This window comes from Streptomyces sp. NPDC056222 (assembly GCF_042264065.1).
Lineage (GTDB): Bacteria > Actinomycetota > Actinomycetes > Streptomycetales > Streptomycetaceae > Streptomyces.
Map to the genome: position 1 here is coordinate 1 of NZ_JBHJTL010000035.1, position 55,195 is coordinate 55,195.

Genomic DNA, 55,195 nt, shown 5'->3' on the forward strand with positions numbered 1-55,195 from the left:
GGTACAGATACCCGGCGCTCACCACCGGCCGGGGGGGGGGGGGGGGCCCGCCCGGGCGGGGGGGGGCCCACCCCCGGGGGGGGGGGGCCCCCGCCGGGGCCCCCCCCCCCCCCGGCGGGTGCGTGGGTCAGGTATCGGTCAGGGTGTCACGCCCGCTTCTCCGGGCGCGTGCCCGCGCGGCGCCATCGGCGCCTCGGCTGGTCGGGGAGCCAGCCGAAGGCGAGTGAGCTGCCGACGAGGCCGAGGAGCAGGCCGACGAAGAAGCCGCCCAGGTTCGACGTGACCCAGGTCGCCAGCGAGGCCAGGACCGCGACGATCGAGTAGAACAGCCGCTGACGTGGGTTGAGGACGACGAGTACGCCGCACAGAATCATGATCACCGGCAGTACGTAGCCGACGAGACTGTCCGCGCCCGCCGTGAGGACGACGGAGATGCTCGCCTGCTGGGTGAGCAGGATCTCGGCGCCGCCCAGGACGATGGCGAGGCCCGCTCCGAAGGGGCGGCGGTGGCGCCACCGGCGGAACGTCCGCCAGGGGTGCCGTCCGCTCGGGGCGGGCGGGCCGGTGTCCGCTGGTTCGACGGTGGTCTCCGACCCCGCCGTCATGGTCAGCAGCCCCTCGAGCTGAAGCTCATGTGCAGGTCGGGCAGGGTGAAGCGGGTCGCGGTGGTGGCGTAGTTGGTCTGGCGTACGTTCTTGATGGTGACGGTGTCCGCCTGCTGACCGAAGACTCCGAGCGGCCCCTTGACCGGGGGCTTGTCGAAGGTGCTGGCGTCCCCGCCGATCTCGATGTTGTCGAACGCGGCGACCTTGCCGGAGATCTCGGTGGAGTCCGTGGTCAGCCCCGACGCCTTCACCGGTGTGCCCTTGTTGCCCGCAGTGATGTGCAGGAAGGTGCCGCCGAGCTCCACGCTCTGGCAGAGGTTGGTGAGTTCCGCCTCGCGGATGGCGGTGATGATGACGAGCACCTGCCCCCCGGTGTCGCCGGCGTTGGGGCTGCCCTCGGGCATGTTGTCCAGGCCCCCGAACTGACCGAAGCCGGTGCCCTGCAGGGTGTCGGCCGTCACGGTGAACGGCATGCCGGAGATGGCGAACTGGGCGGCGAGCGCGCCCTGTGCGGTGAGGACGACGAGGGTGGAGGCGATCGCGAAGGCGGGTGCGCCCATCAGTGCCGCGCGCCGGAAGCGCACTCTGCCGCGCCGCTCGGAGCCGTCGCCCGGGGATAAGGAGGAGGTGGTGCCCGTGGGGTCTTCGGACAGAGCCATGAGGTGCTCCTGACATGAGTGAGGAAACAGACCTGTGGCGGCGATGTCCTGGCGCGGACGGTTCCCCCACCTGCCTGGGTCTTCCTCGGACTCGTGCCGAGGCGGCATGCCGCAGGGAACCTCTCGGACCGTACGCCCGACATTACTCCCGAGTCAACTACTGTGCGAATAGCGGATGTTGACCATGCAGACCGACAGTGCCGGCGGGGTCTCAGGGGCTCGTGAACGGTGACACGACGACATGCACCAGGATGTCGAGGAGCCGCGGAAGCTCCACGGTCCGGTCCTCATCGACCGCGCGGTGGACCGCCGCGTGCACGGCCCCGACGACGGTCGCCACCAGCTCCTCCCTCTCCACACCGGGCGGAGCGGGGGGCGCGTCCACGAAGAACCGGCGGAAACTGGCCAGAAGTTCGGCACGGGCCCGTCGCCCGGCCGGCCCGGTGGACTCGATCTCGACCACCATTCTCGCGAAGGCGGGCGTCTGCCCGAGGAGTGTCAGCATCACCCGCAGCCCGGCCTGTACGGCCGTCGGCCAGTGCGCTCCGCCGCCCGCCTCGTCGTATGCCTCCTGCATGGCCCTCACCACCACCTGTGTACCGCCGCGGTACGCGGCCAGCACGGCGTCCTCCTTGCCTGTGAACAGGGCGTAGAACACCGGACGGGTCACCCCCGCGGCAGCACAGATGTCGCTGATCCGGGCACCGCCGTACCCGTTCGCCGCGACGGTTCGGGCGACACCGTCGAGCAGCCGCTCCCGCTGCCGGGACGCGACCTGTTCGGGCGTCATCCGTCGCGGTCCCGGGCGCAGGGAGCGTTCCGGTTCGCGGCCCGTGCGGGCTCCCGGCAGGATCCGTCTCTCCTCGGTCGGGCGAGCGTTCTTCATCGGCCACATCCCCCAGGGCTGTTGACGTCACATACTCGGCAGGTTTACAACCCTGATGGGTTTTCCTCTCGTGTGTCCGGTGGAGGAGCTCCGCGAGACGGGATCGTCTCCACCACCACACACCGCACGGCGTATCTCGCTCCTCCGTGTATCACGCTCCACCGTGTCCCGCGACACCGCTCCGCCGATCCGTGGCGCCGGATCGGCCCGGTGGTGATCGCGTCCCGCTTGCACGCCCGTACGAGCCGTGTTCCCCCTCGATCGGCGTTCTCCGCCGTGCCGCACCCCACGCCGCCCGGCCGCACCGTTCCATCTTTCGCTCCTCTTCACCCCCAGCCCCCTTCCCCACGCTCCCCTTCACCCACGCCCGCCGATCCCCGGCGGCGGACGCCGCTGGGAGCCGTGCTCGGCGCTGTCCGGCATCCCCCGGGGCAGAGCCGAGTTCCACCACCCTCACCGCTGGATCGAAAGGAACCCCCACCATGAACAAGCGAGCCCTGTTAGCCACCGCCGGTACTGCCGTCGCCGCCGTCCTGGCGGCCACGTCCGCGGCCACCGCCGCCGGCAGTGTGCTGACGACCGGCAGCGCGAGCGGCCCCGCCGTCGCCGTCGGCGATGTCGTCGCCGCGTCGCTGTCCTCCGGCACGAACGCCAAGATCGCCACCACCTCGGGCGGCAGCACCGGCATCACCTGCAACGCCTCGGCCTTCTCGGCCACCGTCACCAGCAATCCCGCGGCGCCCGGCACCGCCACCGAGACGCTCAACTCCCACACCCTGAGCAGCTGTACGACCAACATCTTCGGGGCGACCGGTGTGCAGAGCATCACGGTCAACAACCTGCCGTACACCACGTCCGTGACCTCCGGCGGCAGTCTCACGGTGAGCGCGGGCAGCACCGGACCGATCCAGACCACGTTGAAGATCAACACCGTCCTGGGGGTGACGACCTGCGTCTACCGGGCCACCGGACTGACCGCGTCCCCCTCCAACACCGACAACTCGCTCACCTTCACGAACCAGTTGTTCACCAAGGCCAGTGGCCCGGGTACCTGCCCGGCCAACGGCTACTTCTCGGCGAAGTACGGCCCCGTCCAGGACACCACGCAGGCCGGCGCCCCGGTCTTCGTGAACTGACCCGGACCGGCCGCACACCCTGAAGACGTACGTTCCCCGGACCGATCGCGGTCGGGGGAACGTACGTCTCCGCAGCACATGCCCGATGCCGTGACGGTGCGTCAGTGGTCGCTGTCCAGCACCTCGTGCAGGGTCTTCGCGAAGTCCGCCGGGGCACCCTCCTGACCGAACTCGCCGCCCAGGAAACCACCGTGGTGGCTCGGGAAGCGCGTCAGCGCGGTGCCCACCCCGGTGGCGATCTCCGCAGCGGCGCGGGCGGGGAACTCGCCCTCCGACTCCTCGCCCGCCGCGATGACGATGCGAGTCGGAGCGGCCCGCAGCGCGTCGAAGTCGGGCCGGTAGCTCGTGCAGCCGCGCATGTTCTGGCCCAGCAGCGGGTCGTCGCGCGAGCCGTCGTCCTCGGTCGGCAGTCCGAAGTCGGCCGGAGAGGGCGCGGGCTCGTCCGCCCAGTTCGCCGGGAAGGGTCCCTTGCGGCTCGCCACCGCGAAGAACTTCGCCATCGCCGGTCCCATCCCCTCCCGCAGATAGGTGTCGTGGATGTCCGCGCAGGCCGCCAGCGCGGTCTCCCGGTCCGGGAGGACCTGCGCCGTCGGCGGCTCGTGCGCGACCAACGTACGCACCAGGTCTCCGTGCCGGGCCACCAGAGCGAGCGCGTTGACCGCCCCGCCGCTGCTCGCGAACAGGTCCACCGGTCCCGCGTCCAGCGCCTCGATCACGCGCCGCAGGTCGTCGGCGTGCTCCTCGGGGGTGGACTCCGTCGCGCCGTCGGTACGGTCGCTGCGGCTGACGCCCCGCGGGTCGTACGTGACGACGACCCGGTCGGTGAAGTGCGACGCAAGCGTCGCGAAACCGGTGGCATCCATGGGCGAGCCGATCATGAACAACGTGGGGTGATCGGCCGCTGCTCCGTCCGCGGTGCCCCGGATGTCGTACTGCAGTGTGGCGCCGGCGGCCTCGAGCGTACGGGTCTCGACATCAACCATGACCATTCCCTCCAACGTAACGGTGTCATGGGTTCAGACCGCCTCCGCCTCAGGAAGTCATCGCTCACGCGGCAATCCCTCGAGACGAGTTTCCGGAGTCGGTCCGGCGGTCACGAGGCCGTGCGGATCACGTCCGTCACCCTGCACTCCACCGTGCTCGCAACTGCGACAGGCTCTGCGCTCGGCCCTGCGAGGCCTGGCCCGGCGACAGGTGGTCGACGGTCGCGTTGGCCTCCGCCACGCGGTCGCGGGACGGCACCACGAACTCCACGCTGATGAGGTAGTCGCTGGGCTTGCTGCTGCGGTTCGTGACCGTCACCTCCGCGTGCGGCAACTTCGTGGCGGAGTCCACCTGGCAGGCGGTGATCCGCACGTCGCCGAGCGGGCCGTCGGGGTCGTCGCTGTCCGGGTCGTCGATGGAGAGGACCACGGCCACGATCCCACCGACGAACAGAAGGGCAAGCACGACGAGGACGATCAGGGTTGTGGTCAAGCAGGCGCGGCGCCCTTGCTGCGGGCCGGGCGGAGGCGGCTGAGCCGACCATCGCGGACCGCTGGGAGGAGCCGTCATGGTGTCCTCTCCGTCCTCGCTGCGCCCCCTCTCCTCCTTCCAGAATGCTCCGGGATCCCTCCGTCGGCACGCCGGGCTCGCCGAATGTCGCTGGGCGTCCGCGTCCGCCCCGGGGGATCATTCCCGGCATGGCTGATTGGGCGACGTATGTGGTGGTGCCGGAGGACGGCGGTACCGACGGGCACGAGGTGTACGAGGCGCGCTTCGGAGCGGTGGGCCTCGACCTCGACCTGCTGGCCGGGCCCGATGTCGTCGTTCCTCTCCTCCGCTCACGCAGCCGGGTGGAAGGGCGGTGGCGTGACGACGGGATGTGCGAGGCCGGGGCGCTGATCGATCTGCGGAGCAGGACCCTGCTGTTCTTCGCGCTGGAAGGTCCGGTCACGCAGATGCGCCATCGGGTCGCCACCTGGGAGCTGCTGCGGCGCGCCTGGCCGGGCTGGGAGCTGCGCTGGTCGTACGACGGCTCGGCCGAGCTCGCCGCTCGTCTGGGCCTGGACCCGGAGGGGGTGCGTGAACCGCATCGAACCATCTACCCGGAGTCGGCGCTGGACCTCGACGACGAGGAGCTGGCGGATCCCGACCCCCTGGTGCGCGTCGTCACGATCGGCGGGCCGGACACCGCCCGCTGCCATGTGCTCTCCGGTGTCAACGACCACCCCATCGCCGAAGGGCCCGCTCTCGTCGACCGTCTCGCCGACGCGCCGGACCACGGTGTGTACGCGCTCGCCGCCGATTCCGGGATCCATGTCGATCCCGCGCGGCGACGCGTCGGCTGGTGGCTGCTCGACGCCGTCGCGGGAGCGCCCGACATGGCGGCCCGCTGGCCGGGCTGGACGGTCGAGTTCTGGCAGGACCACTGGGAGGAGCATGTACGGCTGGCGGGCGGACGGTTCGTTCCCCCGGCGGTCGTGCCTGAGCAGGCCCGCGCCGAAGTGCGGAGCGAGGCCCTGGAGCACTGGTCCCCACGACCGCCCTCGCCCTCCGACTGGGTCGGCTGGATGCAGGCGGCGTCGCCGGAGTCCGTCCGTGACTCCGTGACCGCGACCCTCGGCGGAGACGAGCGCCCCGGCCGCTGATCCGGGCGCACGGCCCCGCCGCTCGCCGCAGTTGATCGACGGGGTCGGTAGGTTGGGGACATGCCGCATGTCCGCAACCGCACCCTCGCCCGCCCCGTCAGCCGCACCCGGCGCTGTCTTCTCGCCGCGGTCGCCGTCCTGACACTCGTCCCGCTCGGGGCCTGCGGCCAGGGCGGCACGGCGGCCACGCCGTCGTCATCACCGCCCTCGGCGCCGCGGGCGTCCGCGCCCGGGGCGGCCGCCGCGCGGCCCGTGAGTGCGCGGTTCCGCGAGCTCGAGCGGGCCTACGACGCGCGATTGGGTGTGTACGCCATCGACACCGGCAGCGGTCGTGAGGTGGCGTACAACGACAACGCCCGCTTCCCCTTCGCCTCCACCTTCAAGGCCCTCGCCGCCGGTGCCGTGCTGGACACGTACACCTCGGGCGGGATGGGCAGGAAGGTCTCCTACTCCCAGGGCGACCTGGTGGACCACTCCCCCATGACCGAGAAGCACGTGGGCACCGGCATGACCCTGAACGAGCTGTGCGACGCCGCCGTGCGCCACAGCGACAACACCGCGGCCAACCTCCTCCTCGATCAACTCGGCGGCCCCGAGAGGCTCGACGCGATGCTCGACGAGTGGGGCGACCAGGTCACCCGGATGGAACGCCGCGAGCCGCAGCTGAACGAATGGGCGCCGGGTGCCACGCGCGACACCAGTACACCGAAGGCACTCGCCCAGGACCTTCGCGCCCTGGTCGTGGGTGACGTCCTGGGCGCCGCCGAACGCGCCCGGTTGGCGACGTGGCTGAAGACGAGCACCACGGGCACGGAACTCATCCGGGCCGGGATGCCCAAGGGCTGGGTGGTCGGTGACAAGTCCGGGGCGGGCAGCACGTACGGCACGCGGAACGACATTGCCGTCGCCTGGCCGCCCGGCCGCGCGCCCGTCGTCCTGGCCGTCATGTCCAACCGCCCCGCGCTGGAAGCTCGTTACGACAACAAGCTGATCGCCGACGCTGCCGCCGTCGTCGCCGAGTCCCTGTCATGACGCGCACGAGCGCAGCCGCCGAGGACACGGCGATGATCTCCGTCCCCGCGGGGCGGGTGACGCTGTCGGACCGGCGGACGCAGCGCCGTTGGTCGGTGGACGTCGCCCCGTACGAGCTCGCGCGGTTCCCGGTCACGCAGGGGCGCTACGCCGACGTCACCGGACAGCGGCCGAGCACCGCGCAGGGGGATCGGCTACCCGTCGAGGGGGTGTCGTGGTGGGACGCCGTCCGGTTCTGCAACGCCCTGTCCGAGCGGGAAGGGTTCGCACCCGCCTACACCATCGACGAAACCGGTGAAGGCGACGGCATCGTGTGGGACAGGTCGGCCGGCGGCTACCGGCTGCCGACCGAGGCCGAATGGGAGCACGCCTGCCGCGCCGGTTCGGACGGACCGCGTTACGGGCCCCTCGACGAGATCGCCTGGTACCGCGGCAACTCCGGCGAGCGCCTTCACGAGGTGGGTGGCAGGCGACCCAACGCATGGGGGCTGCACGACATGCTCGGCAACGTGTGGGACTGGTGCTGGGACGTCTACGACGCCGAGGTCTACGGGTCCTACCGGGTGTTGCGCGGCGGTGGCTGGTTCGACGAGCACTGGAGCTGCCGGGCATCCGCGCGCCGTCGCAGCCACCCGACGTTCCGCGTCGACGACGTCGGCTTCCGCGTCGCACGCTCCGTCGCGCGTTCCGTCCCGGACTCCGTCGCGCGCTGACCGCGCACGGGCACGACCACGAACGCCGTCGCGATCGGCGCCACCCCGAACCACCTGGTACCACCTGGTACCACCTGGTACCACCTGGTACCACCTCGTCAAGGAGCAACTCCCCATGCGTCACGCGGATCTCGTCTTCCTCTCGGGTGCCGTCCTCACCATGGATCCCTCAGCCCCCCGCGCCACGGCACTGGCCGTCGCCGGGGAGCGGATCGTCGCGGTCGGCGGCGACGAGGAAGTACGTGAGCTGGTCGGGCCGGGAACTCGGGTGGTGGACCTGGCGGGGCGCGCACTGCTGCCGGGATTCCAGGACGCGCATGTGCATCCGGTCTACGCCGGGCTGGAGTTGGGGGCCTGCGACCTGTCGGGGACCACGGACCTCGACGAGTACCGGCGGCGGATCACGGCCTACGCCGCCGCCCATCCCGAGCGCCCGTGGATCACCGGGGCCGGCTGGTCGATGGAGAGCTTCCCCGGCGGACTGCCGACCCGGCAGATACTCGACGAGCTGGTGCCCGACCGTCCGGTCCTGCTGACCAACCGGGACCACCACGGCGCCTGGGCCAACACCCGCGCCCTGGAGCTGGCGGGCGTGACCGCCTCGACGCCCGACCCGGCCGACGGGCGCATCGAACGCGAACCGGACGGCACCCCCTCGGGCATGTTGCAGGAGGGCGCGGTCCTCGTGGTCGGCCGGGTCGTGCCTGCGCCCACCGCCCATGACCTGCTGGCCGGACTCGAGCGCGCCCAGCGGCTGCTGCACTCGTACGGCATCACCGCCTGGCAGGACGCCATCCTCGGCTCGTACGGAGGCCATCCCGATGTCTCCGAGACCTATCTGACGGCCGCCGAAAGCGGTCTTCTGACCGCCCGTGTCAACGGCGCCCTGTGGTGGGACCGCGACGCCGGGGCCGAGCAGATCCCCCACCTCGTCGAGCGGCGCGAGGCGCTGCGCCACGGCCGGTTCCGGGCCGACTCGGTGAAGATCATGCAGGACGGCGTGGCCGAGAACTTCACGGCCGCCATGACCGCTCCGTACCTCGACTCCTGCGGCTGCGCCACGGGCAACGCCGGCCTGAGCTTCGTCGACCCCGTCGCCCTGCGCGGGTACGTCACCGAGCTCGACGCCCTCGACTTCCAGGTGCATTTCCACGCCCTGGGCGACCGCGCGGTCCGTGAGGCCCTGGACGCCGTCGAGGCCGCCCGGAAGGCCAACGGACAGCGCGGCAACCGTCATCACCTCGCCCATCTCCAGGTCGTGCACCCCGACGACATCGGCCGCTTCGCACAGCTCGGCGCGGTCGCGAACCTGCAGCCCCTGTGGGCGGCGCACGAGCCGCAGATGGACGAGCTGACCATTCCGTTCCTCGGCCCGGAGCGTGCGGCCTGGCAGTACCCGTTCCTGGATCTGCACCGCAGCGGCGCGCGGCTGGCGGCGGGCAGCGACTGGCCCGTCAGCTCCGCCGCACCCCTGGAGGGGATCCACGTCGCGGTCAACCGGGTCGAGCCGGGCCGTGACCCCGAGCGGATCTTCCTGCCGCATCAGCGGCTCGACCTCTCCACGGCCCTCACCGCCTACACGGCAGGCTCCGCGTACGTCAACGGACTCGACGACACGGGAACACTGCGGCCGGGCGGGCTCGCCGACCTCGTCGTCCTGGACCGCGACCCGTACACCGTGTCCGCCCCGGAACTGGCGGGCCTGCGCGTGGAGGCCACGTACGTCGGCGGCCTCGGCGTCTTCGAGGGCTGAACCGTCCCGATCGCGCGGATCAGAGGCTCGCGTCGCGGTGCGTGGGCCGGCCGTCGAGGACGGTGAGGAGGACGGGCAGGTCCGGCAGTTCGGTGGCCGCGACGGTGAGCGGGTTGTCGGCGAGGACGGTGAGGTCGGCGCGGTATCCGACGGCCAGTCGGCCCGCCTCACGGTCCTCGCCCGCCGCGAACGCGGGGCCGAGAGTCATCCCCTGGAGCGCCTCCAGGGGTGTGAGCGCCTGCTCGGGGCCGTGCGGCGGCTGGGTGAGGTCGCGGCTCGGGCGGCGGTGCCGGGCGCCCGCCATGACGCCGAGCGGCGGGAACGGCGCGATGGGCCAGTCGGATCCGAGGACGACGGATGCTCCGGAGTCCCGCAGGTCGCGGCAGCGCCAGGCGCGGGAGGCCCGCTCCTCGCCGAGGCGGCGGGACCAGTTGTCGGTGTGGTCGGCGCGGGTGAAGTCGCAGCAGTGCGTGGGCTGCATGGACGCGATGACGCCCAGCTCGGCGAAGCGGCGCAGCGTGTCGTCCGGCACGCTCTCGATGTGCTCGATGCGGTGCCGTACCCCGCTGCGGTCGCCGGCCTGGGCCTTCTCCACGGAGTCGAGGACATGGCGGACGGCCGCGTCGCCGATGGCGTGCGTGGCGGTCGGCACCCCGGCCCGGTGCAGTTCGCCGATGATGTGGGTGTAGGCGGCGGGATCGGGCCAGAAGGCGTGGGTGGACTCCCCGTGGCAGTCCGGGTGCTCGAGCCAGGCGGTGCCGTTGTCGATCGTGCCGTCCATGAAGAGCTTGACGCCGGCGGTGCGCCAGAGTGCGCCGCCGGTGCCCTGCTGCTCGATCAGCGCGCGCAGCCCGTCCGCGTCGGTGCCGGGCTGGCACCAGGGCGCGACGCGCAGGCGCAGGGGAAGCGCGCCGACCGCGTCGAGTTCGGCGTAGAGGGAGAGGCTCTCGCCGTTGGCGTCCATGGCGTGCCCGCCGGTCAGACCGGCCGCGGCCATGGCGCGCAGCGCGGCGGCGAGGCGCTCCCGGCGTTCGGGGTGCGTGGGCTGCGGTGCCGCGCGCTCGACGAGCTCGCAGGCGGCATCCTCCAGGAGCAGGCCGGTGGGCCGGCCGGCGTCGTCGCAGACGATCTCGGCGGCCTGGTCGAAGGTTCGGGGTCCGTCGACCCCGGCCAGTTCGAGCGCGCGGGGGCTGGCGAGCATGGAGTGGGCGTCGAAGAGCTGGAGAAGGGCCGGTACGCCGTCGAGTACAGGGGCGAGTGCGGCCGACTCGACGGGCCGGTCGCCGAACACGTTGGGGTCCAGGCCCCAGCCGAAGAGCCATGCGCCGCTCTCCAGCGTCCTGATCTCGCGGGCGAGTGCCTCGCGCACGGAGTCGAGGTCGGTGCAGCCCGACAGGTCGAGGCCGTGGGTGAGTTCGGCGCCGGAGACGGGGTGGAGATGGCCGTCGGTCAGGCCAGGGGTGACGACGCCTCCCTTGAGGTCGACGACGGTCGTCGAGGAGTCGGCGAGCGCGCGGATCTCGCGGTCGTCCCCCAGGGCGGAGATCCGCCCTCCGGCCACGGCCAGGGCACTCTCCGGCAGGAGACGTCCGGTGACCGGGTCGAGCATGCGGGCGGAGAGCAGGACGAGAGAGGTGCGCACAGGGGCTCCAGGAAGAAGCGGGAGGAAGGGCGGGGCAGTGGTCGGTCAGTGGGGGGTGGTGGGCGCGGGGCGGCCGCCGGCCTCGCCGGACGAAGCAGTGCCGGGGGAAGCGTCCCCGCCGGCCTCGCCGGAGGGCGCCCCGGTGCCGGTGCCGGTGGCTTCCCCGGCACCCGGATCCGGTAGCGGGGCGACCCGGTCGAGGCTGCCGCTCGCCAGACCGAGTTCGCGTTCCGCCGTGGTGACGGCCATACGCGTCACCACCTCCGGCCGGTTGCTGCGGTCGGTGTTCGCGTGGGCGCCGAGGCCGTCGAGGACGACCAGGATCTGGATGGCCGTCGCGCGGGGGTCGTCCGTACGGAACTCCCCGGTTCCGACTCCGTCCCGGATGAGCCCCTCCAGCCTGTCGTCGGAGGCCAGCTCCTGCTCGGCGACCCGGTCGCGCAGCAGGGGCCGGTAGCGGCTGAGGTGCCGGGCGTTGATCCAGAGCCGGCTGATGTCGTCGTACGCCTCTCCGACGGAGAGGGCGAAGTAGCGCGCGAGGTACTGCGTGGGGGTCCCGTCGGACCGGTCCGCGGGCAGCAGCGCGTCGAGCTCGCCTGTGGCCGCCGTGCTGAACGCCTCGGCGACGAGATCCTCCGCCGAGGGGAAGTAGTGGCTGATCAGACCCGGTCGTACGTCGAGCTCCTCGGCGATCCGCCGGAGGGTGACGGTTTCGAGGCCCTCGGTCAGGGCGACCCGGGCCGCGGCCTCGACGATCTCCGCCCGCCGGGCCTCCGGTGACTTGCGAACTCGTTTGCGCTGGACGCTTGACGACATACCGGCGATGCTATTGAGTGTGCGACCAATAAGCAAGCAGGTGCGCACCACACGTATCCGGAGGACCTCATGACTTCCACCATTCCCGACCCGCGCCCCGGCGCCGATGGCGCGCCGCCGGTCACCGACCGGGCGGGACGGGTCGAGGTCCACGGCATCGATCACATCCCCGACGGCGAGCGTCATGGACGACCCCGTGAGCTGTTCGCGATCTGGGCGGCGGCCAACGTGAACTACCTCAGCCTGGTCATCGGCGGGGCTCTGATCCTCATGGGCCTGAGCCTGGCGCAGGCTCTCCTGGTGATCGTGGTGGGCAATCTGTTCTGGCTGCTCACCGGAGTACTGGCGATGTCCGGGCCGGCGGCGGGCGCGCCCAGCGAGGTGATCACGCGTGCGATGTACGGCGTCCGCGGCAACCGTGTGAACAACGCGGTCACCGGCTGGATGATCTCCGTCTGCTACTTCGCCCTGAATCTGGCCGCGGCCGCGAGCGCGGCCTTCGCTCTCGTCGAGAAGGTCGGCCTCCCGACGAACACCGTCGTCAAGACCGCCGTCGTCCTGGCCATCGCCGCGCTCACCCTGACCATCAGCGTCTACGGACACGCACTGATCGTGAAGCTGTACCTGCCGATCACGATCGCCCTGACCGCCGCGTTCGGTGTGGTCGCCTACGCGGTGCTGATGCGCGCGGACTTCGGCCACGGACCCGACGCGCCGCTGACCGGTGTCGACCTGTGGGCGACGCTTCTCGCCGGCGTCACCGTCATCGCCTCCGGCCCGCTCTCGTACACGACGAGCGCGGACTTCTCCCGCTACCTGCCCCGTACGGCCTCCTCGAGGGCAGTCGTCGGCTGGACCGCACTCGGCGGCTTCCTGCCGAGCGTCGCGGTCTGCTCGCTCGGCGCGCTGGCCGCGACGGCGGTCGACATGACCGACCCGCAGACCGCGCTGGAGGAGATCCTGCCCGGCTGGTTCTACCCTGTCTTCCTGATCGCCCTGGTCCTCGGCACGATCTCGATCAACGCCCTGACCGCGTACAGTGCCGGTCTCGCCCTCCAGGCCGTCGGTATCCGCATCCGCCGTTCGCTCAGCGTGATCGTCGACGGCACGGTCGCCTCCGCGCTCACCCTGTACGCGCTGCTGGTGTCCAACTTCCTGGACACCGTCAGCAACGTGCTCCAGCTGACCGTCGTCCTGCTGGGCCCGGCGACGGCCCTCTACGCCACCGACATCCTGCTGCGCCGCAACCGCTACGACGGGCTCGCGCTCATGGACGAGACCCGGCAGAGCCCCTTCTGGTACTCCGGCGGTGTCAACCTGTCCGGCGCCATCGCACTCGGCGCCGGTGTGACCGCGGCCGCGCTCTGCGTCAACACCGCGTACACGGGCCCGATCGCCGCCGCCCTGACCGGCATGGACCTGGCGCTGCCCGTCGGCATCGCGGTCACCTCCGCGGTCTACGCGCTGCTGATGCGGAACTCCGCTTCCGTACGCGCCGCCCGCGCGGGCGGCTGAGCGTCGGCGTCGGCGTCGGACGGGGCGTGGCCTCGGAGGGCATCGGCCAGGCTCGCCACAGGACGGGCGAAGATCCCCGCCAGTACGTGACGCTGACGCTCCGTCAGCGGCGTGACGAAGACGACGGCGTCGGCCCCGGTCCGCTCACAGAGCTCGACGGCTTCGCGCAGCTTGCCGGAGCCGAGCACGGTCCGTGAGGAGTACGGCGACCCCATCAGCCGCGCCCCGCCCCTGGACACGCCCCGGCGCTGGACGACCTCCCCCACGACCCGCCCGCCCCACGCCGCCACCTCTCCGGTCGCGGCCTCCATGAGGGCACCGAAGTCCTTCCGGCGGGCGGAGAAGAACCCCACCAGAACCAGACGGCTCCCGGCAACAACCGCGTCCGGCACGGCAGTCACCCCGGCCGCGCCCACCCGCGCGCGCCGGGCGAGCCCGCGGTCGCGCCTCCGGTTCCGGTCCATGCCGCCAGCGTAAGGGGTCCACTTCTCGCAAACCTCTTGCTGCTGCAAGTAACATGCAACAGGCTGTCCGGGTCCTTACTTCCCGCCTGGAAACGGAGCCCCGTCATGCCCCCTCTGTTGCCGGACACCGGACCTCAACGCGTCATCACCGCCTCGAACTTCGTCAACACGGTCGGCAGCGGCCTCTATCTGACCGCCGGGGTCCTGTACTTCACCCAGGCGGTGCACCTTCCGGCGAGCCAGGTGGGCCTGGGGCTCGGGATCGCCGGGTTCGTCTCGCTCGCCGTGGGCATCGCCGTGGGCCGCCTCGCGGACACCCGCGGAGCACGCGGCGTGTACGCGGTCACCCTCGTGGTGCGCACGGCGGCCACGGCGGCATTCGTGTTCGCCGACGACTTCTGGCTGTTCGTCCTGGCGGTCTGCGCGGCCACCGGGGCGCAGGCGGCGGGGCTTGCCGCACGCAGTCCCCTCATCCGGCACTACGGAGGGGACCGGCCGCAGCGCTTCCGCGCCTATCTCCGCTCGGTGACCAACATCGGCATCTCGCTCGGCGCCCTGCTGGCGGGCTGGGTCGTCCAGGTGGGCACGCACACCGCGTACCAGCTCCTGGTCGTCGGCAACGCGATCGCCTTCGCGGCCTCCGCTGTGATCCTGGTCCTCCTGCCGCCGGTCGCTCCCGGCCCTGCCGTGGACGGCCCTCGCTGGGTCGCTCTGCGGGACCGGCCCTATCTTCTGCTCACGGCTCTCGACGGCATCATGGCCATCCAGTTCAAGGTGCTCACCGTGGCCATCCCCCTCTGGCTTATCTACGCGGTCACCGCACCGCGCTGGCTCATCTCGGGCACGATGCTCGCCAACACCGTCATCGTCATCGCCTGCCAGGTGCGCGCCAGCCGCGCCGTCGACTCCCCCGCCGCCGGCGGAGCCGCCTACCGACGATCGGGTGTGGCCTTCCTCGTCTCCTGCTCACTGATCTCGCTGTCGGCGGGAGCACCGACGTGGGCCGCCGTGGCGCTGCTCATGACCGCGGTGGTCGTCCACACGATCGGCGAACTGTGGCATGCCGCCGGGGGCTTCGAGGTGTCGTTCGCCCTCGCGCCGAGACATGCCACCGGCCAGTACCTGGGCGTGTTCGGCCTCGGTGCCGGTCTCGCCGAAACCCTCGGGCCCGGACTGCTCATCGCGCTCTGCATCACCTGGGGGCGACCCGGGTGGTACGTCGTGGGTGCGCTGTTCGCCCTGACGGGCATGGCCGCGCCCCTGGCAGTCCGCCGGGCGCAGCGTCATCAGCCCGTCGGCCCCGACGAAGACGCGACGGGCGACGGGCGGACGCCACCGGCGCGCAGGGCGCCGGTGGCGTCGCTTTCTCAGTCGTAACCGATGTCCGAGGCGGTGTACTTGCAGTGCGTGCCGTCGGGTCCGCTGCCCAGTTCGACGGGCTCCTTGCCCGTCGTGTTGCCCTGGAAGCGGACGCACGGCTTGATCTTCCTGCCGCTGTCGCCGTGGATCCGGACGTTGCGCAGGGCGGCGGTGTCCCCGTAGTTCGCGTTGATGCCGACGAGCGACTTGCCGGGGGCGGTCACGTCCACGTCATTGACGATGACCGAACGGCGGTACTGCTTGGAGCAGTTGCCGCAGGTGCGCACGAGCTTGCCGAACTCGGAGACCTGGAACTTGGTGACGACCAGCTTGCCTGCGCCGTTGAACTGGAACACCTTGTCGGAGGCCTTGCGGGCGCCGCCGCCGTAGACCGAGTACACGGAGTCCGCCGAGGTGCCCTTGAAGGTGGCGGCGTCCTCGCCGACGTCCTCCCACCAGACGTTCTGGATCGTGCAACTGCCCATGCAGTGGATGCCGTCGGCGGCCGGAGAGCCGAGCACGACGTTCTTGAGGACGGCGCCGTCCTTCAGCTTGAAGAGCGGGGCCTGCCCTTCGTCCTGCCCGCCCCCGCCGAGTGCGCCGCTCCCGTAGAAACGCTGGAGCTTGCCGTCGTACGTCCCGGAGACCTCGATCGTGCTGGTGACCGGCTTGTCCCCCTTGGCCTTGGGCCAGGCGCCGCCCGCGCTCGCCGGGCTCGTCAGGGTGGTCGCCAGGACGGCGGTGGTCAGTCCGAGCGTGGCGGCGGCCGCGGAGAGGACGACGACGCGCTTGGGCCGTCTCTTGTGTCTGCTCATGAATCCCATGCCTTCGATGTGGGGGGTCTGTACGGTCCTTGCGCCTCCTTGTCGCCGCCGCCCGGGCCGAAGGTTGCCGTCCAACCGGGATTCCTTCCACGCGCTGTCCCGATCCGACGGTCCATCAGGTCAACTGTCCCGGACTCTTGACTCGGGTCGTGGCAGTCGGGATTCTCGACACACCCTCAGCGCGGAACATGACAACTCACACGCCGCGCCGCCTACCAGCCGACCGAGGACGTGAGTGATGTCCCTGACGCGCCCCCCACGCAGCTCCACGACCAGCAGGCGCAGAGCCCTGACCGTGCTGTCGCTGCTCCTGGCCACGATGGCTGCCATGCTGCTCGGCCCCGCGCCCGGTTCCGCAGCCGCCGACACCTGGTGGAACCCCGTCGCCCGGCCCCAGCCCGACTCCGAGATCAACATCACGGGCGAGCCCTTCAAGGGCACCAACGCCCAGGGCGAGGTGCGCGGGTTCGTCGACGCGCACAACCACCTGATGTCGAACGAGGCCTTCGGCGGACGCCTCATCTGCGGCAAGACCTTCTCCGAACTGGGCGTCGCCGACGCGCTCAAGGACTGTCCCGAGCACTACCCCGACGGCTCGCTCGCGATCTTCGACTTCATCACCAAGGGGGGCGACGGCAAGCACGACCCGAACGGCTGGCCGACCTTCAAGGACTGGCCGGCCCATGACTCGCTGACCCACCAGCAGAACTACTACGCCTGGGTGGAGCGGGCCTGGCGCGGCGGGCAGCGGGTGCTCGTCAACGACCTGGTCACCAACGGTGTGATCTGCTCGGTGTACTTCTTCAAGGACCGCGGCTGCGACGAGATGGACTCCATCCGCCTGCAGGCCAGGAAGACGTACGAGATGCAGGCCTTCATCGACAAGATGTACGGCGGACCGGGCAAGGGCTTCTTCCGGATCGTCACCGACAGCGCCCAGGCCCGCGAGGTCATCGCGCAGGGCAAGCTGGCCGTGGTGCTCGGCGTCGAGACCTCCGAGCCCTTCGGCTGCAAGCAGATCCTCGACATCGCGCAGTGCTCCCGGGCGGACATCGACCGCGGCCTGGACGAGCTGCACGGGCTCGGCGTGCGCAGCATGTTCCTGTGCCACAAGTTCGACAACGCGCTCTGCGGGGTCCGCTTCGACTCCGGGGCGCTCGGCACGGCGATCAACGTGGGTCAGTTCCTCTCCACCGGGACCTTCTGGAAGACCGAGCAGTGCGCGGGCCCGCAGCAGGACAACCCGATCGGCCTGGCCGCGGCGCCGAACGCGCAGAAGGAGCTGCCGGCCGGCGTGAGCGTGCCCGGGTACAGCCAGGACGCCCGGTGCAACACCCGCGGGCTCACCGAACTCGGCGAGTACGCGGTGCGCGGGATGATGAAACGCAAGATGATGCTGGAACTGGACCACATGAGCGTGAAGGCCGCCGGCCGGGCCTTCGACATCATGGAGTCGGAGTCCTACCCCGGCGCGATCTCCTCGCACAGCTGGATGGACAGCAGCTGGACCGAGCGGCTGTACAAGCTCGGCGGGTTCGCCGCCCAGTACATGAACGGGTCGGAGGCGTTCAGCGCGGAGGCCAAGGCCAAGGACGCGCTGCGCGACAAGTACGGGGTCGGCTACGGCTACGGCACCGACATGAACGGTGTCGGCGGCTGGCCCGGCCCGCGCGGCGCCGACGCGCCGAACAAGGTCACGTACCCCTTCCGCAGCGTCGACGGCGGCTCGGTCATCGACCGGCAGACCACCGGGCAGCGCAGCTGGGACCTCAACACCGACGGCGCCTCGCACGTCGGACTCGTGCCGGACTGGATCGAGGACATCCGCAAGGTCGGTGGTCAGGGCGTGGTGGACGACCTGTTCCGCGGCGCCGAGTCCTACCTCGACACCTGGGGCGCCTCCGAGCAGCATCGGGCCGGGGTGAACCTGGCCTCGGGCGCGGCGGCCTCCGCTTCCACCACGGAGTGGTGGAACCCGTTCGTCACCTACGCGCCCGGCCGGGCCGTGGACGGCAACCTGGGCACCCGCTGGGCGAGCGAGTGGAGGGAGGGCCAGTGGCTGCGGATCGACCTCGGGCAGCCGCAGCTGGTCAAGCGCATCACCCTCGACTGGGAACGGGCGTACGGCAGGGCGTACCGCATCGAGGTGTCCGACGACGACGCCGCGTGGCGTACCGTCTGGTCGACCGAGGCCAGTGACGGCGGGCTGGACACGGCCAGATTCGCCGGCACGACGGCCCGGTACGTACGGATCCAGGGAGTACAGCGCGCCACCGACTGGGGGTACTCGCTCCACGAGGTGGGCGTCTACAGCGGCTGAGCCGCAGCGAGACAGAGCGACAAGGCACGGCCGCCGGGCCGGGCGGGGTGGATCCGATCGGGTCCGCCCGGCCCGGCCCGCGCGCCGCTCCCCGGGGGCGGCAGACCGCAGAACCGAAAGGATCCACCCTATGTCCCGCAGGCCGCTCGCCGAACGCCGTCGGCAACTGACCGAGGCCGCGATCCGAGCGATGACCCGGGACGGCGTCCCGAGGACGACGACCCGGTCCATCGCCGCGGAGGCGGGGGTGTCGCTGAGCGTCTTCCACTACTGCTTCGACTCCAAGCAGGCGCTCCTGGAGTCCGTGATCACGACGATCACCGACCATTACGTGGGGGTCGTCAAGGAGGCGCTGCGCCCGCGAGCCACCTTCCGGGAAACGATCCGGGCCGGTTTCGACGCCTACTGGGACCATGTCCGCGCCCACCCGGGCGAGCACATGCTCACGTACGAGCTCACCCAGTACGCCCTGCGCACACCGGGGTTCGAGCCGCTGGCGCGCCGCCAGCACGAGCGGTACGCCGAGATCTACCACGGCCTCATCGAGGAGGTCAGCGCCGGTATGGGGCTCGAACTCCGGGTCTCCGTCCCGGTCCTGGCCCGCTATCTGGCCGCCGTGACCGACGGGCTGACCCTGAACTTCCTCGTCCTGGGCCACGACCCGGAGGCCTCGGCGACGATCCTCGACCTGATCACCGACCAGGTCGCCGCACTCGCCGGCGACGGTGCGGCCGGTGCCGACCTCGGCGCCGGGCCCGGGCTCGCGCTTTCGTGAGGCGGGCCGTCTCCCGCCGGGGAGCGGCTACTTCGTCGCCGCTCCCCGCCCGAACATGGCGATCAGCCGCGTCAGGCTGTCCTCCTCGTACCCCTCGGCCGCCGCCCTCCTGCGACTCCGACTGGCTCGACGGCTGCCCGGTCACCTCCACCGTCGTCGGCACGGCGACCAGCGCCCCGGACATCCAGCAGGCGGCGGCCGAGGCGTTCGCACGGTGGCGGGCGGTGGTCGCCGAGAAGCTGCGCGACACGGGATTCACCGCAGCCGACGCCGAGGAGCTGGCGCACACGGTGATCGCCACGCTGGAGGGCGCGGAACTGGCGGCCCAGGTCGCCCGCAGCGTGGAACCACTGGAGGTCGCGGGGCGGCATCTGGCACGTCTGCTCTCCTCGTACCGGTGACGCCCCGCGACAACACCGATCGCGACACCCGTCAGTGCGCCGCGGGTCGCGGTCCGCGGCCAGAAGCCGTCCAGGACGCGGCTAGCGCCCGCTCGGTGCGGATTGCTCCCACCACCGCACATGGGCTGCCGCGTCGGCGACCGGCTCGATGATCTCCCAGCCCTCGACGATCAGCCCACCGGCAAACCGCCAGATGTCGACGCCCGCGATCCCCGGCCCCGCGTCGCCCGCGATCCGGCGCCGCGAATGCATCATCACGTGATCACCGTCGGCCAGGACGTGATGGACCTCGACGCGCAGGTCGTCCAACGGCACCGCGCGTACGGCGGCGAGCCATTCCGCCTTGGTGGACGAGGTCGAGTCCGGCCGGTGATGGACGAAGTCGTCACTCAGCAGCGTCGCGAGCGCGTCGACGTCACCCGTCCCGACCAGCCGCGCGAGCGCCTGCTCGACGATGCTCTTGTTCTCCGCGTCCGTGGTCATGGACGCAGTGTGTTCGGCGGTTGCGAGGCTTGTCGATGAACTCCGATGTCATGGCGTACGGCTCCACCATGCGCCATCCTGGCGATCATGCACACGGTCGGAGAGCTCCTGCGGCAGTGGCGGCATCGCCGGCGACTCAGCCAACTCGACCTCGCGATCGCCGCCGACGTGTCGGCACGTCACGTCAGTCTGGTGGAGACCGGCAAGTCCAGACCGAGCGCCGACATGGTCCTTCGCCTCGCGGATCAGCTCGATGTGCCGCTGCGTGATCGCAACCAGCTGTTGCTCGCCGCCGGCTTCGCGCCCCGGTACACCGAGCGCCCGCTCGACAGCGACGCGTTGTCGGCGGCCCGGGACGCGGTCGGGAGGGTGCTCCGCGCGCACGAGCCGTACCCGGCGCTGGTCCTCGACCGCCGATGGAACGTCGTGATGACGAATCGCGCGGTCGACCCGTTCTTCGCGGACGTCGCCCCCGACCTGCTGCGGCCGCCGATCAACATGGTGCGGTTGGCACTCGACCCGCACGGGCTCGCTCCGCGGCTCGTCAACCTGGCCGACGTACGTACGGTGTTCCGCGCCCGCGTCGCGCGTCAGCTCGCCACGGCTCCCGACGCCGAACTCACCGCGCTCTACGAGGAACTGCTGACGCCGGCGTCCGAGGACACGGCGAGCCTGGCGGTCGAATCCGACACGGTGATCCCGATGGTCTTTCGCTTCGGCGGACGAGGGCGAGAACTCCGGCTGTTCTCGACCACCACCACCTTCGGCAACCCGATGGACATCACGCTGGCCGAGGTCACGATCGAGTCGTACTACCCGGCGGACGCGGAGAGCGCGGCCTGCTTCACGGAGGCCGACGGCTGACCCATCCGTCTCTCGCCGGCGTCCAGCGCGGGGGCGATGACGGTGAAGGCTCGGGCGACCAGGTCGGTGGGGTTCTCGGTGGCGGCCTCCCCGGCACTCCACCTGCGCAGCGTGACGTCGAAGGCGGTGAGCGCCATCCCGGCAGCCAGCCGCGGGTAGAGATCGGCGACGGGGTCGAGTCCCAGACGCTCCGCCAGCTCCGCCGTGAGGTCGTCGCCCCATTGCGACCGGCGCTCCAGGAAGCGTCCGTGCAGGGCGGGGGTACGCAGAATCAACCGCACCACGCGCAAGGCCCGTTCGGTGTGGTCGGGATGGTCGGTGCAGGCGTCGATGGGAACCGAGACGGCGTGCCGGAGCGCGACGGAGGGCGGTTCACCGGCGGGGCGGGCGGCCAGTTCGGCGCGGATGCCGTCGCCCATCTCGGCCAGGAACTGGACGACCACGTCCTCCTTGGACGCGAAGTAGCGGAAGAACGTCCTCTTGGACACGCCGGCCGTGGCGACGATCTCGTCGACGGTGACCGCGTCGAAGCCTTTCACCGCCAGCAGTTGTAGCGCCGCTTCGGTCAACTCGTCGGCGACGAGCTGACGTTTGCGCTGGGCCAGGCTCATGTCAGGGCGAGAAGTCACCCGACCATGGTAACCCCATGCCCTCCGTGACACTCAGGCGCATCTTGACACTTGGTGTCATGAACGGCAGCGTGTGCCGCATGACAGATCATCAGCACTGGACCGCCGATCGGATCCAGGACCAGACCGGGCGGGTGTTACTCGTCACCGGAGCCGGCAGCGGCCTCGGCCTGGCGACCGCCCGAGCGCTCGCCCGGCGGGGCGGGCACGTGATCCTCGGCGTACGGGACGAGGCGAAAGGCCGCCGCGCGGTCACGGAGATCACCACCGAGCATCCGGGCGCACAACTCGAGGTTCGCCGCCTCGATCTGGCCGACCTCAACTCGGTCCGCGCGTTCGCCGCCCGGTTGCACACCGACCACGGCCGCCTGGACGTGCTCGTCAACAACGCGGGCGTGATGGCTCCGCCACGGTCGCTGAGCGCCCAGGGCCACGAGCTGCAGTTCGCCTCCAACCACCTCGGCCACTTCGCACTCACCGGACTGCTGCTCGAGCTCCTGGCCCTCGGGGACGACCCCCGTGTGGTCACGGTGACTTCGCTCAATCACCGCAAGGCCCGTATCCGCTTCGACGACCTGGCCGGCGAGCACGGATACTCGCCCATGGCCTTCTACGACCAGTCGAAGCTCGCCAACGCCGCCTTCGGGTACGAGCTCCACCGGCGCCTGGCCGAGGCGGGCAGCCCGTTGCGAAGCGTGCTCGCCCACCCCGGCTACACCGCCACCGGTCTCCAGACCGGTGCGCCGGTCGGTCCGGTGCGGCTGGTCTTCGGCCGGCTGCTCAGGCCGCTCGCTCAGCAGCCGGCCCGTGGTGCGCTGCCGCAGCTGTACGCGGCGACCGACCCAAGCGTGTCGAGCGGCGAGTTCATCGGGCCGGACGGCCGCGGCGAACTGCGCGGCGGCCCGACGCGGGTTCGGCTGTCCGCCGCGGCGACGGATCCGGGGATCGGCCACCGCCTGTGGGAGGTGTCGGAACGGCTGACCGGCGTGCGGTTCACCTATAAAGGGCGCATGGCAAGCGTCGAACGCTACGAGCTGACATTTCCCGTGTCGGGTGACTCCATCGTCGTCACCCGCACGGACCGCAAGGGCGCCGGCGGGCACCCGGTGTACGCCGACGAGACCGGCATCGTGCGGGCCGAGATCGACGAGCAGGGCAACGTACGGATACTGGCCAGCGGAGGCCACCAGAGTCACGACGTGCCCGTACGCGCGGCTCCCGCGTCGTGACCTCCGGCCGAACGCGACCCGTCAGGCGTGGTTCGTCAGGCGCGGCCCGTCACGCGTAGGGGTCGAACGGGATCCCGGACGGCTTCGCCTTCGCCAGATGGCCGGCGAAGTTGCTGTCCTTGAGGCCGAAGACGGCGCTGCCGAAGTTGGCCTGGCTCAGCTTGTCGCGGAGCCCGGCGGGGTAGCCGTTCCAGCCGACCAGGGCGGGGAACTGCCACTGGCGCTTGTGGTTCTCCGGCGGCTCGTCGTTGGAGTTGGCGGGCCGGAAGCAGTGCGTGCTCAGACCGTCCTTGTGGTAGACGACCTTGGGGTGTGTCCCGTCCCACCGGATCTGGTCGCGGCCGTGGGTGTTGAAGTTTCCGTGCGCGGAGGTGGAGACGTACCGGGCCTCGTTGTTCTGGATCCACACCACGACGTGCTCCCAGTCGTGGCGGTGCCCGCCGAGCCCGCTGCCCGCCACGGCCTGGTCCTTCTCGAAGTAGAGGCCGTACATGACGGCGCACCAGCCGTTGTTGCACTTCGAGCGCGCGTAGCCGTTGGTGTTGTCGAGGTCCCAGGAGTCCCGGCACTGGCCGTTGAGGGCACCGGACGGATTGAGACCGCCGTTGACGGTTCCGTCCGGACCGATGGCCGGCGTGGGGTAGCAGCCGTCCGTGTCGTAGTCGAAGGCGGGCTGGAACGTCTGCTCCAGCCCGTCCGCCGACGCGGGCAGCGCCGTGGGCGGCGCGGCGAGGGCGCTGCCCGGAACGGCGACGACCAGCGCGATGCTGCTGCCGAGGATGAGCGAGACCCTGCGGATCCGCGAACTCGTCTTCACCTGTGTCCTCCTGATGGGCCGCCGTATGGGGGTGCGCGGCTGCGACTGACATGCCCACATCAGTCTTGCCGTACCCCTGCGAACCTCGGAGGACCTTCCGGTGGACGTGCGATGAAGGCGGGCCGAGTCCTGGCCGCGGGTCGCGCCCGCCGACAGGGACGGACCGTGGGTCAGACCTTCGCCTCGGACACGGGGCGCGAGGGGGCGGTGGTCCCGGGGGTGTCCGCCCCCGGGCGTACCGGAATGAGGATGGCGACCACCGCCGCCGCGAGGCCCACGGCGCTGCCGATCAGCAGGGCGGCACGGAAGGCGTCCTCGGAGGGCAGCAGATGGCCGCCGAAGTCCGTGGTCATCTGCGCCAGGACGACGCCCATCACGGCTGCCGAGACCGAGCTGCCGATCGAACGCATCAGTGTGTTGAAGCTGTTGGCCGACGCGGTCTCCGAGACGGGCACGGCGCCCATGATGAGGGCGGGCATCGCGCCGTACGCCAGGCCGACACCCGTGTTGCAGACGAGGGTGACGACGAGCAGACCGCCGGTGGACTCCATGAGCGGCAGGGCGGACGCGTACCCGAGCGCGATGACCAGGCTGCCGACGGCCAGGGTGACCTTGGGACCGCGGGCGGCGGTGAGCTTGGCTCCGAGCGGGGCGAGGACCATCATCATCAGGCCCGCGGGGGCCATCCACAGCCCCATCGCCAGCATCGACTGACCCAGGCCGTAGCCGGTGGCCTCGGGCAGCTGGAGGAGCTGCGGCACGACCAGCGACTGGGCGTACATCGCGAAACCGACCAGGATCGAGGCGCCGTTCGTCATCAGCACCTGCGGGCGGGCGGTGACGCGCAGGTCCACCAGCGGCTCGGCGGTGCGCAGCTCCCACCACCCCCAGGTCAGCAGGGTGACGACCGCGGCCCCGAAGAGGACGAGCGTGGTGGCGCTCCCCCAGCCCCAGTCGGAGCCCTTGGACACGGCGAGCAGCAGACAGACCAGGGCGCTGCCGAGGCCGAGGGCTCCTGGTACGTCGAACCGGCCAGGGGCGGAGTCCGTTCGGCCCGCGGGGACGAGCAGCCGGATCAGCACGCCGACCGCGAGGCTCAGGACCGCGGCGACCCAGAACAGCACGCGCCAGCTGGCGTTCTCGGCGACGGCGGCGGAGAACGGCAGGCCGAGCGCGCCGCCCACGCCCATGGAGGCGCTGATGAGGGCGATGGATCCGCCCAGCCGCTCGGCCGGCAGCACATCGCGCAGCAGGCTGATGCCGAGAGGGACCACGCCCATGCCCATGCCCTGCAGTCCGCGTCCGACGATCATCGGGACGACGGAGGAGGACAGGGCGCAGACGACCGAGCCGAGGACGAGGGGTGCCACGGAGACGAGCAACATACGGCGCTTGCCGTACATGTCACCGAGGCGGCCCGCGACGGGCGTCGCCACCGCGGCCGAGAGGAGGGTCGCGGTGACGACCCAGGACGCGTTCGACGCGCTGGTGTCGAAGAGGCGTGGCAGGTCGCCGAGGAGCGGGACGACCAGGGTCTGCATGAGCGCGGCCACGATGCCCGCGAAGGCGAGTACGCCGACGACACCACCGGGGCGGGCGTCGGTCCTTGAGCTGTTCACGTGGTTCTCCCTCGGGGCATACATAGCGATGTGCATCATGCACACGAGATGCATAGTACACATTGCATGTATCCTGCATATGAAGGCCCTGTGGTTGGCGGACGGCCGTGCGGGGTTGGGAGGATGGCACCCATGGAGAAGCCCACGCACCTGATCGAGTTCGAGACCATGCTCGTCGGTCGGCACTCGCATCTGTTCAACCCCCGGACGCGGAGCACCGGCGGGCGGCTCGACCGGAGCGCCTATGTCGTGCTCAGCCGCATCCGGATGGACGGGCCCATGTCCATCGGCGAGCTCAGCGAGGCGTTCGGCCTGGACGCCTCCACGCTCAACCGGCAGACCGCCGCCATGCAGAAGGCCGGGGTCGTCGAGCGCATCCCGGACCCCGACGGCGGCATCGCCCGCAAGTTCAGCATCACGGCCGAGGGCCTGCGCCGCCTCGACGCGGACCGCGCGGAGAACGTCCACGGCCTGGAGCGGGTCCTCAGCGACTGGACGGCCGACGAGGTGGCCGACTTCGCCGCGTATCTCAAGCGGTTCAACAGCGACATCGAGCGCCTGGAGGGGCGCCCCTGGCCGCGCCCGGACGCCACGCACCCGGTGTGAGCAGGTGTCCTAGACTCCGCCCCATGACGAGCGCGACGGCAGACATCAGCGAGGATCTGGCACCGACCGGCGTACTGCGGGCATCGATCAACCTGGGCAACCCGGTCCTGGCCGCGGGCACGCCCGAGGCCCCGGCGGGGGTCACGGTCGACATCGCGCGGGAGATCGGCGCACGGCTGGGGGTGCCGGTCGAGCTCGTCTGCTTCGACGCGGCACGCAAGTCGTACGAGGCGATGGCCACGGGCCGGGCCGACATCTGCTTCCTGGCCGTCGAACCCGCGCGGGAAGCCGAGGTCGCCTTCACCGCGCCGTACGTATTGATCGAGGGGGTGTTCGCGGTGGACCGGGACTCGTCCCTCGCCACGGTCGCCGACGTCGACCGTGACGGTGTACGGATCGGTGTGAAGCAGGGGTCCGCCTACGATCTCTACCTCTCCCGCACCCTGCGCCACGCGTCCGTCGTGCGCGGGAAGGAGGGCGTGGACGTCTTCCGGTCCGAGGGCCTGGAGGTCGCGGCAGGCATCCGGCAGCCCATGACCGAGTACGTCGCGCCCCGTCCCGAACTCCGGCTGATCGAGGAACGGTTCATGGAGATCCGGCAGGCCGTGGGGACCACCCTGTCCCGGCGGCCCGCGACCGTCCGGTTCCTCTCCGACCTCGTCGAGGAGCTGAAGGCCGACGGGTTCGTCGCCGACGCACTGCGACGGGCGGACCGGTCGGACACGCTCGTCGCGCCGCCTCAGAAGGGGTAGCGGGCCTGCCGGCCCGCGATGGTGATCCAACGGGTGTTGGAGAACGACTCGATGCCCCAGCGCCCGCCGAAGCGGCCGTAGCCCGAGGCTTTCACGCCGCCGAAGGGGGCGTGGGGCTCGTCGGCGACGGACTGGTTGTTGATGTGCACGATGCCGGAGTGGATCCGGCGGGCGACCGCCAGTCCATGGGTGGCGTTCTCGGTGATGATGCCGCAGGTCAGCCCGTTCTCGGTGTCGTTGGCCAGGGCGACGGCCGTCTCGTCGTCGGCGAAGGTGTCGACCACGCACACGGGCCCGAAGACCTCCGCGTAGTGCAGCTCCATCTCCCTCGTCACGCCGCTCAGCACGGTCGGCGGGTGCACCGCGCCCCGCGGATTCCCGCCGCCGGTGAGCACGGTGGCTCCCGCGGCGACCGCGTCCGCGACGAGCGCGGCCACCCGGCGGGCCGCGTCCTCGCTGACCAACGGGCCGATGACGGTGTCCGGGTGGCCCGGGTCGCCGGTAGGGAGCGCCGCCGCGCGCGCGGCGAACCGTCGTGTGAACTCCTCGGCGACACTGTCGTGGACGAGGAGACGGTCGCCGGACATGCAGATCTGGCCGGCGTTCATGAAGACGCCGAACGTCGCCGCGTCGACGGCGTAGTCCAGGTCCGCGTCGTCGAGGACGATCACGGAGTTCTTGCCGCCGAGCTCGAGGACCGCCGGCTTGAGGTGCCGCGCCGCGTGCGCGCCGATGAGGCGGCCGGTGGGGGTCGAGCCGGTGAAGTCGACCGCCCGGACCCGGTGATCGGCGATCAGTGTCTCGGCGATCTCGGCGGAGTCCTCGAGGGCGTTGGTCACCACGTTGAGCACGCCGTCGGGCAGCCCGGCGTCGCGCAGCACGTCGGCGACGAAGAGCCCGGCGGCGATCGGCGCCCTCTCGCTCGGCTTCGCCACGACCGTGTTGCCCGCGGCCAGTGGGGCTGCGACGGCCCGTACACCGAGGATCAGGGGCGCGTTCCAGGGTGCGAACGCGGCCACGACACCGAGCGGTTCACGCACCGCGAGGCCCAGCGCGCCCTCCTCCTGGGCGCTGAGCACCTCGCCGCGGGGCGCGGTGACCCCGGCGGCGGCCTCGCGCAGGATGTTCGCGGCGAGCCCCACGTTGAAGTACGCCCATGGGCGTGTGGCGCCGGTCTCGCGTGCCATCAGCGCGGCGGCCTCCTCGCTCCTGGCGTCGAGGAGGTCCGCCGCCTCGAGGAAGACCGCCCGGCGGGCGAAGGGGGCGAGCGCCGCCCAGGCGGGAAAGGCCGCGTGGGCGGCGTCGACCGCCCGGGTGACATCCTCGGGTCCGGCGGCGGCGACGATCGCGTACACCTCGCCGGTGTACGGGTCGAGGTCCTCGGTGGTGCGGCCGGAGGCGGCGGGTACCTCCCCGCCGCCGATCAGCAGCGCACGCGTGACGACCACCGTACGGTTACTCCGCGCCCGTCCGGGCACGTGCTCCGAAGGCCGCGCCGGCGCCCGCGTTCTCCGCGCCGCGGTCGTACCAGTAGTCCCCGGCGGTCAGGCAGTGGGCGGGATACCCCTGGCCTGGCGCGGCGGCGGGCCCGGCCTCCCACGGGGCGGGGGAATGCCGGCGGGTGGGGTCGAGGCGGGTGGGTCGATCGGTCATGGCGGCTCCTGGTCGTGACGGCCTTCCCATCCTCACCCGTATGCCCTCCGCTCGCCTCGCGGCGCGGCTCGGGCGGTGCCCTGAGTCGACCGACCGGCCCACCGCAGTACGCATTCCCTACGGTCTGCTCGGATCGCTACGGCTCCTCAGCGCCAGCAGGGCGATGTCGTCCGTACGCTGTCGCGCGGGGCGGATCTCACGCAGGAGCGTGTCGATCAGGAGCTCCAGGTCACTGTCGTCCGCCTCGTCGATGTGACCGGCGAGTTCGGCGAGTGAGTCGTCGAGGTCGGTGCCCGGCGTCTCGACGAGACCGTCGGTGTAGAGCAGCAGCATCAGGCCGGGGGGCAGCGGGATCTCGGTCACCGGGTAGGCGGCGCCGGGGACGACGCCGAGCAGCGGGCCGGGCGTCACGTCGAGCGGGACGGTGCGGCGGCCCGGGAGGCGCACCAGGGGCGGCGGGTGTCCGGCGCTGGCGAAACAGACGCGTTGCGCGGCGAAGTCGAGATGTGCGTAGAGACAGCTGGTGAACAGGCCGGGGTCGAGCTCGGTGAGCTGCTGGTTGGCGGACGAAAGCACCTGGTCGGGGGGCTCGCCGAGGGTCGCGTGGGCGTGGACGCCGGTACGGACCTGGCCCATCAGCGCGGCGGCGGCGACGTTGTGGCCCTGGACGTCTCCGATGACGGCCGCGGCCGCGGTGTCGCCGAGCCGGATCAGGTCGTAGAAGTCACCGCCGATGTCCATGCCACGGGTGGCGGGCAGATAGCGGGCGGCGACGTCGAGGCCGGCCACGTCGGGGAGGCTGTGGGGCAGCAGGGCCTGCTGGAGTCCGTGGGCGAGCCGCTGCTTGGTGTCGTAGAGCCGGGCGCGGTCGAGGGCCTGCGCGACGAGGCCGGCGAGTGAGGTCATGACGGCGCGTTCCTCGGTGGGGAACGTGTGGGGCCGGTCGTAGGACAGGAGACAGAGGCCGACCGGACGGCCGGAGATGATCAGGGGCAGAAAGGCCCACGCCTGTTTGTCGGTGGTCGGCCGTACCTCGGGGTAGATCCGTCTCATCTCCTCGGGGTCGGCGAGGAACGAGGGGATGCCGCTGGTGACCGCCTGTCCTGCGGGGCTGAACGTGGCGTCGATCGGCAGGGCGTCGAAGCGTTCGACGATCTCGGGGGTGTAGCCGCGGTGGCCGGTGATCCGCAGGCGGCCGGAGTCGACCGCGGCCAGGATCAGGCCCTGTGCGCCGAAGGCGGGCATGATCTGGTCGGCGACCAGATCGACGACGTCCTGGACCCCGACGACCTCGGTCAGGCCCGCTGCCAGGTGCATGAGCTGGTAGAGCTGCCCGGCACGGGCCGGCGTGGCGGTGGTGGTGTCGCGCCGGGTCGCGGGGGCCGCGGGGAGCGCTCCCCCGGTGGGCACGATACGGACGCTGACCCCACCGGCGTCCGGGTAGAGGTGGAAGTCCAGCCATCGGTCCGGGGGGCGGCAGGCCGTGAAGGAGACGGGCTCACGACTGAGGACCGCGGCGCGGTAGCGGTCCTCGTAGGTGGGGTCGTCGAGCCAGCGCAGGGACTGCCACGGCAGTGTCCCCAGGAGGGTCTCGGCGTCGTTGCCGAGCAGTTCGGCCCCGCCGTGGCTGAGGTAGGTGATGCGTCCGTCCAGGTCCAGGGCGCAGCAGCCGCCGGGCAGGCGCTCGGCGAAGTCGGCGACCGCCTGCTCCGGGCTCGGGGGCGGGCGGGCGGTGTCGAGCGGGAGGACGCGCGGCAGGTCCGTGTCGCCGAGGGGTGTGCCACTCTCGGCCGCCCCCTCCAGGAGCTCGGCCAGACGCCGGCAGCAGGCGGTGACCAGGTCGTGTTCCCACCGCGACAGCCGGGGCGGGCGGGCGGCCGGCCACATCAGGAGGAGTGAGCCCCAGGCACGTACGCCGGTGATCGGTGCGGCGGCCATGGCGAGGGGGTACGGGAGGGCCATGGAGGTACGGGGATAGGTATGGGCCATCTCCTGCTGGCTGCCCACCCAGATCAGCCGGTTCTCGCGGACGGCGTCGGCCACGGGAGCGGGCGCGGCGAGCGGGACCCGCGCCCATGGCGTGGCGAGTTCCGCCGGAGCGCCGCAGAGTGCCTCGAGGCGGAGCACCTTCGCGTCGTCCGACGCGAGGAGGTAGACGGCGCCGATGGAGGCGCCGGTGCGGCGGACCGTCTTCGTGAGCGCGGCATCGATCCCCGCAGTGCCTCTGGGCGGACCGACCGTGCTGGTCAACAGGCACCTCCAGCGTCGCAGCCCCGGTGCTCGGTCCCATTATCGCGCGGGGTGCGGTCGGCGGTCGCCGCGGCCGTCAGAAGACGGAGAGCCCGGTGATCGTGGTGAAGCGGTCCAGAGCGGCGACTCCCGCGACCGAGTTGCCGCGTTCGTCGAGGCCAGGGCTCCACACGCACAGGGTGCAGCGGCCCGGCACGACGGCGATGATGCCGCCGCCGACACCGCTCTTGCCCGGCAGGCCCACGCGGTAGGCGAAGTCCCCTGCCGCGTCGTAGGTGCCGCAGGTCAGCATGACCGCGTTGACCTGCTTGGCCTGGCTGCGCGTGAGCAGCCGTGAGCCGTCGGCGCGGATGCCGTGGCGGGCCAGGAAGCCGGTGGCGAGCGCGAGGTCGGCGCAGGACGCCTCGATGGAGCACTGCCGGAAGTACTCGCGCAGGAGGACCGGCACGGGGTTCTCGATGTTCTCGTACGAGGCCATGAAGTGGGCCAGCGCGGCATTGCGGTCGCCGTGCGCGGTCTCCGAGGCGGCGACGTCCCGGTCGAAGTCCAGGTCCATGTTCCCGCTCTCCGCGCGCAGCAGGTCGAGCAGGCTGCCCGATGCGTCGCCCGTGAGACTGTGCAGCCGGTCGGTGACGACCAGGGCTCCGGCGTTGATGAACGGGTTGCGCGGGATGCCGTGCTCGTACTCCAGCTGGACGAGGGAGTTGAAGGGGTTGCCCGACGGCTCGCGGCCGACGTGCTCCCAGAGGACCTCGCCCTCCCGGGCGAGAGCGAGCGCGAGGGTGAACACCTTGGTGACGGACTGGGTGGAGAAGGGCTGCTGCCAGTCCCCCACCCCGTACACCGTCCCGTCGAGTTCGGCGACGGCCATGCCGAACCGGCCCGGGTCGCCGACGGCGAGCGCCGGGATGTAGTCGGCGGGTCGGCCCCGGCCGACGAGGTCCCCGATCTCCTCGGCGATACGCTCGAGGACCGGCTGGAACGACAGCAGCATGATCCTCATTGTGCCGTCGTGCCTCGACGGGTGACGCACGGGGCGCACCCGTGCGTCGAGGTGGTCCGGCACTCCGGTGACGGGAACCGGGCGCCGCGGTGGGAAGTTCACTGATCATGGCTGTTATTCATCGCACCACCATGAACCCGACCAAGCTGGAGCTGTTCGCCGCATGGCTCCCCTCCCGGCCGTGGTACGTCGCCACCGGGCGCGCACCGGAGCTCGCCAGGGCCGGGGGCTTCCGGCTCGACGACCCGCAGGGGGAGGTGGGCATCGAGTTCATGGTCGTCACGGACGGCTCCGGTGACGGTGCCGTTTCGTACCACCTGCCGCTGACCTATCGCGGGGCTCCGCTCGACGGCGCCCCCGCCGACGCCCTCGTCGGGACTTCCGAGCACGGTGTGCTCGGCACGCGCTGGGTGTACGACGGGATCCACGACCCGGTCCTGGTGGAACGGCTGCTCGCGCTGCTCGAAGGCCGCGCCGAGCCGCAGGCGCAGAGCGAGACCGACACTCCGGACCGCTCCGTCACCGGACGGTTCGACGGTGACGGTCTCACGGCCGCGACCGGGCCGGGCGCCGTCACCGAAGGACGGCACGGCACCGAACTCGCGGTAAGGACGGACGGGGACGGCGGCAGCCCCCTCACCCTCGCCGTGACGCGGGTGCTCCAGGGCTCCGACGGTCCGGCGGAAGCACGGGGGCAGGTCACCGCCGAGTGGCAGTCCCCGGACGGAGGCCGCAGCCGCGGAGCGTTCGTCGTCGTGCGCGAGAACGCGGGCTGACCGGGCGCCGGGGCGGTCGGCCGCCGGTCGACGGGGCCGGGGCGTCAGGGGCCGTCGGAGCCTCGCGGCGCCGACCGGCGGTCAGTCCGGCACCGGGTCCGTGAAGCCCCGGCGCCGGGCGGCCGCCGGCCTGCAGCGCATCAGGCGAGCTACCGTCAGGAGCGCGCCCCGGCGTGCGCCGTGGCGGCTCAGCGCCTTGACGGCGTACGTGGAACAGCTGGGTGTGTACGGGCAGCACGGCGGCCGGCGCGGGCTGATCTCCTCGCGGTAGTGCTGGACGGCGGTGTACATCGCACCGGCAACGCGCCCGGCGGGGCGTCCGGATGACGGGCGCCGACCCCCCGAAGGGCGCAACAGAGCCAGGAACAGCGCCGGGAGGAGGGTCAGCCACATCTCCGGACAGCACTGCCGGCTCGCGACGCAGTGGTCGAGCATCCCGGAGCAGCAGCCCTCTTCCCCGTCCTCGCGCCTCTTGCTTCGGCGGGCGGCTCGCCCGGGCTTCCTCGATGACGTCACAACGCCCCCTCCGTGTCGATCGGATGATATGCGCGCCGAGCCGGCGAGCCCGGCGGCGGGTGTGGGCGTGGGACGGGCCCGCCCGGAGGAGGGCGGGCCCGTCAGGAACGGCTACCGGGACGCCGTCCCGGCGGTGAGGCCGGCCGGGACGGGCGCGTAACCGGTCGGCCGGGTGGTGAAGGTACCCCGGCCCTGGGTGCGGCTGCGCAGCCGGGACGCATAGCCGAACAACTCGGCCAGCGGCACGGTCGCGGTGATCACCGCCGTACCGGCACGTGCGGTGGAGCCGGAGACCCGGCCGCGCCGAGCCGCCAGGTCACCGAGCACCCCACCGGTGGCGCTGTCGGGCACCGTGACCGTGACCTCGACCACGGGCTCCAGGAGCGTCATCGCACTGGCGCGCAGCGCCTCGCGGAGCGCGAAGCGACCGGCCGTGCGGAACGCCATCTCCGAGGAGTCCTTGGAGTGCGTGGCACCGTCGGTCAGCGTCACCCGGACACCGGTGACCGGGTGGCCGCCGAGCGGGCCCTCGGCCAGGGCGTCGCGGCAGCCCGCCTCGACCGCGCGGACGTACTCCTGCGGTACCCGGCCACCGGTGACGGTGGAGGAGAAGGCGAACTCCCCCGCCGTACCGGCATCGGGATCCAGCGCCGCCACGTCGAGAACGACGTGGGCGAACTGGCCCGCGCCACCGTCCTGTTTGACATGTCGGTAGACCAGGTCGGTGACCCCGCGGACGACCGTCTCGCGGTAGGCGACCTGCGGCCTGCCGACGCCGATGTCCAGGCCCTGGGCCCGGCGGATCTTCTCCACGGCCACCTCCAGATGCAGTTCGCCCATGCCCGACAGCACGGTCTGGCCGGTCTCGGGGTCGGTGCGGACCTTCAGCGAGGGGTCCTCCTCGACGAGCCGGGCCAGCGCAGACGCCAGCCGGTCGGTGTCGAGGCTCCTGCGGGCCTCGACCGCCACGGAGACGACCGGGTCGGCCACGGTGGGCGGTTCGAGGAGCAGGGGCGCCGAGGGTGCGGACAGGGTGGCACCGGTCCTGGCGTCCTTCACGCCGACGACCGCGACGATGTCCCCGGCCTGCGCCCGGTCCACTTCGGTGTTCCGATCGGCCTGCACCCGGAGGATGCGGCCGATCCGTTCGGTGCGCCGTGCGGCCACGTCGAGCACGACATCTCCCTTTCCGATCGTTCCCGCGTACACACGCAGGTAGGTCAGCCGCCCGGTGGCGGTCGAGTTCACCTTGAAGACCAGGGCTGCGAACGGTGCCGCCGGGTCGGCGGCCCGCTCCTCCACCGCGCCGTCGCCGGTGGAGCCCTGGACCGGGGGTACGTCCAGTGGCGAGGGCAGGTAGGACACGACCGCGTCGAGGAGCGGCTCCATCCCGCGGTTGCGGTAGGCCGATCCGCACAGCACGACCACGCCGTCCCCGGTCCGCGTGAGATCACGCAGGGCCGCGGTCAGCGTCGGCGCGGCGAGCTCCGAGCGCGCGCAGAACTCTTCGAGCGCGTCCGGATGGAGCTCGGCCACCGCCTCCTCGAGGGCGCGGCGGCGATGTCGCGCCGCGTCCACGAGTGCCTCGGGCACGGGGCCCTCGGTGTACGTGTCGCTGCCCGGCGCCCAGACCAGGGCCCGCATGTGCACGAGGTCCACGACTCCGGTGAAGCCGTCCTCCTGACCGATGGGCAGCTGGACGACGAGCGGCACGGTGTGCAGCCGGTCCCGGATCGAGGCCACGGCGGTGTCGAGGTCTGCGCCCGCACGGTCCAGCTTGTTGACGAACGCGATCCTCGGTACCTGGTGCCGGTCGGCCTGTCGCCAGACCGTCTCGCTCTGCGGCTCGACCCCGGCGACCGCGTCGAACACGGCGATGGCACCGTCGAGGACGCGCAGCGAGCGCTCGACCTCGTCGGAGAAGTCGACGTGTCCGGGGGTGTCGATGAGGTTGATCCGGTGGTCGTCCCAGACGCAGCTGACGGCCGCCGCGAAGATGGTGATGCCGCGGTCGCGCTCCTGCGTGTCGAAGTCGGTGACGGTGGTGCCGTCGTGGACCTCGCCGCGCTTGTGGATGGCGCCGGTGAGGTACAGCATCCGTTCGGTGACGGTGGTCTTGCCGGCGTCGACGTGGGCGAGGATGCCCAGATTCCTGACGCTGTTCAGGGAGTTGGGCAGGGGAAGGTGAAGGTGGGTACGCACGGCCCGGGGCCTTTCGAGGTGTTTCGAGAACAGGGCGGCGCGATTCCCGGACGAAGCGGCCCGGAAGCGGGCGTGGAGAGCCCCCGAGAAGGGGTGGGCTCAGAAGTTCGTCACGGGCGTCCGATGGCGGCCGCGCAGCCGGCACCGGTCGGACCGGGACATCAGGATCACGTCGTACCGTGACGGGGAGACGACGACGGCGATGCGGCAACGCATGGTCGGGCTCCCCTCGGTTCGCATGATCGGCCACGCCGGGTTCCCGGCGGCACGTGAAGTGAGTCTAGGGAGCCGACCCCGATCGTGACACCGATTTACCTCCTGACGGTGCGGGCGTACGGAAGCGCCGGCGGGTTCGGCCCCGCCGGCGCCCCAAGGGCGGCCTCACACACCGGTGGTGGGCTTCGTCAGCCAGTGGGCGGCGGCCGCGAGGAGGGTCGTCACGCCGATCTCCAGGGTCGGTTCGGGTACGGGCGCGAAGAACGGGGAGTGGTTGGCGGGGACCGTGTCGGGGATGCCGTTCTCCAACAGGGTCGCGGGGTCGATGTCGCGGTAGAGGGCCGGGTCGGAGCCGCCGAAGTGCCAGAAGACGGAGGGCACTCCGAGCGCGGTGCCGAAGGTGCCGAAGTCCTCGCTGCCGGTGACGGGCTGCGGCAGCGTGAAGACATGGCCCTCGCCGAGCGCCTCCGTGAGGGCGCCCTGGACGGCGTGGGTGGCGTCACGGTCGTTGACCGTCACGGGGAAGGTGTTGAAGGGGACGATCTCCGGGTCCTTCGGGGCGCCCGACGCGGCGGCCTCCGCGAGGACGATCCGCTTGACGGCCCGCAGGACCCTCTCCCGTACCTCCGGGGTCGTACTACGGATGTTGATCATCAGCTCGGCGACGTCGGGGATGATGTTCTCCTTGGTGCCGGCGTGCAGCGAGCCGACGGTCACCACCGCCGTCTGGGCGGCGGCGATCTCGCGCGAGACCACGGTCTGCAGGCGCATGACGATCGCTGCGGCGAGGACCACCGGGTCGACGGTGGTCTCGGGCATCGACCCGTGTCCGCCACGGCCGTGGAGCCGGACCCTCAGGTTGTCGGAGGCGGCCATGACCGGGCCCGGGCGGGTCCCGACGAAACCGACCGGTGCGGGGGCCACATGCTGGCCGAGACAGATGTCGGCGCGGGGGAAGCGGTCCAGGAATCCGTCGTCGATCATCGCCGGGGCGCCGCCGATCTCCTCGGCCGGCTGGAAGACGGCGACGACCGTGCCCTGCCATCGGTCGCGGGTGGCGGCGAGTTGGGCGGTGGCGCCGAGCAGACAGGCGACGTGCATGTCGTGACCGCAGGCGTGCATCACCGGGACCTCGTTGCCGTCCGGGTCCGTCCCGGTCGCGGTGGACGCGTACGGCAGTCCGGTCCGCTCCTTCACCGGCAGACCGTCCATGTCGGCGCGCACCAGCACGACCGGGCCCTCGCCGTTGGCCAGCACACCGACGACACCGGTGCCACCGACGCCTTCGGTGACCTCCCAGCCCTGTTCCCGCAGCCGGGCGGCGGCGATGCCGGCCGTACGGAACTCCTGGAACGACAGCTCGGGGTGGGCATGCAGGTCCTCGTAGAGGGCACGCAGGCCGGGCAGCAGCTCGCCGAGACCGGCGAGCAGCGGGGCGACGGGGACGGCGGTGGTGGATCGGGGCGTAGGCATCATTTCTGCTCCGTGGTGAGAGAGGACGGGTCGGAGTGGTGGTGGGCCGCGCGGAGCGCGGCGCGGAAGGAGTCGGCGTCCTGCGGCGTGACGAGCGACGTCACGGCGACGATCACGGCACCGAGGACCAGGAAGGCGAAGGCCACTTGGAAGGAGAAGACGTCGGCGAGCACGCCCATGACGGGCGGCGCGACCATGCCCCCGATCTGACCGCCGAGGACGATGACGGCGCTGCCGACGCCGATGTGCCGGGAGTCGAGTCCCCGCAGCGGCACGGCGAAGATCGGCATGTACGCGAGGGAGGCGGCGCACGCGGCGACGGTGGCGAAGACGACGAAGCCGGTGAGGGAGGCCGAGTAGGACATCAGGGGCAGGGCGATCGCGGCGACCGTCATCGCCGGAACCACGATCTTCCGGTGATGGCCGCCGAGCCGGTCGACGAGTCGGCCGCCCACGACCGTCGCGAGCGCCGAGGCGAGCGCCGGAATCGCGACGAGCGCGCCGGCGGAGGCCAGCGGGATGCCGCGTTCGTCGTTGAGGTACGAGGGGATCCAGGTGGTGAGGCCCCACATGATCGTGCTGTAGCCGAACAGCATCAGGGCGAAGCGCCACAGCACGCCCTCGCGCAGCATCGGCCGGAGTCCGTTGCGGACGGCGGCCGTCTCCCGATCGGCGCTGCCCGCCAGCGGCGCCGGCAGCCACATCCGTACCGCCACGAGCACGAACACCCCCAGAGCGGCCGTCGAGAAGAACGCCGAGCGCCAGCCGAAGGCGGCGATGAGCGGGGCGACGGCAAGCGGGGTGATCACGGCGGCGAGGGCGTTGGAGCTCATGATCAGCCCGTTGGCACCCATCCGTTCCTCCGGCGTGGTCCGCTCCACGAGGACCTTCATGGAGGCGGGCGGGAAGATCCCCTCGGCGGCGCCGAACGCGAACCGGAGGACCAGCAGTACGACGAACGACCAGGCGAAGCCGGTCAGGGCCGTGAAGACCGACCAGGACAGCAGGGCCCAGCAGGTCACCCGCTGAGCTCCGTAGCGGTCGGCGAGCAGGCCGCCGGGGATCTGGCAGAGCGCGTACGCGAGGAAGAACGCGGAAACCACGAGCCCCTGTTGTCCCCGCCCGAGGTCGAACTCCTCGCCGATGGAGGGCAGGACCAGATTGATGACGAGGCGGTCGGCGTAGTCGACGAGCCAGGCGGCGAACAGCAGGACGATCGTGATCCGGACGGTCCGTCGGGTCCGGACCGCGCTCGGGGGCGGAGCTGACACGGCACTCCTCACTCTCCGGTGGCCGGTGTTTCCCCCGGCCGGAAGTGCCCCTACGATCCGGTCCGTGAACGATGAAGCCTCGAAATCGCCGGAAAGCCTCATGCACATGGATCTGGTGCCGGATTCCGGCACGGCTGATCCTGACGCCGGGTTCTCCGAGCTCGATCTGGCGCTCATCGACGCGCTCCAGGCCGCCCCGCGCGCCCCGTGGTCCCGCATCGGGCGGGCGCTCGGTGTGGACCCGACGACCGCGGCCCGCCGCTGGGAACGGCTGCGCGCGGGCGGTCTGGCCTGGATCACCGCGTACAGCAGCGCGGGGACGACCGCCGTCGCCTATGTCGAGGTGCGCTGCCGGCCCCGGCACCTGGAGGCGGTGAGCGCCGCCGCGGCGGCGCTGCCCTGGGTCTTCAGCGTGGATGAGACGGCCGGTGACTTCGACCTCTTCCTCTCGGTGGCGGCGCCCGACCTGCCCACGCTCGGCAGGTCGGTGCACCGGGTCATCGGTGGTCTCCGCGGGGTCCGTTCGACGCGGACGCGGCTGGGCATCACGCTGTACGGGGAGGGCCGCGACTGGCGGATGCGGGCGATGGAGCCGGCGGAGCGTGCGGCCCTGTCCGCCACGCCCAGGCCCCGGGGCGGCCGCGTCGCGCACGGCCTGCGGGCGTACGACCGTGTCTCCCCCGAGGACCGTGCCCTGCTCGCGGCGCTCGGTGGTGACGGCCGGCTCGGGTACACGGAGCTGGGGGCGATGACGGGTATGAGCGAGCACACGGCCCGGCGCAGGGTGCAGCGGATGACGCGGGAGGGCGCGATCACGATCCGCTGCGATCTGGCGCACCCGCTCGCGGGTCTGCCGACCATGGTCGTCTATCGCGCCTGCGTCCCGTACCCGCATCTGGAGACGACCGGGAACGCGCTGGCGCGGCTGGACCAGGTCCGGATGTGCGTCTCGGTGAGCGGACCGCAGAACCTCCTGGTCCTGGTGTGGCTCCACGGCCTCGACGCGATCGACCCGTTCGAGGCCCTGCTGGCGGAGCGTTTCCCGGCGCTGGAGGTCAAGGACCGGACCGTCGCGCTCCACACGCCGAAGCGGATGGGACGGCTCCTCGACGCGCAGGGCCGCGCGATCGGCCGCGTACCGCTGGGGATGACCTGGGACGGGACGCTCCCGGACGAGCGGCCCCGGTCAGGCCGTCACGCCGGGAACGGCTCCGGGGCGCCCGACGGGTCGAAGTAGCGGGCGACGGCCTCCTCCGTGACCTCGGCGAGCGTGGGCGGAGACCAATGCGGATCGCGGTCCTTGTCGACGACCTGCGCGCGGATGCCCTCGACGAGGTCCGCGGAGGACAGGGCGGCGCAGGAGAGCCGGAACTCCATGTTCAGGACGGCTTCCAGGGACTCGAGGTGCCGGGCGCGGCGGAGCGCGGCCAGGGTGGTCTTGAGAGCGACGGGCGAGCGGCCGAGGAGCGTGGTGGCCGCTTCCTTGGCCTCGGGGACCCCGGAGTCGATCAGCCGGTCGATGACGGCCTCGACCGTCTCCGCGGCGTAGCACGCGTCGATCCACTCGCGCCGGGCGGCCAGTTCGCCGGGCGGGGCCGGCCGGGCGAACCGGGCCACGGCCTCGTGTGCGGGGGCTCGCGTGAGCTCCTCGGCGAGCCGGGGCAGCTCGTGCGACGGTACGAAGTGGTCGGCGAGCCCGGTCAGGAGAGCGTCGGCGGCGCCGGCCTGGGCTCCGGTCAGGGCGAGATGGGTGCCCAGTTCGCCGGGCGTCCGGCTGAGCAGATACGTACCGCCGACGTCGGGCACGAAGCCGATGCCGGTCTCGGGCATCGCCACGCGGGAGCGTTCGGTGACGAGGCGGAGGGAGCCGTGGGCGGAGACGCCGACGCCGCCGCCCATCACGATGCCGTCCATGAAGGCGACATAGGGCTTGGGGTAGCGGGCGATGCGGGCGTTGAGCCGGTACTCGTCGCGCCAGAAGTCGACGGTGGCGCGGCCGCCGGCGCGGGCGTCGTCGTGGATCGCCCGGATGTCGCCGCCGGCGCACAGCCCCCGCTCACCTGCGCCCTCGATGACGACGGTCTCGATCGCCGGATCGTCCTCCCACGCGGTCAGGGCCTCGTCGACGCGGCGCACCATGGCGTGGGTGAGCGCGTTGATGGCCTTGGGCCGGTTCAGCGTGAGGAACCCGGCCCGCCCCTCGGCGCGCACCAGGACGTGCGGGCTGTCGGTCGCGGTCATCGCAGGGGCTCCGCCGGGCCGGGGGCCGCCAAGAGTCGCATGATCCCGTCACTTCCCTCCAGGACGATCTTCCGACCACCGTATCCGGTGAGGCCTTCCGGGCGACAGACGATCACTTCCCCGGCCGTCACCGCGGTCCGCCGCTGTGAAAGGGTGCCGCCATGCTCGTGCCTCCCGAGAACACCCTGTTCGTGCCCGGCCCCACACCCGCGCTGCTGCTCGGCGGCGCCCCCGTCCACGCCGGCCTGCCCGCCGTGGACGCGCCCGGTGGGACCGTGCCGGTGTGCGAGGGCTGGAGTGTCGTGCCCCGGCTCACGCTGTGCGTGGTGGACGGCCCGGGTGACGCCGGGTGCGTCGTGCCCGCTCTCATGGCGCCGGTGTTCGGCGGCTCGGGAAGCCCCGACGACATGGTGGCCTGGTGCGAGGACGTCGAGCGGGCGGGCGGGGCGGTCGTCCTCTCGCTGCCCGAGCTGCCGGAGACGCTCGACTGGGAGAGCCTGCTGACGGGCGGGGTGTCCCGCGGCGGGTTCATGGCGGCCCTGGGCTGAGCCCCCGCAGCGGTTTCGGGCCCACCGTGAGCCGAGCCGCCCGCGGCGGATTCCGCGCCGCTCGGACCGCTTCTCCCTCTGCAGGCAACCGGGGGTTTCCCCCAGGTGAGTTGAGTACGCGCACTCAGGACGCGCCCCGGGATCCGCTCGTAGCCTCCGTGGCATGGAAAGTCATGATGCCGTCGCCGACGGCCCCCTCCGCATAGGCATCACCGGGACCGGTTCCTGCCTGCCCGAGCAGGTGGTGGACTCGGAGCAGCTGCGGCAGCGGGTGGTCGCCGGCAGTGGGTTCGCGCTGCCGGACGGGATGTTCGAGCGGGCCACCGGGATTCTCACCCGTCGGGTCGCGCGGCCCGACGAGTACGCCTCCACGCTCGCGGTCGGAGCCGCCCGCCAGGCATTGGAGCGGGCCGGAGTCGGGCCCGCCGACATCGACCTGCTGGTGTTCGCCTCCGCCACGCGCGACATGGTGGAACCGGCCACCGCGCACATCGTGCAGGCCGAACTCGGCTCCCGGGCACACGCCCTGGACGTCACCAACGCCTGCAACAGCTTCGTGAACGGCATCGACGTCGCCCGCACCATGATCCTGGCGGGGCGCGCCCGGCGGGCCCTCGTCGTCACCGGTGAGACGCCGAGCCGGGCCGTCCGGCACGACCCTGCCGATCTGGCCCAGTTCCGCGACGGCTTCGCCGGCTACACCTTCGGCGACGCGGGCGCGGCGGTGGTCCTCGAAGCGGTGGACCGCGGCGGGATCCTCGACGTGGACAGCGAGACCCACTCCGAGCACTGGCGCGTCGGCGGGATATTCGGCGGCGGTTCACGTCATCCGCGCGGCGACGAGCACACGTACTTCCACGGCGACGGCAGCGAGCTGCGCGAGGTGTTCGAGAAGGTCGGCACGTCGGTGATCGACCGGGTCCGGCACCGTACGGGGCTCGAGTGGCGTCACTTCCGTCACGTCCTGGTCCATCAGGTCACCCTGCCGTACCTGGAGCGCTTCGTGGAGATCACCGGCGTCCCAAGGGACCGGCTCGTGGTCACCGTCCCCGAGCTCGGGAACATCGCCAGCGCGAGCCTGGGCGTCCAACTCGACCGGATACACGACGGGTTGCGCCCGGGTGACCGGGTCCTGTTCGTCGGTCTCGGCGGCGGTGTCAGCATCATGACGATGGTCTGGGAGATGGCGTGAGCGCGCTGTGGGTGGTGGTGCCCGCGCATCAGGAGGCCGCGCGCATCGGCGACACCCTGGCGGCGCTCGCCGCGCAGACGGACCGCGACTTCCAGCTGGTCGTGGTGGACAACGCCTCCGAGGACGACACGGCCGCGATCGCCCGCGCCTTCGCGGAGCGGGCGCCGTTCCCCGTCCATGTGCTCGACGAGCGGGACAAGGGCGTGGGCTGCGCCGTCGACACCGGGTTCCGGTACGCGATCGGGCGAGGGGCCACGCTGCTCGCGCGCACGGACGCCGACTGTCTGCCGCACCCCGGCTGGACGGCGGCGGCCCGGAGCGCGCTGCGGAGCGGCGCCGGGCTGGTGTGCGGACGGATCGACGCCCGCCGAGACGAACACGGGCCGCTGGGCCGCGCCCTGTTCCGTTCGCTCGTGCGCGTCGCGGCGTTCTTCGGCCGGGTACGCCCCGCGCACCGGCGCGGGAACGGCTATCTGGCGCCGTACCGGATGCACGCGGGCAACAACATGGCCATCACCGCGCGACTGTACGAGGCCGTCGGCGGGATGCCCCGCCGCCCCTCCCCCACGGACCGGCTCTTCCTGAACCGGGTGCGGCGGCGGACGACCGCCATCGTCCACGCCCGCGACATGGTGGTGGAGAACTCGACCCGGCGCCTTCGCGCCTACGGAATCGTCGGAACCGCCCGCTGGTACCTCGACAAGGGCCCGGGCCGTCATGGGGAGGACCCGCGCTGATGCTGGACGCACTCGCCCACACCTTGCGGTCGCACCCCGACCGGCCCGCCGTTCTCGGCACCACGCGCACCGGAGCCGTCCGTACGAAGGCCACCTGCGGGGAGCTCGCCGAACTCGCCGACTCGTACGCCGCCGCCCTGCACGCGCGCGGAATCGCGCCCGGCGGCACGGTCGGTGTCGCGGTACGGCCCGGGCCGCGCGCGCTCGCCGTGATGCTCGCCGTGCACCGGCTGGGGCTGCGCGCCGCGGTCCTCGACCCCTCGGCGGGCCCGGACGTCCTGCGCGCCCGGCTCGCGCTGGCCCGCCCTGACGTGGTCCTGGCCGACGCGACGGCGCAGGCGGTCGCCGGATGGGCGAGGCCACTGGCCCGCCGGGCGCATCTCGCGCTGCCGGACCTCGCCGAACTCGGACCGGTGGCGACGGTCGGCCCGCGACTGCCGGGCAGCGCCCCCGCGCTGGACGGCGGCGCCGGTACGGCCGTCCTGCCGCGCCCGGTCGACGGGGACGGCGACGCGGTCATCGTCTTCACCTCGGGCACCACCTCGCGGCCCCGCGCGGTGGTGCACACCCGATCCTCGCTCGCTGCCGGGATGGCCACGGTCACCGACCTCGTGGCGCCCGAGCCCGGTAGCCCGGTCCTCGGCGGTACGTTCTTCGTCCTCGTACCGTCGCTGGCGAGCGGCGCGCCGGTCGCGCTGCCCGCCCGATCACCGCGCGTCCTGGCACGGCAGCTGCGTCGACTGGCGCCGCAGGCCACCTATCTGACACCTCCTCAACTGCGGGCGGCTCTGGCCGAGGAGGCGCGGTTCACGGGTCGGGTGTGGACCGGCTCCGCGCCGGCGAGCGCCGAGCTGCTCACGCGGGTGAGGCGGGCGGGGGCCGACGAGGCCTGGGGCGTGTACGCGCTCACGGAGCTGTTCCCTGCGGCGGCCGTCGAGCAGGCGGACAAGGCCGCGTTCGGCGGCGAGGGCGACCTGGTGGGCGCGCCGCTGCCGGGGGTGGAGGCCAAGACCGGGCCGACCGGGGAGCTGTTGCTGTCCGGTCCGGCGGCCCGGGACCGCTACCTCGGCGAGGAGCCGGCGCCCTGGGTCGACACCGGCGACCGGGCGCGGCTCGACGTGTACGGCCGCATCGTCCTGGAGGGCCGCTGCAAGGACATGGTCCTGAGGGGGGCGGAGAACATCTACCCGGGTCTCTACGAGCCCGCGCTGCACGTGCCCGGTGTCGAACTGGCCGTGCTGGTGGGCGTTCCGGCCGGGGACGGGGACGAGCGTCTCGTCGCCGTCGTCCAGCCGCGCCGGTCGGCGGACCACGACCAGGTGCGCGCCGCGCTGGCCGAGCCGCTGGAGCGGATGGGCGCCGCGCGTCCGGACGCGCTGCTGCTCGCCGACATCCCGCTGTCCGGCCGCTCGTCGAAGCCCGACCGGGCGGCGACGGCGAGGCTGGCCGCCGCCCGCACCACGGGTGCCGCCCGATGACGGCCGCACCGGAGGCGGAGCCGGCTCTGTGGGCGGTGGTGCCCGCCTTCGACGAGGAGGCCTCGCTCGACGCGACGCTCGACGCCCTCGCGGCACAGTCCGACACCCGGTTCACCCTCGTCGTCGTGGACAACGCCTCCACCGACGGGACCCCCGACATCGTGCGGCGCTTCGCCGCCGCCGCGCCCTTCCCCGTCCATCTCGTCGCGGAGCGCGAACCGGGCGCGGGTGCGGCCGCCGACACCGGATTCCGGTACGCCATCGCCGGGGGCGCCGCGCTGCTGGTGCGTACGGACGCCGACTGCCTGCCGGCGCGCGACTGGATCGCCGCCGCGAAGGCGGCGTTCGCCGGGGGCGCGGAGATGGCCTGCGGGCGCAGCCTCCCACGCCCCGACGAGTCCCCGTCCGTCGCGGAGCGGTACGTCCTGCCGGCCGTGGTCCGGGCGACAGCGGTCTACGGGCGTCTGCGCAAGGAGCACCGGCATCCGAGCTACCGCGCTCCGTACGTCCTGTGTCACGGGCACAACATCGCCGTCACCGCCGATCTGTACGTACGGTGCGGTGGCGCCCCGAGGGTCCCGCTGGAGGGGCCGCCCGAGGACGTCGTACTGCTCAACCGGGCGCGCCTGCACAGCAATCGGATCGCGCGGTCCGAGCGGATGGTGGTGCGGGCGAGCCTGCGCAGGCTGCGGGCGTGGGGCGCCCGTCGGACCCTGCTGTGGTGCTGGGACCGCCGCTACCGCCCCAGCGACCCGCGGAAGGTGCACGTCCGGTGACCGGCTTCCCGACGGCCTCCGCCGTCCGCGCGGCGCGCCGCCGCGACCGGCGGGTGTACACGCGCTCCCACCCGCTGCTGTTCGCCCTGCTCGCGGCGGTCCGGCGCAGGCCCGTGGTCCGCGTGGGCCGGGCCGTGCTGGTGAGCGGCGCGGAGCCGTACCGCCAGGCCCTCACCCGGATCCCGCTGGACCGCGCGGCGGCCGGCACCACCGGCGGCGCGGCCCGTGAACTGTCCGGCGGCGGGCTGCTGTTCGACCAGGACGGCGCGGGGCACCGCGACACCCGGCGGGCCGTGGCCGGGGGGCTGGGCGCGGACGGTGTGGCGCGGCTGCGGCCTGTCTGGCAGGCCGTCCTGGCGCGCCGGCTCGCCCCGCTCGGTGCGGGTCTCGCGGTCGACCTCGTCCCGTTGGCGCGCGAGTTGTCCGGGGCGACGGTCCGTGCCCTGCTGGACACCGGTGCCGACCCGTCGGCACTGGCCGAGGCCGCCGCCGACGCGGCGGCGGCCGCGGTCCGGGACCATCTGCCCGGCCCCCGGCTGCCGGGCGCCGCCCGTGCGGCGGCCGAGGCGACGGCGCGTCTGGAGGCGTTGCTCGCGGGCGGGGAGGACGACGACGCGGGGCTGCGGGCGATGCTCGCCGTCGCCGCCGTCAACACGACCGTCGCGGCGCTGCCGCGCGCGGTCGCGTGGTGTGCGGACGGCGGTCTGTGGGAGCAGGCCGGCGACGAACGGCTGCGGCCGGCGCTGGTGACCGAGCTGCTCCGGGTCGTCGCCCCGTCCCCGCTGCTGCCACGCGTGGCTGCGGCCGACGCCACTCTCGACGGGTGTCCGGTCCGGGCCGGGGACCGGCTGGTGCTGGTGGCGCGCAACGCCGTGGGAGCGCACAACAGTCCCCCGGACGCCCACCACCCCGCCCCGCCCGCCGTGGCCCAACTCGTCTTCGGCGCAGGCCCCCACGCGTGCCCGGGCGCCCGCCTGGCCCGCGCGCAGCTGGACGACCTCCTCGCCACGCTCGCCCCCCACCGGCCGTCCGTCGTCCGCGCCCGGGTCGACCGCCGGGCGGCACTCCCCGGCTGGCGCGAGCTGACGATCCGCGCGACCACGGCGGACGTCCGTACGGAGACCCGAGCATGACCACGAACGCCGTCACGGGCGTCGGCAGCGCCGACGTCCACGTCGCGCGAGCCCGCACCAGGGCGGTCCGACGGGGCGGGCGGGGCCTGCCGTCCACGCGCGACCACCGACCTCCGCACAGAGACCCGAGCATCACCGCGATCGCCGTCGGCAGCTCCGACTTCCTCGTCGCGCGAGCCCTCGCCGACGTGGCCCCACTGTGCCGCTGACTGCCCCCCACCCACACCCGGAGAACCGAACATGACCACGATCGCCGTCACCGGAGCCAGCGGCTTCTGCGGTTCCCATGTCGCCGCGCTCGCCGCCGCGCGCGGTGCCGATGTCCTGTGTGTGGGGCGCCGGCCCGGGTCCATCGGCCGGCACGTGCGCTGGGACGCCGAGAGCGGGCCGCCCGACCTGGGCGGGGCCGATGTCGTCGTGCACTGCGCGGCAGCCGTCGGCGACCCGGTGCCCGGTTCGCCGGCCGAGGCCACGATGCGGGCCGTGAACGTCGACGGCACCGCCCGCCTCCTGGAGGCGGCCGCGGGCCGGCCGGTGGTCTGGGTGAGCAGCGCCAGCGTGTACGCCCCGGGGCCGGGGCGGTCCCGGATCACGGAGGACCATCCCGTGCGCGGGCAGTTGAACGCCTACGGTCGTACGAAGGCGGCCGGCGAGGCCCTCGCGCTCGCGGCCGGCGCGGTGGTGCTCCGCCCGCGGGCGGTCTACGGTCCCGGCGACCCCCACCTCGTGCCGCGGCTGCTCGCCCGCGTCCGCGCCGGGCTGCTGCTCCTGCCCGGCCGCGACGTGCTCCTGAGCCTGACGGCCGTGGAGAACCTCGCCGACGCGTGTCTCTCCGCCGCCGATTGGCAGCCGGGCGCGTACAACATCGCGGACCCGGTGCCGTACCACCGTGACGAGGCCGTACGGACGGTTCTGCGTGCCCACGGCGTACGCGCCCGGATCGGCCGGCTCCCCCTGCCCCTGGCGCGCGCCGCGGCCGCCACCGCGGAGTCCCTCTCCCGCCTCCGGCCGCACACCGAGCCCCCGCTGACCCGGTACGCCGTGGATCAGCTCGCCCACACGGTCGTCCTCGACGTCTCCAGGGCCGAGGGCCAGGGCTGGCGGGCACGGCGCACCCTCGCCGACTTCGCCACGGCCGTCGCCGGGGGCTGACGCGGAACGTGCATGCCTTACCGAGCATCTGCCCGAAACCGTCTCCGGCCGCACCGCACCCCGCTACCGTCCCCCATGCACCGTCGCCACCCGAGGAGGCCCTCGTGAGCAGCAACCCACCGACCCACGCGGACATCCTGCTGCGGGCGATCCGGGCGCTCGGCGGGATGTGGGACGCGAACCGGGCGCTCTCGGCCCTGCGGGACGCGGGGGTCGCCGCGCAGGACCGGGAGTCCGGGGAGAAGCAGGCCCGGAAGGCACTGCGCGACCTGGCGCGCGGGAGCCACATCGTGAAGCTCGACGACAGGCCCGTCGAGTACCGCCAGGCTCCTCGGTAGACCGGAATCACGGTGTGTCGCCACAGGGGCGACACACCGCGCCGGAAGGCCGGGCAACAGGACATGCCCCACCACCTGCGGTATGCCTTTCCCATGGAGTCCCGGCCGCGAGGCATCTCTCCCCGCCTCTCCCGGCGCGGTGGGCGGCTGCTTCTGGCCGCTCCCTTCGCGCTGATCGCGACGGTCACGGTGGTGGACATCCTGCTGCCGCCGGAGGTCCATCTCGGCCCGTTCCTGATCGCCGCGCCGGCGGTGACCGCGTCGTTCGCCGGTCCTCGGATGACAGCCTTCGTGGGCGCGGTCGCCGTCCTCGCGCAGGCGGTGGTGGCGATCGTGCGGACGAGCCTGACGGACCTCAACCACACCTACCAGATCGCCGCGCTGATCCTGATCTCGATCATCGCCACCTTCTTCGCGTACCTGCGCGAGGCGCACGAGAGCAAGGTGACTCAGCTGCGCTCCATCGCCCAGGCCGCGCAGAGCGTCGTCCTGCGGCCGCTCCCCCTCCGGTCGGGTCCGCTGCGGATCGCCTCGCTCTATCTGGCGGCGGAGGAGGAGGCGCAGATGGGCGGCGACCTCTACGCGGCCGCGCGTACGGGGTCGGGGACGAGGCTGCTGATCGGTGACGCCCGCGGCAAGGGCCTCGACGCGATCAGCGAGGCCTCGCTCGTGCTCGGCGCCTTCCGCGTCACCGCCCGCCGGGAGCGGGAGCTGCCCGAACTGATCGGGCACCTGGAGGCCGGTGTCGGTTCCGCCGAGGCGGACGAACGCGCGGACGACGTCGGGATGTCCGTGGACGACGAGGCCCAGGAGGCGTTCGTCACCGCACTGGTGCTGGACATCCCCGATCACGAGCCGGTCGTGCGGCTCGCCAACTGCGGGCATCCCTCACCACTGATCCTGCGGAAGGGGCGGGTCGTCGCCCTCGACAGTGCCGAACCGAACCCGCCGCTGGGGCTCGCGGGCGTCGTTTCCCCCGCCGTCGCCGTGGAGTCCTTCCCCTTCGATGTCGGGGACGTGCTGCTGCTCTACACCGACGGCGTCGTCGAGGCGCGTGACCGCAACCGTGCCTTCTACCCCTTGGTCGAGCGGCTCGCGGCATGGGCGGGGGACGACCCGCAGACCCTGCTCGCCCACCTCCGGGACGACCTCCACGCGTACGCGGGCGGTCACCTCGGCGACGACGCGGCGCTCGTCGCGGTCGAACGGCTGGCGCCGGAGCCCTGGGGCCGCAACGAATGACGCCGGAGCCCAGGGGCAGTCCTACGACTTCCGCTCAGGGAGCGAGCGCGCGGGCCACGGCCGTGAGCAGCGCCGCGCCGTCGTGGGTCGCGATCATGAGGCGTTCGCCCCGGCGTGTGGTGACGACCACGCTGTCCATGCCCATCGGCACGGCCCAGCCGCCGCCGACCAGCCGCGGCGCGCTGCGGTCGGCCGCCTGCAGGCCGGCGAGGGGGCTCTGGACCGCGCCTGCCGACGCCGCGTACCTCCGGCCCGCGCGGGGCCTCACGAGTCGCATCGCCGCGTGGACGGAGCCGGCGTCCACGTCGGCGAGGGGGATGCGCTCGCGGCCGACGCGGAGCAGGCCGCCGGCCGGGTCGACGCGGACGCGGTGGTAGATCGCCTTCGAGATCGGGACCGCGATGCAGGGCACCAGAACGAGCAGGTAGGCCGCCGACACGAGCAGCCAGACCCCGGTGTCCTCGGGCAGCGCGTCCACTCCCAGCCGGACAACCATCACCAGGTAGACGGCGACGCAGAAGACGGTCCAGGTCTTGGGCAGCTTCTCGACGTACATGCGGGGTTCCTCGATCTTCGACGGCAGAGTCCCATCCTCGGGACTCCACCGGCCGTCGTCCTGAGTACCCGTACTCACTTCGTGGAGGTCGACGGCCGGGCGGCGCATGGTCGGCCCCGGGCGGGGCACGCGCGGGGCAGCAGCCCGCTTCGGGAAGGAGTGCGCCATGCCCGCGGACGCGCACATCGGTGCCTCGTACTGGATGCACGGCACACCCTCTCCCGACCGCCCCGCCCTCACCGACGACCTGACGGCCGACGTCGTCGTCATCGGGGGCGGCATCGCCGGCCTGTGTACGGCGCACGAGCTGGTCCGCGCGGGACGTGAGGTCGTGCTGCTGGAGGCCGGCCGGATCGCCGGCGGGGTCTCCGGCCACACCACGGGCAAGCTCACCGCCCTGCACGGCCTCACCTACGCGCCGCTCCGCGACGCCCACGGCCTCCTCGCCGCCACCCGGTACGCCCGCGCGCAGCAGGAGGCGCTCGACCACGTGGTGGGCCTGTGCGCGGAGCTGGGCATCGACGCCGAGCTGGAGCGGGCGCCGGCCTTCACCTATGTCACGGACGAGGAGCGGGCCGGGGAGATCCGCGCGGAGGCGGCCGCGGCCCTGGAGGCCGGGCTCGACGCCGCGTACGTGACGGAGACCGATCTGCCCTTCCCGGTGGCGGCGGCGGTGCGGCTGGACGGCCAGCTCCTCTTCCACCCGCGCAGGTTTCTGCTGGGTCTCGCCGAGGATCTCGTCGCCCGGGGCGGCATCGTCCACGAGCACACCCGGGTCACCGAGCTGCGGGAGCTCGCGGCCTGCAGGCTGGTCACGGAGGGCGGCGTGACCGTGCACGCCGAGGATGTGGTGGTCGCGACGAACTTTCCGCTGATCGTGCATAGTTCGCTGATCACCAGGCTGACGGTTCGCCGGGAACTGGTGGTCGCCGCGCCTGTCCCCACGGCGACGGCGCCCGAGGGCATGTATCTGACACCTGAGGACCGCACACGGTCGGTGCGCACCGCCCCGTACGACGACGGCCACCGGCTGCTGATCGTCACCGGCGAGGCCTTCGAGCCCGGTACCGATCACGCGGGCGACCGGCTCGAGCGGCTGACCGGGTGGGCCCGCCGGACCTTCCCGGGGTTCGGTGAGTCGGGGACCACCTTCCGGTGGGCCGCCCAGGACGTGCGGTCGGCGGACCACGTTCCGTACGTGGGCCATGAGCACCCGGACACACAGCATGTCTTCGTCGCCACCGGCTTCGGCGGCTGGGGCATGAGCAACGGGGTCATGGCGGGCCGTCTGCTGGCCGCCCATGTGACCGGCGCCCCGCGCCCGGACTGGACCGAACTCTTCGATCCGCGCCGCCATCTGCCCCTGCGGGAGTTCCCGGACGTGGTGCGGGCGCAGGCGTCCGTGGCCCGGCACTACCTGATCGCCCGGGCGCCGCGCTGCACCCACATGGGCTGCGAGCTCGGCTTCAACGAGCTGGAGGACACCTGGGAGTGCCCCTGTCACGGCTCGCGCTTCGCGGCGGCCGACGGGCGGGTCCTCCAGGGGCCCGCGACCCGCCCCCTGGAGGAGGCGGGTCCGGCCCTGGAGGGTGCGGGCGGGGTCAGCGGCGCAGCGGACCCTCACACGTGAAGCCGGCCGTTCCGGCGCGGCCGCCGGTCCAGATGTCCACCGGGCCGAAGGAGCAGTTCATGTCGTTGAAGTTGTCTCCGCCGCTCCTGCTCCGGTCGAGGACGAAGTAGTCGACGGTCTCGGACATGTCCTTGAAGACCTTGTCGGGGTCGGTGGCGTCGGCGAGGTTGGCGGTGATCCGGCCGGTGCAGACGAAGCGCGGCAGCAAGGGGTCGCCGCTTCCGGTGCAGGTGGGCGTGTTTCCGGTGGCGGCCGCGAAGGCGGACCGTATCTGGTCGGGGGTGGCGTGTCGCAGGCCGGCGGTCGGCTCGTGGGTGGTGTCGGGCACGAACAGCTCGTCGACCCGGGCGATCTGCCGGTCGAGGAAGGCGTCGTAGGCGGCCTGCGTCCCCGCGTCCTTGCCGACGGTGTCGCGCCAGGTGTCGTAGCCCCGGACGTCTCCGGCGCGGAGGTAGCCGTACATGGCGCGCAGCAGCGCGGGGCGCTCGGTCCACAGGTACTCGAAGAACGTGCCCGCGTAGCTGTAGAAGCGGAAGCCGTCGCCGTCGTAGGTGGCGTGCAGGATCTGGTCGACGGTCATGCGCGGGCCGCCGGAGGCGGTGTCCCTGATGACGCTCTCGACGAGCGACTTGCGGACCGCGATGCCGTCGTCGCGGGTGGCGCCGTCGAAGAACTCCGCGGTGCCCTCGTCCATGGCCGTGGTGCGGTCGTTCTCGTACCACGGCCCCTCGCCGAAGAAGCCGGGGACGGCGAAGCGGCCGTTGAGGTAGTGGACGTACTCGTGCCGGAAGAGCTCTTCGAGCGTGAGGCTGGAGTCCTGCGGCACACGCCGCTGGTACGTGTAGAACGTCGCGCCGCGCTCGATGTAGATGCCGCCGTTCTCGGTGCCCATCCCGGTCAGGATCGGGTGGTACGTCTCGTAGTCCTGGCGGGAGGCGTAGAGCACGATGTTCAGGGCGGTGTTGGCGTCGCCGGCGAGCGGCTGCTCCGTGCCGAGTACCCGGTGGAACTGGGACTTGACCTGCTTGCTCGCGTAGTAGAGCTGGTCGACGGTGGCGCGGTCGAGACCGGTGCGGACCTTGATCGCCCCGTTGTCGTAGGTGTACGTGTACGGGAAGATCCTCGCCTCGATGTCGGCCTTGCAGACCTTGTACGGGGCGCAGGCGTCGTAGAAGTTGAGCCAGCCGACGAGCGAGGCCCAGGGGGCGCTTCCCGTTCCGAAGCCGGTCTCGACCGGGCCGAGCAGCCCGCCGAGGTCGGCGACGATCCTGCTCCTGAGGCTGTCGATCTGGCCGAAGCGCCCGTACTCGCCGAGAGCGTCGCGGACGACCCACGCGTTGGCGGTGTTCTTGAGGTGCGTGTGGGTGGAGAAGTCCTTGAACGCCGCGCGGTATCCCGCGTTCTGGGCGACGGCGGTACGGAAGGCGGTGTCCTGGTTGCCGGGGTAGACGCCGAGGTAGTTGACGGAGAGCGCGGCGAGGGCCGCACCGCCCCAGCCGGGGTCTCCCGACGTCTGCGGGTGGCCGGCGCCCATGCGGGCGAGGACCTGGGCGATCAGGCCGAGTTGATGCTGCCGCAGGCCGGGAGCGCTACCGGTGTAAAGGGCCTCGCGGAGCGTCTGAGCGTTCTCCGGGGTGACGTCGAAGGTGTGCGAGGCGTAGCCGTAGGCCGCGGTGGCGGCGCGCATGGTCTCGACCGTCGGGGCGTCGGTGATGTCGATCTCGGACCGGCTGAAGTCGTGGTACGCGACGGCGTGGAGGTACGTGAACATCTCCAGGAGGTGGCTGGAGTTGGTGCCGTCGTGGTCGGCGGCGAGGCTCTTGATCCGCTTGGCGACGGCCTGCACATGGGCATCCGACATCACGGGAGCAAGGCGGGCGTCCCAGGTCCAGATGAGTCCTCGCAGGCAGCCGTCGGCCTCGACGGCGGGATCGGCGAGAAAGTCGGCGAACTGGGCGGGGGTCAGTCCGGTGATGCCGTCGAGCGTGCAGGGCACACCGGCCCGGGTGGTGGCCGCGCTTCCGATACGGGCCCGGTCCTGGGAGCTCGGGTCGCTCTGCGGGCCGGGAACACGTCCGGCGGTGACACCGCGGGGTGCGGCGGCGGGTCCTGTCTTCGCCGCGGGCGCCTCTGCGAGGCGGTCGACCTCGTCGTGCGGGTTCGGGGCGTAGGCCGCCGGGGCGGTCGGACCGGCGTTCCGCGGCGCGAAGGTGGCCGGTGTCTCCATGGGGGCGGCGGCCTGGGCCGAGTACGCGAGCGGGGCGGTGAGGCCGGTCGCGAGCACTGCGGCGAGAAGGGTCGTGCGCACGGCTCTGTGCTGGGACACGAAGTCTCCTGTGATGGGGGGTGAAGGGGGGAACTTCCCTTGAGGACAGGGCTGTTGAAGTAACGCTGCCCTGAACATGACATATAACATAGCAATGTGAAATTGCACTGAGAAGCCTTGCGCACCGCCAGTTTCGGTGAGCCAGACGCTAGTTGAGGGCGCCGCCGGGCTCTGGGAGCGGATGGGAGAGCGCGATCGCCCGCGAAAGCCGTTACCACCAGGGCATGTTGGGCCTCTTGGCAAGCACAATGGCATGTGAAATATTACCGGCGTGCCCACGAGACACCTCTCCGCGGCGACCGACGTCATCATCGTCGGCGCCGGAATGATCGGCGCGGCCTGCGCGTACTACGCCGTACGCGCAGGCCTCTCCGTCACCGTCCTCGACCGCGGCCCCGTCGCGGGCGGCACCACCGGCGCCGGCGAGGGCAACCTCCTGGTCTCCGACAAGGAGCCGGGGCCCGAGCTGGATCTGGCGTTGCTGTCGAACCGCCTGTGGCGCGAACTCTCCCCCGCTCTTCGGACGGAGGCCGAGTTCGAGCCCAAGGGCGGCCTGGTGGTCGCCTCGGACGGGCACGGCCTGGACGCCCTGCGACGGTTCGCGAAGGCGCAGAGCGCGGCAGGCGTCGAGGCGTACGAGATCCCCGGTGACGGGCTCCACGACCTGGAGCCCCATCTCGCACCGGGCCTCGCGGGCGCGTTCCACTACCCCCAGGACGCGCAGGTGCAACCGGCGCTGGCAGCGTCCCGGCTGCTGCGCGCCTCCCGCGCCACCGTCCGCACCGGCACGGAGGTCACCTCCGTACTCACCGGTGCGGACGGTTCCGTGCGCGGGGTACGGACCGCCGAGGGCGGCGTACTGCACGCCCCCTACGTGGTGAACGCGGCCGGGAGTTGGGGCGGCGCCCTTGCCCGGCTGGCCGGCACGGAGCTTCCGGTCCTTCCCCGCCGCGGCTTCGTGCTGGTCACCGAACCGCTGCCGCGCGTGGTGCGGCACAAGGTGTACGCGGCGGACTACGTCGCGGACGTCGCGAGCGACTCGGCCGCCCTGCAGACTTCTCCGGTCGTCGAGGGGACGCCGGCGGGGCCGGTCCTGATCGGCGCCAGCCGGGAGCGGGTCGGCTTCGACCGTACGCTCTCGACACCGGCCCTCAGCCGACTGGCCCAGGGCGCCGCGCGGTTGTTCCCCGTCCTCGCCGACGTGCGGGTGACGCGGGCGTACGCGGGATTCCGCCCGTATCTGCCGGATCATCTCCCGGCGATCGGACCCGACCCGCGCGTACCGGGGCTCCTCCACGCCTGCGGACACGAGGGCGCCGGGATCGGACTGGCCCCGGCGACGGGCCTGTTGATCTCCCACTTCCTGACCGGGACCGCGCCGTCGATGGACGCCCGCCCTTTCCGACCGGAACGGTTCTCCGACGCGGAGCGGCGCCCTGCCCGGCCTTCCCGGGAGGCGACATGACCCGGGACGACCCGTCCACCGTTCCCCTTCCGTTGGGACTGCGCATGATCCGTCGCATCAGGCACCGCGTGAGCCGGGCCCGTACCCCTCGGTCACTCGTCGACGCCCGGCCCGGGCCGGCGATCACGTTCACGTTCGACGGGCGGCCCGTCACCGCCCTGCCGGGGCAGTCGCTCGCCGCCGCCCTCTGGGCGGCGGGGATCCTCTCCTGGCGGACGACACGCGCCGGCGGGAAGCCGCGCGGGGTGTTCTGCGGGATCGGTCAGTGCTTCGACTGTCTGGTCACGGTCGACGGCCGCCCGAATCGGCGTGCCTGTCTCGTCCCGGCCGAGCCGGGCCATGTCGTCACCACCCAGGAGGGACACGGCCGTGCCGAACTCGATGCCCGCTAGCGGTGACGGGGACGTCGCGGTGACATCCGCCGGCTACGACGTCGTGGTCGTCGGTGCCGGTCCCGCCGGGATCGCCGGTGCCGTCGCCGCCGCCGAGCGC

54 protein-coding genes and 1 pseudogene (1 of these 55 cut by a window edge) are annotated in these 55,195 nt (G+C 72.3%); 31 read left to right on the forward strand and 24 right to left on the reverse strand.

All coding sequences use genetic code 11. From position 1 onward, the window contains the following. Positions 1–146 precede the first annotated feature (146 nt). The 3 genes from ACFC0D_RS18345 to ACFC0D_RS18355 form a co-directional block, all read right to left on the reverse strand. Complete coding sequence (locus ACFC0D_RS18345; protein WP_376436602.1) at positions 147–605, reverse strand: DUF6114 domain-containing protein; 459 nt, start codon at positions 603–605, stop codon at positions 147–149. Positions 606–607: 2 nt separating this feature from the next. Further along, complete coding sequence (locus ACFC0D_RS18350; protein ID WP_376436605.1) at positions 608–1,264, reverse strand: DUF6230 family protein; 657 nt, start codon at positions 1,262–1,264, stop codon at positions 608–610. A gap of 211 nt (positions 1,265–1,475) precedes the next feature. Further along, entirely contained in the window at positions 1,476–2,150 is a 675-nt protein-coding gene (locus ACFC0D_RS18355) for a TetR/AcrR family transcriptional regulator (RefSeq protein WP_376436608.1), read from the reverse strand. Between the two features lie 482 nt (positions 2,151–2,632). Here ACFC0D_RS18355 and ACFC0D_RS18360 point away from each other — a divergent pair, with 482 nt between their 5' ends. Further along, positions 2,633–3,286, forward strand: a complete 654-nt coding sequence (locus tag ACFC0D_RS18360) for a Tat pathway signal sequence domain protein (protein WP_376436611.1) — start codon at positions 2,633–2,635, stop codon at positions 3,284–3,286. 101 nt (positions 3,287–3,387) lie between these two features. On the opposite strand, the gene ACFC0D_RS18365 is transcribed toward ACFC0D_RS18360, so the two are convergent. Both ACFC0D_RS18365 and ACFC0D_RS18370 read right to left on the reverse strand, forming a co-directional pair. Continuing rightward, on the reverse strand, positions 3,388–4,275 hold the full coding sequence (locus tag ACFC0D_RS18365; RefSeq protein ID WP_376436614.1) for an alpha/beta fold hydrolase: 888 nt from the start codon (positions 4,273–4,275) through the stop codon (positions 3,388–3,390). Between the two features lie 130 nt (positions 4,276–4,405). Continuing rightward, on the reverse strand, positions 4,406–4,762 hold the full coding sequence (locus tag ACFC0D_RS18370; protein WP_376436617.1) for a hypothetical protein: 357 nt from the start codon (positions 4,760–4,762) through the stop codon (positions 4,406–4,408). A gap of 206 nt (positions 4,763–4,968) precedes the next feature. Here ACFC0D_RS18370 and ACFC0D_RS18375 point away from each other — a divergent pair, with 206 nt between their 5' ends. The 4 genes from ACFC0D_RS18375 to ACFC0D_RS18390 all read left to right on the forward strand — a co-directional run bounded on the left by ACFC0D_RS18375 (position 4,969) and on the right by ACFC0D_RS18390 (position 9,414). Continuing rightward, positions 4,969–5,916, forward strand: coding sequence for a hypothetical protein (locus ACFC0D_RS18375; RefSeq protein WP_376436620.1), 948 nt, complete (start codon positions 4,969–4,971; stop codon positions 5,914–5,916). Positions 5,917–5,976: 60 nt separating this feature from the next. Next, on the forward strand, positions 5,977–6,948 hold the full coding sequence (gene bla / locus ACFC0D_RS18380) for a class A beta-lactamase (RefSeq protein WP_376436623.1): 972 nt from the start codon (positions 5,977–5,979) through the stop codon (positions 6,946–6,948). Then, the gene (locus ACFC0D_RS18385; RefSeq protein ID WP_376436626.1) at positions 6,945–7,661 is read left to right on the forward strand and encodes a formylglycine-generating enzyme family protein; all 717 of its coding nucleotides are present in this window, start codon (positions 6,945–6,947) and stop codon (positions 7,659–7,661) included. Before bla ends, ACFC0D_RS18385 begins: the two co-directional genes overlap by 4 nt. Before the next feature lie 115 nt (positions 7,662–7,776). Next, positions 7,777–9,414 (forward strand): amidohydrolase, encoded by a 1,638-nt coding sequence (locus ACFC0D_RS18390; RefSeq protein ID WP_376436629.1) that lies wholly within the window; start codon positions 7,777–7,779, stop codon positions 9,412–9,414. A 19-nt stretch (positions 9,415–9,433) separates the two neighbouring features. On the opposite strand, the gene ACFC0D_RS18395 is transcribed toward ACFC0D_RS18390, so the two are convergent. Together ACFC0D_RS18395 and ACFC0D_RS18400 are read right to left on the reverse strand one after the other, a co-directional pair. Further along, positions 9,434–11,056 carry an amidohydrolase gene (locus ACFC0D_RS18395; protein ID WP_376436632.1) on the reverse strand — a complete coding sequence of 541 codons (1,623 nt, stop codon included), beginning with the start codon at positions 11,054–11,056 and terminating at the stop codon, positions 9,434–9,436. 45 nt (positions 11,057–11,101) lie between these two features. Then, on the reverse strand, positions 11,102–11,872 hold the full coding sequence (locus tag ACFC0D_RS18400) for a TetR/AcrR family transcriptional regulator (RefSeq protein WP_376436635.1): 771 nt from the start codon (positions 11,870–11,872) through the stop codon (positions 11,102–11,104). Positions 11,873–11,941: 69 nt separating this feature from the next. On the opposite strand from ACFC0D_RS18400, the gene ACFC0D_RS18405 reads away from it, so the two are divergent. Then, a complete protein-coding gene (locus ACFC0D_RS18405; RefSeq protein ID WP_376436638.1) occupies positions 11,942–13,387 on the forward strand; it encodes a purine-cytosine permease family protein in 1,446 nt (481 codons plus the stop codon). Here ACFC0D_RS18405 and ACFC0D_RS18410 read toward each other — a convergent pair. Beyond that, entirely contained in the window at positions 13,330–13,851 is a 522-nt protein-coding gene (locus ACFC0D_RS18410; RefSeq protein WP_376436640.1) for a hypothetical protein, read from the reverse strand. The genes ACFC0D_RS18405 and ACFC0D_RS18410 overlap by 58 nt on opposite strands. Before the next feature lie 105 nt (positions 13,852–13,956). Here ACFC0D_RS18410 and ACFC0D_RS18415 point away from each other — a divergent pair, with 105 nt between their 5' ends. After that, the gene (locus ACFC0D_RS18415) at positions 13,957–15,228 is read left to right on the forward strand and encodes an MFS transporter (RefSeq protein ID WP_376436642.1); all 1,272 of its coding nucleotides are present in this window, start codon (positions 13,957–13,959) and stop codon (positions 15,226–15,228) included. On the opposite strand, the gene ACFC0D_RS18420 is transcribed toward ACFC0D_RS18415, so the two are convergent. Continuing rightward, positions 15,219–16,025, reverse strand: coding sequence for a pectate lyase (locus tag ACFC0D_RS18420; RefSeq protein WP_376436645.1), 807 nt, complete (start codon positions 16,023–16,025; stop codon positions 15,219–15,221). The genes ACFC0D_RS18415 and ACFC0D_RS18420 overlap by 10 nt on opposite strands. Before the next feature lie 247 nt (positions 16,026–16,272). Here ACFC0D_RS18420 and ACFC0D_RS18425 point away from each other — a divergent pair, with 247 nt between their 5' ends. The 3 genes from ACFC0D_RS18425 (at position 16,273) to ACFC0D_RS18435 (ending at position 19,530) form a co-directional block, all read left to right on the forward strand. After that, on the forward strand, positions 16,273–18,354 hold the full coding sequence (locus ACFC0D_RS18425; RefSeq protein WP_376436648.1) for a discoidin domain-containing protein: 2,082 nt from the start codon (positions 16,273–16,275) through the stop codon (positions 18,352–18,354). A 130-nt stretch (positions 18,355–18,484) separates the two neighbouring features. Next, a complete protein-coding gene (locus ACFC0D_RS18430; RefSeq protein WP_376436651.1) occupies positions 18,485–19,129 on the forward strand; it encodes a TetR/AcrR family transcriptional regulator in 645 nt (214 codons plus the stop codon). Then, complete coding sequence (locus ACFC0D_RS18435; protein WP_376436654.1) at positions 19,126–19,530, forward strand: TetR family transcriptional regulator C-terminal domain-containing protein; 405 nt, start codon at positions 19,126–19,128, stop codon at positions 19,528–19,530. The genes ACFC0D_RS18430 and ACFC0D_RS18435 overlap by 4 nt, the downstream gene beginning before the upstream one ends. 81 nt (positions 19,531–19,611) lie before the next feature. On the opposite strand, the gene ACFC0D_RS18440 is transcribed toward ACFC0D_RS18435, so the two are convergent. Beyond that, positions 19,612–20,013 (reverse strand): nuclear transport factor 2 family protein, encoded by a 402-nt coding sequence (locus tag ACFC0D_RS18440; RefSeq protein WP_376436657.1) that lies wholly within the window; start codon positions 20,011–20,013, stop codon positions 19,612–19,614. Between the two features lie 87 nt (positions 20,014–20,100). On the opposite strand from ACFC0D_RS18440, the gene ACFC0D_RS18445 reads away from it, so the two are divergent. Then, positions 20,101–20,877 carry a helix-turn-helix domain-containing protein gene (locus ACFC0D_RS18445; RefSeq protein ID WP_376436660.1) on the forward strand — a complete coding sequence of 259 codons (777 nt, stop codon included), beginning with the start codon at positions 20,101–20,103 and terminating at the stop codon, positions 20,875–20,877. On the opposite strand, the gene ACFC0D_RS18450 is transcribed toward ACFC0D_RS18445, so the two are convergent. Next, entirely contained in the window at positions 20,826–21,488 is a 663-nt protein-coding gene (locus ACFC0D_RS18450) for a TetR family transcriptional regulator (protein WP_376436775.1), read from the reverse strand. The genes ACFC0D_RS18445 and ACFC0D_RS18450 overlap by 52 nt on opposite strands. 98 nt (positions 21,489–21,586) lie before the next feature. On the opposite strand from ACFC0D_RS18450, the pseudogene ACFC0D_RS18455 reads away from it, so the two are divergent. Next, positions 21,587–22,507 (forward strand): annotated as a pseudogene (locus ACFC0D_RS18455) (oxidoreductase); the annotation flags it as partial. A 9-nt stretch (positions 22,508–22,516) separates the two neighbouring features. Continuing rightward, positions 22,517–22,735, forward strand: a complete 219-nt coding sequence (locus ACFC0D_RS18460) for a DUF6296 family protein (RefSeq protein ID WP_376436778.1) — start codon at positions 22,517–22,519, stop codon at positions 22,733–22,735. A 49-nt stretch (positions 22,736–22,784) separates the two neighbouring features. Here ACFC0D_RS18460 and ACFC0D_RS18465 read toward each other — a convergent pair whose 3' ends face one another. Together ACFC0D_RS18465 and ACFC0D_RS18470 are read right to left on the reverse strand one after the other, a co-directional pair. Then, positions 22,785–23,552 carry an NPP1 family protein gene (locus ACFC0D_RS18465; RefSeq protein WP_376436663.1) on the reverse strand — a complete coding sequence of 256 codons (768 nt, stop codon included), beginning with the start codon at positions 23,550–23,552 and terminating at the stop codon, positions 22,785–22,787. A gap of 170 nt (positions 23,553–23,722) precedes the next feature. Further along, positions 23,723–25,171 carry an MFS transporter gene (locus ACFC0D_RS18470; protein ID WP_376436666.1) on the reverse strand — a complete coding sequence of 483 codons (1,449 nt, stop codon included), beginning with the start codon at positions 25,169–25,171 and terminating at the stop codon, positions 23,723–23,725. Between the two features lie 132 nt (positions 25,172–25,303). Between ACFC0D_RS18470 and ACFC0D_RS18475 the strand changes: the two genes are divergently transcribed. Both ACFC0D_RS18475 and ACFC0D_RS18480 read left to right on the forward strand, forming a co-directional pair. Continuing rightward, entirely contained in the window at positions 25,304–25,777 is a 474-nt protein-coding gene (locus tag ACFC0D_RS18475) for a MarR family winged helix-turn-helix transcriptional regulator (RefSeq protein ID WP_376436668.1), read from the forward strand. Positions 25,778–25,800: 23 nt separating this feature from the next. Beyond that, on the forward strand, positions 25,801–26,529 hold the full coding sequence (locus ACFC0D_RS18480; RefSeq protein WP_376436671.1) for a transporter substrate-binding domain-containing protein: 729 nt from the start codon (positions 25,801–25,803) through the stop codon (positions 26,527–26,529). On the opposite strand, the gene ACFC0D_RS18485 is transcribed toward ACFC0D_RS18480, so the two are convergent. From ACFC0D_RS18485 to ACFC0D_RS18500, 4 genes are all read right to left on the reverse strand, one after another. After that, positions 26,517–27,977 carry an aldehyde dehydrogenase family protein gene (locus ACFC0D_RS18485; protein WP_376436674.1) on the reverse strand — a complete coding sequence of 487 codons (1,461 nt, stop codon included), beginning with the start codon at positions 27,975–27,977 and terminating at the stop codon, positions 26,517–26,519. The two genes, ACFC0D_RS18480 and ACFC0D_RS18485, sit on opposite strands and share 13 nt — an antisense overlap. Before the next feature lie 7 nt (positions 27,978–27,984). After that, positions 27,985–28,182: a hypothetical protein gene (locus tag ACFC0D_RS18490; RefSeq protein ID WP_376436677.1), complete on the reverse strand. Its 198-nt coding sequence runs from the start codon at positions 28,180–28,182 to the stop codon at positions 27,985–27,987. A 117-nt stretch (positions 28,183–28,299) separates the two neighbouring features. Next, positions 28,300–30,432, reverse strand: coding sequence for a SpoIIE family protein phosphatase (locus ACFC0D_RS18495; protein ID WP_376436680.1), 2,133 nt, complete (start codon positions 30,430–30,432; stop codon positions 28,300–28,302). A 76-nt stretch (positions 30,433–30,508) separates the two neighbouring features. Beyond that, positions 30,509–31,435: a glutaminase gene (locus tag ACFC0D_RS18500; RefSeq protein ID WP_376436682.1), complete on the reverse strand. Its 927-nt coding sequence runs from the start codon at positions 31,433–31,435 to the stop codon at positions 30,509–30,511. Between the two features lie 107 nt (positions 31,436–31,542). On the opposite strand from ACFC0D_RS18500, the gene ACFC0D_RS18505 reads away from it, so the two are divergent. Further along, entirely contained in the window at positions 31,543–32,211 is a 669-nt protein-coding gene (locus ACFC0D_RS18505; RefSeq protein ID WP_376436685.1) for a 1,4-alpha-glucan branching protein, read from the forward strand. 81 nt (positions 32,212–32,292) lie between these two features. Here the strand turns inward: ACFC0D_RS18505 and yidD are convergent, their stop codons facing one another. The 4 genes from yidD to ACFC0D_RS18525 form a co-directional block, all read right to left on the reverse strand. Then, positions 32,293–32,502 carry a membrane protein insertion efficiency factor YidD gene (yidD, locus tag ACFC0D_RS18510; RefSeq protein WP_329124355.1) on the reverse strand — a complete coding sequence of 70 codons (210 nt, stop codon included), beginning with the start codon at positions 32,500–32,502 and terminating at the stop codon, positions 32,293–32,295. Positions 32,503–32,838: 336 nt separating this feature from the next. After that, a complete protein-coding gene (gene fusA, locus ACFC0D_RS18515; protein WP_376436689.1) occupies positions 32,839–34,929 on the reverse strand; it encodes an elongation factor G in 2,091 nt (696 codons plus the stop codon). Between the two features lie 381 nt (positions 34,930–35,310). After that, positions 35,311–36,618: an amidohydrolase gene (locus tag ACFC0D_RS18520; protein WP_376436691.1), complete on the reverse strand. Its 1,308-nt coding sequence runs from the start codon at positions 36,616–36,618 to the stop codon at positions 35,311–35,313. Beyond that, entirely contained in the window at positions 36,618–37,889 is a 1,272-nt protein-coding gene (locus ACFC0D_RS18525; protein WP_376436694.1) for an MFS transporter, read from the reverse strand. Before ACFC0D_RS18525 ends, ACFC0D_RS18520 begins: the two co-directional genes overlap by 1 nt. Positions 37,890–37,953: 64 nt before the next feature. On the opposite strand from ACFC0D_RS18525, the gene ACFC0D_RS18530 reads away from it, so the two are divergent. After that, complete coding sequence (locus ACFC0D_RS18530) at positions 37,954–39,126, forward strand: Lrp/AsnC family transcriptional regulator (protein WP_376436697.1); 1,173 nt, start codon at positions 37,954–37,956, stop codon at positions 39,124–39,126. On the opposite strand, the gene ACFC0D_RS18535 is transcribed toward ACFC0D_RS18530, so the two are convergent. After that, positions 39,084–40,130, reverse strand: a complete 1,047-nt coding sequence (locus ACFC0D_RS18535) for an enoyl-CoA hydratase/isomerase family protein (RefSeq protein ID WP_376436700.1) — start codon at positions 40,128–40,130, stop codon at positions 39,084–39,086. The genes ACFC0D_RS18530 and ACFC0D_RS18535 overlap by 43 nt on opposite strands. A gap of 161 nt (positions 40,131–40,291) precedes the next feature. On the opposite strand from ACFC0D_RS18535, the gene ACFC0D_RS18540 reads away from it, so the two are divergent. From ACFC0D_RS18540 to ACFC0D_RS18585, 10 genes are all read left to right on the forward strand, one after another. Further along, positions 40,292–40,678 carry a hypothetical protein gene (locus ACFC0D_RS18540; protein ID WP_376436703.1) on the forward strand — a complete coding sequence of 129 codons (387 nt, stop codon included), beginning with the start codon at positions 40,292–40,294 and terminating at the stop codon, positions 40,676–40,678. A 163-nt stretch (positions 40,679–40,841) separates the two neighbouring features. After that, positions 40,842–41,870, forward strand: a complete 1,029-nt coding sequence (locus ACFC0D_RS18545; RefSeq protein ID WP_376436706.1) for a 3-oxoacyl-ACP synthase III family protein — start codon at positions 40,842–40,844, stop codon at positions 41,868–41,870. Next, positions 41,867–42,607 (forward strand): glycosyltransferase family A protein, encoded by a 741-nt coding sequence (locus ACFC0D_RS18550; RefSeq protein WP_376436709.1) that lies wholly within the window; start codon positions 41,867–41,869, stop codon positions 42,605–42,607. Before ACFC0D_RS18545 ends, ACFC0D_RS18550 begins: the two co-directional genes overlap by 4 nt. Continuing rightward, a complete protein-coding gene (locus tag ACFC0D_RS18555) occupies positions 42,607–44,085 on the forward strand; it encodes a class I adenylate-forming enzyme family protein (protein ID WP_376436711.1) in 1,479 nt (492 codons plus the stop codon). The genes ACFC0D_RS18550 and ACFC0D_RS18555 overlap by 1 nt, the downstream gene beginning before the upstream one ends. Continuing rightward, the gene (locus tag ACFC0D_RS18560; protein WP_376436714.1) at positions 44,082–44,861 is read left to right on the forward strand and encodes a glycosyltransferase; all 780 of its coding nucleotides are present in this window, start codon (positions 44,082–44,084) and stop codon (positions 44,859–44,861) included. The genes ACFC0D_RS18555 and ACFC0D_RS18560 overlap by 4 nt, the downstream gene beginning before the upstream one ends. Continuing rightward, positions 44,858–45,994 carry a cytochrome P450 gene (locus ACFC0D_RS18565; protein ID WP_376436716.1) on the forward strand — a complete coding sequence of 379 codons (1,137 nt, stop codon included), beginning with the start codon at positions 44,858–44,860 and terminating at the stop codon, positions 45,992–45,994. The genes ACFC0D_RS18560 and ACFC0D_RS18565 overlap by 4 nt, the downstream gene beginning before the upstream one ends. Further along, positions 45,991–46,203 carry a hypothetical protein gene (locus tag ACFC0D_RS18570; RefSeq protein ID WP_376436718.1) on the forward strand — a complete coding sequence of 71 codons (213 nt, stop codon included), beginning with the start codon at positions 45,991–45,993 and terminating at the stop codon, positions 46,201–46,203. The genes ACFC0D_RS18565 and ACFC0D_RS18570 overlap by 4 nt, the downstream gene beginning before the upstream one ends. A gap of 31 nt (positions 46,204–46,234) precedes the next feature. Continuing rightward, the gene (locus tag ACFC0D_RS18575; protein ID WP_376436720.1) at positions 46,235–47,146 is read left to right on the forward strand and encodes an NAD-dependent epimerase/dehydratase family protein; all 912 of its coding nucleotides are present in this window, start codon (positions 46,235–46,237) and stop codon (positions 47,144–47,146) included. Positions 47,147–47,250: 104 nt separating this feature from the next. After that, on the forward strand, positions 47,251–47,484 hold the full coding sequence (locus ACFC0D_RS18580) for a hypothetical protein (RefSeq protein WP_376436722.1): 234 nt from the start codon (positions 47,251–47,253) through the stop codon (positions 47,482–47,484). Between the two features lie 93 nt (positions 47,485–47,577). Then, positions 47,578–48,726 (forward strand): PP2C family protein-serine/threonine phosphatase, encoded by a 1,149-nt coding sequence (locus tag ACFC0D_RS18585; protein ID WP_376436725.1) that lies wholly within the window; start codon positions 47,578–47,580, stop codon positions 48,724–48,726. A 34-nt stretch (positions 48,727–48,760) separates the two neighbouring features. Here ACFC0D_RS18585 and ACFC0D_RS18590 read toward each other — a convergent pair whose 3' ends face one another. Then, a complete protein-coding gene (locus ACFC0D_RS18590) occupies positions 48,761–49,282 on the reverse strand; it encodes a DUF3093 family protein (RefSeq protein WP_376436728.1) in 522 nt (173 codons plus the stop codon). A gap of 166 nt (positions 49,283–49,448) precedes the next feature. Here ACFC0D_RS18590 and ACFC0D_RS18595 point away from each other — a divergent pair, with 166 nt between their 5' ends. Continuing rightward, positions 49,449–50,912: an FAD-dependent oxidoreductase gene (locus tag ACFC0D_RS18595; RefSeq protein ID WP_376436731.1), complete on the forward strand. Its 1,464-nt coding sequence runs from the start codon at positions 49,449–49,451 to the stop codon at positions 50,910–50,912. On the opposite strand, the gene ACFC0D_RS18600 is transcribed toward ACFC0D_RS18595, so the two are convergent. Continuing rightward, on the reverse strand, positions 50,884–53,238 hold the full coding sequence (locus tag ACFC0D_RS18600; protein WP_376436734.1) for a collagenase: 2,355 nt from the start codon (positions 53,236–53,238) through the stop codon (positions 50,884–50,886). The genes ACFC0D_RS18595 and ACFC0D_RS18600 overlap by 29 nt on opposite strands. Positions 53,239–53,509: 271 nt before the next feature. Between ACFC0D_RS18600 and ACFC0D_RS18605 the strand changes: the two genes are divergently transcribed. The 3 genes in view from ACFC0D_RS18605 to ACFC0D_RS18615 are tightly spaced (at most 44 nt apart) and all read left to right on the forward strand, a layout consistent with a single transcriptional unit that may run on beyond the window. Continuing rightward, the gene (locus tag ACFC0D_RS18605) at positions 53,510–54,703 is read left to right on the forward strand and encodes an NAD(P)/FAD-dependent oxidoreductase (RefSeq protein WP_376436737.1); all 1,194 of its coding nucleotides are present in this window, start codon (positions 53,510–53,512) and stop codon (positions 54,701–54,703) included. Between the two features lie 44 nt (positions 54,704–54,747). Further along, a complete protein-coding gene (locus ACFC0D_RS18610) occupies positions 54,748–55,095 on the forward strand; it encodes a (2Fe-2S)-binding protein (RefSeq protein WP_376436781.1) in 348 nt (115 codons plus the stop codon). Next, on the forward strand, positions 55,085–55,195 hold the beginning of the coding sequence (locus ACFC0D_RS18615) for an NAD(P)/FAD-dependent oxidoreductase (RefSeq protein ID WP_376436784.1). Its footprint extends 1,413 nt past the window's final position; 111 of the gene's 1,524 nt are visible here — the first part of the coding sequence; its start codon is at positions 55,085–55,087; its stop codon lies off the right edge, out of view. Before ACFC0D_RS18610 ends, ACFC0D_RS18615 begins: the two co-directional genes overlap by 11 nt.

Excerpts from the sequence above, each read along its gene's own strand:
- ACFC0D_RS18450 (WP_376436775.1), bottom strand. The coding sequence starts at position 21,488 with ATGAGCCTGGCCCAGCGCAAACGTCAGCTCGTCGCCGACGAGTTGACC.
- ACFC0D_RS18440 (WP_376436657.1), bottom strand. The coding sequence starts at position 20,013 with ATGACCACGGACGCGGAGAACAAGAGCATCGTCGAGCAGGCGCTCGCG.
- ACFC0D_RS18430 (WP_376436651.1), top strand. The coding sequence starts at position 18,485 with ATGTCCCGCAGGCCGCTCGCCGAACGCCGTCGGCAACTGACCGAGGCC.
- ACFC0D_RS18390 (WP_376436629.1), top strand. The coding sequence starts at position 7,777 with ATGCGTCACGCGGATCTCGTCTTCCTCTCGGGTGCCGTCCTCACCATG.
- ACFC0D_RS18480 (WP_376436671.1), top strand. The coding sequence starts at position 25,801 with ATGACGAGCGCGACGGCAGACATCAGCGAGGATCTGGCACCGACCGGC.
- ACFC0D_RS18400 (WP_376436635.1), bottom strand. The coding sequence starts at position 11,872 with ATGTCGTCAAGCGTCCAGCGCAAACGAGTTCGCAAGTCACCGGAGGCC.
- ACFC0D_RS18520 (WP_376436691.1), bottom strand. The coding sequence starts at position 36,618 with ATGCCTACGCCCCGATCCACCACCGCCGTCCCCGTCGCCCCGCTGCTC.
- ACFC0D_RS18355 (WP_376436608.1), bottom strand. The coding sequence starts at position 2,150 with ATGAAGAACGCTCGCCCGACCGAGGAGAGACGGATCCTGCCGGGAGCC.
- ACFC0D_RS18385 (WP_376436626.1), top strand. The coding sequence starts at position 6,945 with ATGACGCGCACGAGCGCAGCCGCCGAGGACACGGCGATGATCTCCGTC.
- ACFC0D_RS18475 (WP_376436668.1), top strand. The coding sequence starts at position 25,304 with ATGGAGAAGCCCACGCACCTGATCGAGTTCGAGACCATGCTCGTCGGT.
- ACFC0D_RS18490 (WP_376436677.1), bottom strand. The coding sequence starts at position 28,182 with ATGACCGATCGACCCACCCGCCTCGACCCCACCCGCCGGCATTCCCCC.
- ACFC0D_RS18560 (WP_376436714.1), top strand. The coding sequence starts at position 44,082 with ATGACGGCCGCACCGGAGGCGGAGCCGGCTCTGTGGGCGGTGGTGCCC.
- ACFC0D_RS18360 (WP_376436611.1), top strand. The coding sequence starts at position 2,633 with ATGAACAAGCGAGCCCTGTTAGCCACCGCCGGTACTGCCGTCGCCGCC.
- ACFC0D_RS18575 (WP_376436720.1), top strand. The coding sequence starts at position 46,235 with ATGACCACGATCGCCGTCACCGGAGCCAGCGGCTTCTGCGGTTCCCAT.
- ACFC0D_RS18405 (WP_376436638.1), top strand. The coding sequence starts at position 11,942 with ATGACTTCCACCATTCCCGACCCGCGCCCCGGCGCCGATGGCGCGCCG.
- ACFC0D_RS18585 (WP_376436725.1), top strand. The coding sequence starts at position 47,578 with ATGGAGTCCCGGCCGCGAGGCATCTCTCCCCGCCTCTCCCGGCGCGGT.
- ACFC0D_RS18570 (WP_376436718.1), top strand. The coding sequence starts at position 45,991 with ATGACCACGAACGCCGTCACGGGCGTCGGCAGCGCCGACGTCCACGTC.
- ACFC0D_RS18460 (WP_376436778.1), top strand. The coding sequence starts at position 22,517 with ATGGCAAGCGTCGAACGCTACGAGCTGACATTTCCCGTGTCGGGTGAC.
- ACFC0D_RS18610 (WP_376436781.1), top strand. The coding sequence starts at position 54,748 with ATGATCCGTCGCATCAGGCACCGCGTGAGCCGGGCCCGTACCCCTCGG.
- ACFC0D_RS18420 (WP_376436645.1), bottom strand. The coding sequence starts at position 16,025 with ATGAGCAGACACAAGAGACGGCCCAAGCGCGTCGTCGTCCTCTCCGCG.
- ACFC0D_RS18345 (WP_376436602.1), bottom strand. The coding sequence starts at position 605 with ATGACGGCGGGGTCGGAGACCACCGTCGAACCAGCGGACACCGGCCCG.
- ACFC0D_RS18590 (WP_376436728.1), bottom strand. The coding sequence starts at position 49,282 with ATGTACGTCGAGAAGCTGCCCAAGACCTGGACCGTCTTCTGCGTCGCC.
- ACFC0D_RS18545 (WP_376436706.1), top strand. The coding sequence starts at position 40,842 with ATGGAAAGTCATGATGCCGTCGCCGACGGCCCCCTCCGCATAGGCATC.
- bla (WP_376436623.1), top strand. The coding sequence starts at position 5,977 with ATGCCGCATGTCCGCAACCGCACCCTCGCCCGCCCCGTCAGCCGCACC.
- ACFC0D_RS18350 (WP_376436605.1), bottom strand. The coding sequence starts at position 1,264 with ATGGCTCTGTCCGAAGACCCCACGGGCACCACCTCCTCCTTATCCCCG.
- ACFC0D_RS18365 (WP_376436614.1), bottom strand. The coding sequence starts at position 4,275 with ATGGTCATGGTTGATGTCGAGACCCGTACGCTCGAGGCCGCCGGCGCC.
- ACFC0D_RS18445 (WP_376436660.1), top strand. The coding sequence starts at position 20,101 with ATGCACACGGTCGGAGAGCTCCTGCGGCAGTGGCGGCATCGCCGGCGA.
- ACFC0D_RS18375 (WP_376436620.1), top strand. The coding sequence starts at position 4,969 with ATGGCTGATTGGGCGACGTATGTGGTGGTGCCGGAGGACGGCGGTACC.
- ACFC0D_RS18505 (WP_376436685.1), top strand. The coding sequence starts at position 31,543 with ATGGCTGTTATTCATCGCACCACCATGAACCCGACCAAGCTGGAGCTG.
- ACFC0D_RS18410 (WP_376436640.1), bottom strand. The coding sequence starts at position 13,851 with ATGGACCGGAACCGGAGGCGCGACCGCGGGCTCGCCCGGCGCGCGCGG.
- yidD (WP_329124355.1), bottom strand. The coding sequence starts at position 32,502 with ATGTACACCGCCGTCCAGCACTACCGCGAGGAGATCAGCCCGCGCCGG.
- ACFC0D_RS18540 (WP_376436703.1), top strand. The coding sequence starts at position 40,292 with ATGCTCGTGCCTCCCGAGAACACCCTGTTCGTGCCCGGCCCCACACCC.
- ACFC0D_RS18500 (WP_376436682.1), bottom strand. The coding sequence starts at position 31,435 with ATGAGGATCATGCTGCTGTCGTTCCAGCCGGTCCTCGAGCGTATCGCC.
- ACFC0D_RS18535 (WP_376436700.1), bottom strand. The coding sequence starts at position 40,130 with ATGACCGCGACCGACAGCCCGCACGTCCTGGTGCGCGCCGAGGGGCGG.
- ACFC0D_RS18425 (WP_376436648.1), top strand. The coding sequence starts at position 16,273 with ATGTCCCTGACGCGCCCCCCACGCAGCTCCACGACCAGCAGGCGCAGA.
- ACFC0D_RS18415 (WP_376436642.1), top strand. The coding sequence starts at position 13,957 with ATGCCCCCTCTGTTGCCGGACACCGGACCTCAACGCGTCATCACCGCC.
- ACFC0D_RS18595 (WP_376436731.1), top strand. The coding sequence starts at position 49,449 with ATGCCCGCGGACGCGCACATCGGTGCCTCGTACTGGATGCACGGCACA.
- ACFC0D_RS18555 (WP_376436711.1), top strand. The coding sequence starts at position 42,607 with ATGCTGGACGCACTCGCCCACACCTTGCGGTCGCACCCCGACCGGCCC.